The sequence below is a fragment of the Streptomyces sp. 549 genome, from assembly GCF_030124175.1.
In the GTDB taxonomy this organism is placed as follows: Bacteria; Actinomycetota; Actinomycetes; order Streptomycetales; family Streptomycetaceae; genus Streptomyces.
Genome location: NZ_JASKMT010000002.1, coordinates 1 through 56450 on the forward strand (window position 1 = coordinate 1; position 56450 = coordinate 56450).

The 56450-nt window shown below is 72.7% G+C and carries 54 protein-coding genes (1 of these 54 running past the window's edge); 34 read left to right on the forward strand and 20 right to left on the reverse strand.

The window, feature by feature from the left end; genetic code table 11:
- Positions 1-1131 (forward strand): ABC transporter ATP-binding protein (locus QNO07_RS02060; protein ID WP_283989614.1); only part of this gene is annotated, 1131 nt, incomplete at its 5' end.
- Between the two features lie 194 nt (positions 1132-1325).
- Positions 1326-1724, forward strand: coding sequence for an STAS domain-containing protein (locus QNO07_RS02065; RefSeq protein WP_283989615.1), 399 nt, complete (start codon positions 1326-1328; stop codon positions 1722-1724).
- Between the two features lie 253 nt (positions 1725-1977).
- On the opposite strand, the gene QNO07_RS02070 is transcribed toward QNO07_RS02065, so the two are convergent.
- Entirely contained in the window at positions 1978-2880 is a 903-nt protein-coding gene (locus tag QNO07_RS02070) for an RNA polymerase sigma factor SigF (protein ID WP_502961753.1), read from the reverse strand.
- 475 nt (positions 2881-3355) lie between these two features.
- Between QNO07_RS02070 and QNO07_RS02075 the strand changes: the two genes are divergently transcribed.
- From QNO07_RS02075 to QNO07_RS02130, 12 genes are all read left to right on the forward strand, one after another.
- Positions 3356-4144, forward strand: coding sequence for a VOC family protein (locus tag QNO07_RS02075; RefSeq protein WP_283989616.1), 789 nt, complete (start codon positions 3356-3358; stop codon positions 4142-4144).
- A gap of 223 nt (positions 4145-4367) precedes the next feature.
- Entirely contained in the window at positions 4368-5594 is a 1227-nt protein-coding gene (egtA, locus tag QNO07_RS02080) for an ergothioneine biosynthesis glutamate--cysteine ligase EgtA (RefSeq protein WP_283989617.1), read from the forward strand.
- Positions 5594-6994, forward strand: coding sequence for an ergothioneine biosynthesis protein EgtB (gene egtB / locus QNO07_RS02085; RefSeq protein WP_283989618.1), 1401 nt, complete (start codon positions 5594-5596; stop codon positions 6992-6994). Before egtA ends, egtB begins: the two co-directional genes overlap by 1 nt.
- Positions 6994-8001 carry a class II glutamine amidotransferase gene (locus QNO07_RS02090; protein WP_283989619.1) on the forward strand — a complete coding sequence of 336 codons (1008 nt, stop codon included), beginning with the start codon at positions 6994-6996 and terminating at the stop codon, positions 7999-8001. The genes egtB and QNO07_RS02090 overlap by 1 nt, the downstream gene beginning before the upstream one ends.
- On the forward strand, positions 7998-8972 hold the full coding sequence (egtD, locus tag QNO07_RS02095) for an L-histidine N(alpha)-methyltransferase (protein ID WP_283989620.1): 975 nt from the start codon (positions 7998-8000) through the stop codon (positions 8970-8972). Before QNO07_RS02090 ends, egtD begins: the two co-directional genes overlap by 4 nt.
- Positions 8973-9247: 275 nt before the next feature.
- Complete coding sequence (locus QNO07_RS02100) at positions 9248-9817, forward strand: SRPBCC family protein (RefSeq protein WP_283989621.1); 570 nt, start codon at positions 9248-9250, stop codon at positions 9815-9817.
- 148 nt (positions 9818-9965) lie between these two features.
- Positions 9966-12614, forward strand: a complete 2649-nt coding sequence (locus QNO07_RS02105; protein WP_283989622.1) for a pyruvate, phosphate dikinase — start codon at positions 9966-9968, stop codon at positions 12612-12614.
- Entirely contained in the window at positions 12611-13390 is a 780-nt protein-coding gene (locus QNO07_RS02110; protein WP_283989623.1) for an Rv1733c family protein, read from the forward strand. The genes QNO07_RS02105 and QNO07_RS02110 overlap by 4 nt, the downstream gene beginning before the upstream one ends.
- A gap of 294 nt (positions 13391-13684) precedes the next feature.
- On the forward strand, positions 13685-14263 hold the full coding sequence (locus QNO07_RS02115; protein ID WP_283989624.1) for a DoxX family membrane protein: 579 nt from the start codon (positions 13685-13687) through the stop codon (positions 14261-14263).
- A 196-nt stretch (positions 14264-14459) separates the two neighbouring features.
- Positions 14460-14729 (forward strand): hypothetical protein, encoded by a 270-nt coding sequence (locus tag QNO07_RS02120; RefSeq protein ID WP_283989626.1) that lies wholly within the window; start codon positions 14460-14462, stop codon positions 14727-14729.
- Between the two features lie 92 nt (positions 14730-14821).
- The gene (locus QNO07_RS02125) at positions 14822-15838 is read left to right on the forward strand and encodes an HAD family hydrolase (RefSeq protein ID WP_502961754.1); all 1017 of its coding nucleotides are present in this window, start codon (positions 14822-14824) and stop codon (positions 15836-15838) included.
- Positions 15835-18294 carry a glycoside hydrolase family 65 protein gene (locus tag QNO07_RS02130; protein WP_283989627.1) on the forward strand — a complete coding sequence of 820 codons (2460 nt, stop codon included), beginning with the start codon at positions 15835-15837 and terminating at the stop codon, positions 18292-18294. The genes QNO07_RS02125 and QNO07_RS02130 overlap by 4 nt, the downstream gene beginning before the upstream one ends.
- A 44-nt stretch (positions 18295-18338) precedes the next feature.
- Here QNO07_RS02130 and QNO07_RS02135 read toward each other — a convergent pair whose 3' ends face one another.
- Positions 18339-20075: a sensor histidine kinase gene (locus QNO07_RS02135; RefSeq protein ID WP_283989628.1), complete on the reverse strand. Its 1737-nt coding sequence runs from the start codon at positions 20073-20075 to the stop codon at positions 18339-18341.
- Positions 20076-20103: 28 nt separating this feature from the next.
- Positions 20104-20952 (reverse strand): universal stress protein, encoded by an 849-nt coding sequence (locus QNO07_RS02140; RefSeq protein WP_283989629.1) that lies wholly within the window; start codon positions 20950-20952, stop codon positions 20104-20106.
- Between the two features lie 715 nt (positions 20953-21667).
- Here QNO07_RS02140 and QNO07_RS02145 point away from each other — a divergent pair.
- From QNO07_RS02145 to QNO07_RS02170, 6 genes are all read left to right on the forward strand, one after another.
- Positions 21668-24451, forward strand: a complete 2784-nt coding sequence (locus QNO07_RS02145; RefSeq protein WP_283989630.1) for a bifunctional acetate--CoA ligase family protein/GNAT family N-acetyltransferase — start codon at positions 21668-21670, stop codon at positions 24449-24451.
- The gene (locus QNO07_RS02150; protein ID WP_283989631.1) at positions 24448-25302 is read left to right on the forward strand and encodes a universal stress protein; all 855 of its coding nucleotides are present in this window, start codon (positions 24448-24450) and stop codon (positions 25300-25302) included. Before QNO07_RS02145 ends, QNO07_RS02150 begins: the two co-directional genes overlap by 4 nt.
- 85 nt (positions 25303-25387) lie before the next feature.
- The gene (locus QNO07_RS02155) at positions 25388-26119 is read left to right on the forward strand and encodes a CBS domain-containing protein (protein ID WP_283989632.1); all 732 of its coding nucleotides are present in this window, start codon (positions 25388-25390) and stop codon (positions 26117-26119) included.
- A 13-nt stretch (positions 26120-26132) separates the two neighbouring features.
- Positions 26133-26594 carry a Crp/Fnr family transcriptional regulator gene (locus QNO07_RS02160; RefSeq protein WP_283989634.1) on the forward strand — a complete coding sequence of 154 codons (462 nt, stop codon included), beginning with the start codon at positions 26133-26135 and terminating at the stop codon, positions 26592-26594.
- 128 nt (positions 26595-26722) lie between these two features.
- On the forward strand, positions 26723-27349 hold the full coding sequence (locus tag QNO07_RS02165; protein WP_283990039.1) for a CBS domain-containing protein: 627 nt from the start codon (positions 26723-26725) through the stop codon (positions 27347-27349).
- A 95-nt stretch (positions 27350-27444) separates the two neighbouring features.
- Positions 27445-28134, forward strand: coding sequence for a response regulator (locus tag QNO07_RS02170; RefSeq protein WP_283989635.1), 690 nt, complete (start codon positions 27445-27447; stop codon positions 28132-28134).
- Between the two features lie 154 nt (positions 28135-28288).
- On the opposite strand, the gene QNO07_RS02175 is transcribed toward QNO07_RS02170, so the two are convergent.
- The gene (locus QNO07_RS02175) at positions 28289-29587 is read right to left on the reverse strand and encodes a ricin-type beta-trefoil lectin domain protein (RefSeq protein WP_283989636.1); all 1299 of its coding nucleotides are present in this window, start codon (positions 29585-29587) and stop codon (positions 28289-28291) included.
- Positions 29588-30035: 448 nt separating this feature from the next.
- Between QNO07_RS02175 and QNO07_RS02180 the strand changes: the two genes are divergently transcribed.
- From QNO07_RS02180 to QNO07_RS02205, 6 genes are all read left to right on the forward strand, one after another.
- Positions 30036-30464 (forward strand): ArsR/SmtB family transcription factor, encoded by a 429-nt coding sequence (locus tag QNO07_RS02180; RefSeq protein ID WP_283989637.1) that lies wholly within the window; start codon positions 30036-30038, stop codon positions 30462-30464.
- 353 nt (positions 30465-30817) lie between these two features.
- Positions 30818-31792, forward strand: a complete 975-nt coding sequence (locus tag QNO07_RS02185) for a PstS family phosphate ABC transporter substrate-binding protein (protein ID WP_283989638.1) — start codon at positions 30818-30820, stop codon at positions 31790-31792.
- Entirely contained in the window at positions 31789-32736 is a 948-nt protein-coding gene (gene pstC / locus QNO07_RS02190; RefSeq protein ID WP_283989639.1) for a phosphate ABC transporter permease subunit PstC, read from the forward strand. The genes QNO07_RS02185 and pstC overlap by 4 nt, the downstream gene beginning before the upstream one ends.
- Complete coding sequence (pstA, locus tag QNO07_RS02195; RefSeq protein ID WP_283989641.1) at positions 32733-33644, forward strand: phosphate ABC transporter permease PstA; 912 nt, start codon at positions 32733-32735, stop codon at positions 33642-33644. The genes pstC and pstA overlap by 4 nt, the downstream gene beginning before the upstream one ends.
- A 65-nt stretch (positions 33645-33709) precedes the next feature.
- Complete coding sequence (pstB, locus tag QNO07_RS02200; protein WP_283989643.1) at positions 33710-34663, forward strand: phosphate ABC transporter ATP-binding protein PstB; 954 nt, start codon at positions 33710-33712, stop codon at positions 34661-34663.
- 61 nt (positions 34664-34724) lie between these two features.
- Complete coding sequence (locus tag QNO07_RS02205) at positions 34725-35483, forward strand: response regulator transcription factor (protein WP_283989645.1); 759 nt, start codon at positions 34725-34727, stop codon at positions 35481-35483.
- 65 nt (positions 35484-35548) lie between these two features.
- On the opposite strand, the gene QNO07_RS02210 is transcribed toward QNO07_RS02205, so the two are convergent.
- The 9 genes from QNO07_RS02210 to QNO07_RS02250 form a co-directional block, all read right to left on the reverse strand.
- Positions 35549-36580: a rod shape-determining protein gene (locus QNO07_RS02210; RefSeq protein WP_283989647.1), complete on the reverse strand. Its 1032-nt coding sequence runs from the start codon at positions 36578-36580 to the stop codon at positions 35549-35551.
- A 105-nt stretch (positions 36581-36685) separates the two neighbouring features.
- Positions 36686-36889 carry a hypothetical protein gene (locus QNO07_RS02215; RefSeq protein WP_283989649.1) on the reverse strand — a complete coding sequence of 68 codons (204 nt, stop codon included), beginning with the start codon at positions 36887-36889 and terminating at the stop codon, positions 36686-36688.
- Positions 36886-37287 (reverse strand): hypothetical protein, encoded by a 402-nt coding sequence (locus tag QNO07_RS02220; protein WP_283989650.1) that lies wholly within the window; start codon positions 37285-37287, stop codon positions 36886-36888. The genes QNO07_RS02215 and QNO07_RS02220 overlap by 4 nt, the downstream gene beginning before the upstream one ends.
- 206 nt (positions 37288-37493) lie before the next feature.
- Positions 37494-37811, reverse strand: coding sequence for a MazG-like family protein (locus QNO07_RS02225; protein ID WP_283989651.1), 318 nt, complete (start codon positions 37809-37811; stop codon positions 37494-37496).
- Positions 37812-37975: 164 nt separating this feature from the next.
- Positions 37976-39115, reverse strand: coding sequence for a methyltransferase domain-containing protein (locus QNO07_RS02230; protein WP_283989652.1), 1140 nt, complete (start codon positions 39113-39115; stop codon positions 37976-37978).
- Entirely contained in the window at positions 39112-39996 is an 885-nt protein-coding gene (locus tag QNO07_RS02235; RefSeq protein WP_283989653.1) for a radical SAM/SPASM domain-containing protein, read from the reverse strand. Before QNO07_RS02235 ends, QNO07_RS02230 begins: the two co-directional genes overlap by 4 nt.
- Before the next feature lie 19 nt (positions 39997-40015).
- Complete coding sequence (locus QNO07_RS02240) at positions 40016-40510, reverse strand: hypothetical protein (RefSeq protein ID WP_283989654.1); 495 nt, start codon at positions 40508-40510, stop codon at positions 40016-40018.
- Positions 40507-40776: a DUF7848 domain-containing protein gene (locus QNO07_RS02245; protein WP_283989655.1), complete on the reverse strand. Its 270-nt coding sequence runs from the start codon at positions 40774-40776 to the stop codon at positions 40507-40509. Before QNO07_RS02245 ends, QNO07_RS02240 begins: the two co-directional genes overlap by 4 nt.
- Positions 40773-41033, reverse strand: coding sequence for a hypothetical protein (locus QNO07_RS02250; protein ID WP_283989656.1), 261 nt, complete (start codon positions 41031-41033; stop codon positions 40773-40775). Before QNO07_RS02250 ends, QNO07_RS02245 begins: the two co-directional genes overlap by 4 nt.
- 93 nt (positions 41034-41126) lie before the next feature.
- Between QNO07_RS02250 and QNO07_RS02255 the strand changes: the two genes are divergently transcribed.
- The 3 genes from QNO07_RS02255 to QNO07_RS02265 all read left to right on the forward strand — a co-directional run bounded on the left by QNO07_RS02255 (position 41127) and on the right by QNO07_RS02265 (position 42486).
- Positions 41127-41966 carry a helix-turn-helix domain-containing protein gene (locus QNO07_RS02255; protein ID WP_283989657.1) on the forward strand — a complete coding sequence of 280 codons (840 nt, stop codon included), beginning with the start codon at positions 41127-41129 and terminating at the stop codon, positions 41964-41966.
- Entirely contained in the window at positions 41963-42172 is a 210-nt protein-coding gene (locus tag QNO07_RS02260) for a DUF397 domain-containing protein (protein WP_283989658.1), read from the forward strand. The genes QNO07_RS02255 and QNO07_RS02260 overlap by 4 nt, the downstream gene beginning before the upstream one ends.
- A gap of 104 nt (positions 42173-42276) precedes the next feature.
- Positions 42277-42486, forward strand: coding sequence for a DUF397 domain-containing protein (locus QNO07_RS02265; RefSeq protein WP_283989659.1), 210 nt, complete (start codon positions 42277-42279; stop codon positions 42484-42486).
- 301 nt (positions 42487-42787) lie between these two features.
- Here QNO07_RS02265 and hisS read toward each other — a convergent pair whose 3' ends face one another.
- The 3 genes from hisS to QNO07_RS02280 form a co-directional block, all read right to left on the reverse strand.
- Positions 42788-44116 carry a histidine--tRNA ligase gene (hisS, locus tag QNO07_RS02270; RefSeq protein ID WP_283989660.1) on the reverse strand — a complete coding sequence of 443 codons (1329 nt, stop codon included), beginning with the start codon at positions 44114-44116 and terminating at the stop codon, positions 42788-42790.
- A gap of 310 nt (positions 44117-44426) precedes the next feature.
- The gene (locus QNO07_RS02275) at positions 44427-44654 is read right to left on the reverse strand and encodes a helix-turn-helix domain-containing protein (RefSeq protein ID WP_283989661.1); all 228 of its coding nucleotides are present in this window, start codon (positions 44652-44654) and stop codon (positions 44427-44429) included.
- Positions 44654-45298: a DUF2975 domain-containing protein gene (locus QNO07_RS02280; protein ID WP_283989663.1), complete on the reverse strand. Its 645-nt coding sequence runs from the start codon at positions 45296-45298 to the stop codon at positions 44654-44656. Before QNO07_RS02280 ends, QNO07_RS02275 begins: the two co-directional genes overlap by 1 nt.
- Before the next feature lie 564 nt (positions 45299-45862).
- On the opposite strand from QNO07_RS02280, the gene QNO07_RS02285 reads away from it, so the two are divergent.
- The gene (locus tag QNO07_RS02285; protein WP_283989665.1) at positions 45863-46138 is read left to right on the forward strand and encodes a hypothetical protein; all 276 of its coding nucleotides are present in this window, start codon (positions 45863-45865) and stop codon (positions 46136-46138) included.
- 164 nt (positions 46139-46302) lie between these two features.
- On the opposite strand, the gene QNO07_RS02290 is transcribed toward QNO07_RS02285, so the two are convergent.
- Together QNO07_RS02290 and QNO07_RS02295 are read right to left on the reverse strand one after the other, a co-directional pair.
- Positions 46303-48231: an ABC transporter ATP-binding protein gene (locus QNO07_RS02290; RefSeq protein WP_283989667.1), complete on the reverse strand. Its 1929-nt coding sequence runs from the start codon at positions 48229-48231 to the stop codon at positions 46303-46305.
- 104 nt (positions 48232-48335) lie between these two features.
- On the reverse strand, positions 48336-49379 hold the full coding sequence (locus QNO07_RS02295; RefSeq protein ID WP_283989668.1) for a DUF3048 domain-containing protein: 1044 nt from the start codon (positions 49377-49379) through the stop codon (positions 48336-48338).
- A gap of 281 nt (positions 49380-49660) precedes the next feature.
- On the opposite strand from QNO07_RS02295, the gene QNO07_RS02300 reads away from it, so the two are divergent.
- The 3 genes from QNO07_RS02300 (at position 49661) to QNO07_RS02310 (ending at position 52009) form a co-directional block, all read left to right on the forward strand.
- Complete coding sequence (locus QNO07_RS02300) at positions 49661-50962, forward strand: APC family permease (RefSeq protein WP_283989669.1); 1302 nt, start codon at positions 49661-49663, stop codon at positions 50960-50962.
- A 139-nt stretch (positions 50963-51101) separates the two neighbouring features.
- The gene (locus QNO07_RS02305) at positions 51102-51506 is read left to right on the forward strand and encodes a hypothetical protein (RefSeq protein WP_283989670.1); all 405 of its coding nucleotides are present in this window, start codon (positions 51102-51104) and stop codon (positions 51504-51506) included.
- Positions 51507-51607: 101 nt separating this feature from the next.
- Complete coding sequence (locus QNO07_RS02310; protein ID WP_283989671.1) at positions 51608-52009, forward strand: pyridoxamine 5'-phosphate oxidase family protein; 402 nt, start codon at positions 51608-51610, stop codon at positions 52007-52009.
- 223 nt (positions 52010-52232) lie between these two features.
- On the opposite strand, the gene QNO07_RS02315 is transcribed toward QNO07_RS02310, so the two are convergent.
- Positions 52233-52592: an ArsR/SmtB family transcription factor gene (locus tag QNO07_RS02315; RefSeq protein WP_283989672.1), complete on the reverse strand. Its 360-nt coding sequence runs from the start codon at positions 52590-52592 to the stop codon at positions 52233-52235.
- 104 nt (positions 52593-52696) lie between these two features.
- Here QNO07_RS02315 and QNO07_RS02320 point away from each other — a divergent pair, with 104 nt between their 5' ends.
- Complete coding sequence (locus QNO07_RS02320) at positions 52697-54079, forward strand: MFS transporter (RefSeq protein WP_283990040.1); 1383 nt, start codon at positions 52697-52699, stop codon at positions 54077-54079.
- Positions 54080-56023: 1944 nt separating this feature from the next.
- On the opposite strand, the gene QNO07_RS02330 is transcribed toward QNO07_RS02320, so the two are convergent.
- Positions 56024-56450, reverse strand: partial view of a response regulator transcription factor gene (locus tag QNO07_RS02330; RefSeq protein ID WP_283989674.1) — the 3' portion only. Its footprint extends 221 nt past the window's final position; the window shows 427 of its 648 coding nt (coding positions 222-648); the start codon falls outside the window, past its right edge; it ends in the stop codon at positions 56024-56026.

Below are 56450 nucleotides of genomic sequence, written 5' to 3' on the forward strand. Positions count from 1 at the left end.
CCTGAACCGTCCGCCCCCGAACCGCCCGAGCCCGACCCGTCCGCCCCCGACCCCTCCGCCCCGCGTGCCGGGAGCGGGTCCGCCCCGGCTGTGGCCCGGTGGCCGCTGCACGCGGACGTCACCGGATTCACCACGCTGACGCTGGACGCCGTACCGGGCACCACGCTGGCGGTGGTCGGACCGAACGGCGCCGGCAAGACGACGCTGCTGCGGGCGCTGCTCGGGCTGACGCCCCGGGCGCGGGCCGACCTGCGGCTCGGTGACCTGGAAGCGGGCGCGCTGCCGCCGCACCGGCGGCAGGTCGCCTGGGTGCCGCAGGACGGGGCGTTGTTCCCGCACCTGTCGGCGCTGGCCAACACCGCCTACGGGCTGCGGGCGCGCGGCGTCCGCCGGGCCGAGGCGGTGCGGTCCGCGCAGGACTGGCTGGACCGGCTGGGTGTGGGGCACCTGGCGCGGCGGCGGCCCGCCCAGCTCTCCGGCGGCCAGGCGCAGCGCGTGGCCCTGGCGCGGGCGCTGGCGGCCCGGCCGCGGCTGCTGCTGCTGGACGAGCCGCTGGCCGCGCTCGACCAGACGACCCGTGCCCGGGTGCGGCACACGCTGCGCACCCACCTCGCCGACTTCGGCGGCGTCTGCGTGCTGGTGACGCATGACCCGGTCGAGGCGGTGTCGCTCGCCGACCGGGTTCTGGTGCTGGAGGAGGGCCGCCTGGTACAGGACGCACCGCCGCAGGACGTCGCCCGGCATCCGCGGTCGCCGTGGGTGGCGCGCATGTTGGGCCGCAACGCCTGGCCGGGCACCACCACCGAAGGCGGACTGGACCCGGCGGACGGCGGCCGGCTGGTCGCCGCCGACCCGCTGCCCCCGCACGGGGAGGCGCTGGCGGTGTTCCCGCCGGAGGCGGTGTCCCTGCACCGGGAGCGCCCCGCGGGCAGCCCGCGCAACGTGTGGCCGGGCACGGTGCGGGAGATCGTCGCGGTGGGCAGCCGGATGCGGGTGCTGGTGGCCTCCGGCTCGGCCCCGGACCTGGTGGCCGAGATCACCCCGCAGTCCGCCGCCGAACTGGGCCTGGCCGAGGGCGTCGCGGTGTGGAGCAGCGTGAAGGCAACCGAGGTGACCCTCGTCCCGCAGTGACCCCCGGCCCACCACCCCCACCGGGCTCACCACCCCCACCGGGCTCACCACTCCCTCCGGAAGGCACCCGAAGCCCCGCTCGTCCCCGCCGTGGCGCTCCCGCGCGGTGCGGTCAGCGGAACCGGGCGGTGCCGCTGCGGGATTGGCCGTCCGAACCGCTGGGCCGGGCGCTGTTCGGCGGCCATAATCAGCGCATGTCTTCAGTGCAGGAGAGTTCTCAGACCGGCCCCGGCCGGCCCCGCGCGGCCGTGGCGGCCCGCTACGTCCAGGACGGCGCCTACGTCGTGGTGGTGGAAGGGGAGCTCGACCTCGACACGGTCGAGGTGCTGCGCGCGGCGTTCGACGACCCCGAACGGCAGGGCAGCGTGTGCACGGTGGCCGACGTGTCCGGCGTCACCTTCGCCGACTCGACGGCTCTGAACGTCCTGCTCCAGGTGCACGCCGACCGCGACCTGCGCCTGGCCTCGCCGTCCGAGGGCGTGCGACGGCTGCTGCGGGTCAGCGGGGCGGACGCGGTGCTGCGCACCTACGCGTCCGTGCCCGAGGCGGTGGCCGACACCCCGCCCGCGCCGCCCATCGACCCCCCCGTCTGACCCACGACCCGACCCGACCCGACCCGACTCGGTCCGACACGACACGACACGACCGGTCCGACACGACCGGTCCGACACGACCGGCCCCTCGGCCCGGCCCCGCGGGCTTTCCGCGGGCATGACGCAGCCGCCCCGGGTGGTGGACCGCCTCAGATGAGGAGGTCCACCACCCGGGGCGGCGGTGTCTGTCGGCGGGGCCGGGCGTCCGGCAGGTCCCGGGGGTCCCCGGTTGGCCCGGGACGGTCCTGGCCGGTCAGCGATCTGTGAGCAGGCCCTTGCGCAGCTTGGTCAGGGTGCGGGTCAGCAGCCGTGAGATGTGCATCTGCGACAGGCCCAGTTCCTCGCCGATCTGCGACTGCGTCATCTCGGAGCCGAAGCGCATCTCCAGGATCTGCTGCTCCCGCGCGTCGAGCTGGGCGATCAGCGGCTGCAGGGCGTGCAGGTTCTCCACGCACTCCAGGGCCGGGTCGATCTCACCCAGCCGGTCGGCCACCGACGGGCCGGCGCTGCCGTCGCCGCTCTCGTCGGGAGTGGTGTCCAGCGAGCCGGCCGTGTAGCCGTTGCTGGCGACCAGCCCCTCGATGATCTCCTCTTCTTCGAGGTTCAGCCGCTCGGCCAGCTCCGCGGTCGTGGGCGCGCGGCCCAGCCGCTGGGACATGTCGTCCTGGGCCTTCGCCAGGTCTATGCGCAGCTCCTGCAGGCGGCGCGGCACGCGCACCGACCAGCTGGTGTCGCGGAAGAAGCGCTTGATCTCGCCCATGATGTACGGCACGGCGAAGGTGGTGAACTCCACCTCGCGGGACGGGTCGAAGCGGTCGATGGCCTTGATCAGGCCGATCGTGCCGACCTGCACGATGTCCTCGGTGTCGCCGGTGCGGTTGCGGAACTTGCGTGCCGCGTAGCGGACCAGGGTGAGGTTGATCTCGATCAGGGTGTTGCGCGCGTACTGGTACTCCGGAGTGCCCTCTTCCAGCGTCTGCAGCCGCGCGAGGAACAGCCGGGACATCTCCCTGGCGTCCTTCGGCGCGACCCGCTGGGTCTCCACCACCAGCGGAAGGTCCGTGCTGACCTCTTCGGTCGGGAGGTCCGCAGCGGGGACCTCAGCCGTTTCCGTTGCGTGCGGCGAGCGCAGGCCGGTGGATTCGGTGACGTTCACGAAGCCCTCCCAGGACGTTTGTCGGACGACAATCGCGTACCCGGGGACCCACCGCCTATGCAGTCCGCTGAAGAAAGATGCCGGTGTGGTGTGCGTCACGTCGGGCACGCGTACGTCACTGGACCTCCTTCCCCGTGTCGGCCCGCGCACTCGGAAGAATGACGCCGAATGCTCCGTGCCAGGTCAGAGGGGTGCTGGCTGATCATGGTGCGTCGGCTGTGCGCGGTCCGGGGCGTTCTGCGGCTCACCGGTGTGACCGGCGCCGTGGCCCGCGCTCTTCAGGTCACCGGCCTCAGCACCTACTGCACCGACCCGCCCGAAGCCGCCGAAGGACCCGCGGAGGGACCTGGCGGGCCCGGCCCGCGGGCCCGGTCTGACCCGCCCGCCGCGCGAGGGGCGGGATCGCCCCGGCGGGTCTAGCGTGGCACCAGACGGCCTGCCCGCCGGGGCGGCCACCGGGCGAAAGGGCGCGGTCATGTCCGGACGAGCCGAGGGTGTGCCCTGCTGGGCCGACGCGGTGCTGCCCGACCTGGAAGCGGGCAGGAAGTTCTACGGTGAGCTGTTCGGCTGGACGTTCCAGCAGGCCGCGCCTGAGTACGGCGGCTACACGCAGGCCGAGTCCGACGGCCGGCTGGTCGCGGCCCTGTCGCCGCCGATGCCCGGCGCTGACATGCCGGCCGCGTGGACGGTGTACCTCGCCTCCTCCGACGCCGACGCCGCCGCGGCCCGCATCACCGACCAGGGCGGGCAGGTGCTCCAGGAGCCGATGACGGTCGGCGACTTCGGGCGCATGCTGATCGCACAGCCGCCCGGCGGGGGCGTGTTCGGGGTATGGCAGCCCGGCACCCACCAGGGTTTCCAGCGGGAGGGCGAGCCGAACTCCTACATCTGGACCGAGGTCCTCACCCGCGAGCCAGAAGCGGTCGACACGTTCTTCGAGACCGTCTTCCCCTTCCGCGGCGCCCAACTGGACGACGACACGGTCGACTACCGCATCTGGGAGACCGACGGCGAGCAGGTCGCCGGCCGGATGCGCATGACGGACGAGTTCCCCGACGAACTCCCGGCCCACCTGGCCGTGTACTTCGCCGTGTCCGACTGCGACGCCGCGATCGAGACCGTCCGGCGGCTCGGCGGGACGGTCGAGTTCGGACCGGCGGACACACCGTACGGCCGGCTCGCCTCGGTGGCCGACCCGCAGGGCGCCCGCTTCCACGTCGTCGACCCCGCCACCACCGTCGGCGAGGCCCCGGCGACACGCTGACGGCCCCCGCACCGCCACCCGGCGGCGTCCGGAGGCGCCCGGCGGTGTCGCTGACCTGCCGGGCACCGCGGCCGCACCGGGCGGGACGGACCCGGGCCCGGCGGGAACGGCCGGTGAGAGCATGCGCCGCGATGTTTCGCAAGAGACCCCCGCGGGGCAGACACATGCCTTGTGCGCCCCTGCGGGGGTCAGTGCCATGGGCCGCAACCGACGAGGAGACGCCATGGACACCGCCCTGTCCGAATCCGACGCCGAGGACCACATCGGCGGGATCTGCTTCAAGACCGGCCCGCCGCGACGTGTCGGTGTCGAGCTGGAATGGCTCGTGCACGACCGTGACGACCCGACCGCCCAGGTGCCCGCCGCGCGACTCGACCCCGGCCTGGCACCCCTCTTCCACCCCGGAGCGCTGCCCGGCCGCGGCAGACTCACCCGGGAGCCCGGCGGACAGCTGGAACTCAGCTCGGCGCCCGGCGACTCCCTCACCGACTGCGTGTCCACCACCGCAGCCGACCTGGCCGTTCTCCGCGACACCCTCGCCCGCTCGGGCGTGGTGCTCGACGGCCAGGGACTCGACCCGTTCCGCACCCCGCCGCGGGTGCTCGACGACCCGCGCTACCGTGCGATGGAGGCCCACTTCGACCGGGAGGGGCCCTGGGGGCGCACGATGATGCGCGCCACCGCCGCCGTCCAGGTCAGCCTCGACGCCGGGGACGACTCCGACGGCCCCACCGGCTACCGGCACCGCTGGCGGCTGGCCCACCGGCTGGGGCCGGTCCTGGTCGCCGCGTTCGCCAACTCGCCGCTGTGGCGTGGCCGCCCCACCGGTTGGGTCTCCACCCGGCAGCGCGTCTGGGCAGACACCGACCCGGCGCGCACCCGCCCGCCCGCACCGAACGGCGAACCCCGCACGGCGTGGACCCGCTACGCGCTGGACGCCCCGCTGCTGTGCCTGCGGCGGCACGCCGACGGGCCCGGCCCGGCCGACTGGACCGCGCCACCGCGCCTGACGTTCCGGTCCTGGCTGCGCGGCGGCTGCGCCGAGCGGCCGCCGACGGTCGCCGACCTCGACTACCACCTGGGCACGCTCTTCCCGCCCGTCCGGCCCCGCGGCTGGCTGGAGCTGCGGATGATCGACGCCCAGCCCGATGACGGCTGGATCGCCGCCACGGCCGTCACCAGCACCCTGCTCGACGACCCGCGGGCCGCCGACGCCGCGATGGCCGCCACCGAACCGCTCACCGGCGGCGACATCTGGCTGAGGGCCGCCCGCCACGGCCCCGCCGACCCGCTGCTCGGACCGGCGGTGCGCGAATGCGTCGCCGCGGCCGAGGCGGCCCTGGGCCGTACCGCCCCCGGCGGCGTGCCGCACCGTGCGGTCGCCGCCTTCGCCGAGCGCTACGCCGAGCGGGGCCGCTGCCCCGCCGACGACCGACTAGGAGCCCTGTGATGCCCCGGCAGGACCACCTCGGGACCCCCCGCCCCCACCACCCGGCACCCCCCGCCCCGGCCCCGACTCCCGCCCGCCCCCGCACCCCGGAGGCCGTCCGGGCCCGTGCGCACACCGCGCTGACCCGGGCCAGGGCCCGGACGCTGGGCCTGACCGACTGCCTCGACGAGGCGGAGCTGATGGCCCAGCACTCGCCGCTGATGTCCCCGCTCGCCTGGGACCTCGCGCACGTCGGCAACCAGGAGGAGATCTGGCTGCTGCGCGGAGCCGGCGGGCGGCCCCCGCTGCGGCCCGACCTGGACGCCGTCTACGACGCGTTCCGGACTCCGCGCGCCGACCGGCCCGCCCTGCCGATGCTGCCGCCCGACCAGGCCCGCGCCTACGTCGGCGAGGTGCGGGAGCGGGCCCTCGACGTGCTGGCCGGCGTGCCGCTTGAGGGTCCGCGGCTGTTCGACGGCGGGTTCGTCTTCGGCATGGTCGCCCAGCACGAGCAGCAGCACGACGAGACGATGCTCGCCACCCACCAGCTCCGCCGCGGCCCCGCGGTACTGGCCGACCCGCCGCCCCCGGCCGCGGACCCGGCCGGGCTGCCCGCCGAAGTGCTGGTCCCCGAGGGCCCGTCCACCATGGGCACGGACGACGACCCCTGGGCGCTGGACAACGAGCGGCCCGCGCACCGGCTGCGGCTGCCCGCCTTCTGGCTGGACTCCGCCCCCGTCACCTGCGGCGCCTACCGGCAGTTCGTCGAGGACGGCGGCTACCGGGACGCACGCTGGTGGCATCCCGACGGCTGGGCGCAGGTCCAGCGGACCGGCATGCAGGCGCCGCTCTTCTGGCGGCAGGAGGGCGGAGGCTGGCTGCGGCGCCGCTTCGGGCGGGTCGAGCCGGTGCCCGACGGGCAACCGGTGCTGCACGTCTCCTGGTACGAGGCCGACGCCTACGCCCGCTGGGCCGGGCGGCGGCTGCCCACCGAGGCGGAGTGGGAGAAGGCCGCCCGCCACGACCCGGCCACCGGCCGCGACCTGCGCTACCCGTGGGGCGACGCCGAGCCGGGCGCTGAGCACGCGAACCTCGGCCAGCGCCACCTGCAACCCGCACCGGCCGGCGCCTACCCGGCGGGCCGCGCGCCCTGCGGCGCGGGGCAGCTGCTCGGTGACGTCTGGGAGTGGACGTCCTCCGACTTCGCGCCCTACCCGGGGTTCGAGTCCTTCCCCTACCGGGAGTACTCGCAGGTGTTCTTCGGCGCCGGTTCCGGCCCGGAGGGCTACAAGGTGCTGCGCGGCGGCTCGTTCGGCACCGACCCCGTCGCCTGCCGGGCCACGTTCCGCAACTGGGACCACCCGGTCCGGCGCCAGATCTTCGCCGGGTTCCGCACCTGCCGTTCCGCAGGGGCCGCCTGATGTGCCGCCACCTCGCCTACCTCGGTCCGCCGGTGGCGCTGGCCGACGTGGTCACCGGCCCGGCCGGCGGGCTCTACGAGCAGTCCTGGGCGCCGCGCAGGCAGCGGTACGGCACAGTCAACGCGGACGGCTTCGGCATCGGCTGGTACCCCCGCCCCGATCCCGCCGCACGCCCCGATCCCGCCGCCCGCCCCGACCCCGCCGCACGCCCCGACCCCGCCACCGATCCCGACCCCGCCACCGATCCCGACCCCGCCACCGGTCCCTCCGCACGCCCGTCCGGGCACCCTGCCCACCGTGGGGACCACCGCGCCGCCGGCCGTCCGGCCCGCTACCGGCGGGCGGTCCCGATCTGGGCCGACGCCAACCTGCCCGACCTGGCCCGCGCCCTGCGGAGCACCGCGGTGCTGGCCGCGGTCCGCGACGCCACGCCCGGCACCAGCCAGGACGAGGCCGCAGCCGCACCCTTCGCCGGGGACCGCTGGCTGTTCAGCCACAACGGCGCGATACCCGACTGGGAGCGGCTGCCCGCCGACCTGGGTCTCACCGTGGACCCGGCCGAACTGCTCGGCCTGGAGGCCCGATGCGACTCGGCGCTGCTGTGGGCGCTGGTGCTGAGGGACCTGCGTGCGGGCGAGCCGGCCGGGGACGTGCTCGCAGGTCTCACCCGGCGGATCTCCGCCGTGCGCCCCGGCGCCCGGCTGAACCTGCTGCTCACCGACGGCGCCACCGTCACCGCCACCCGCTGCGGCGACACACTCTGGTACCGCGCCCCCACCACCGCCGGGCACGTGCCCGGCACCCCGACGCGGCTTCCGGCCGGCTCGTTGCCGGACCCCCGCGGGGGCACCGCGTCCGGAGGAGTGCTCGTCGCCTCCGAACCGGACACCGGGCCAGGCTGGCAGGAAGTGCCCGACGGCTCCCTGCTGACCGCCACCCCCACCGCCGTACGCACGCTCGCGCTGGCGCCGGCCCGCGCAGCCGTCGAGAGGACCCGCCCCGCATGACCGCACACTTCACCCTCGACCACCGGCTGCCGCCCGGCCACTTCGCGGACGCGCTGCGCTCAGACGTGCTGAAGGGGCTCACCGCCCGGCCCAGGACACTGCCGCCCAAGTGGTTCTACGACGGGCGCGGCAGTGCGCTCTTCGAGGAGATCACCACGCTGCCCGAGTACTACCCGACCCGTGCCGAGCAGCAGATCCTCCAGGACCGGGCGGCGGAGATCGCCGACACCGCGGGACGGGTGCGGACCCTGGCCGAGCTGGGCTCCGGCTCCTCCCGCAAGACCCGGCTGCTGCTGGACGCGCTGCGCCAGCGGTCCGGCCTGGAGTGCTACGCGCCGCTGGACGTCAGCGAGGACGCACTCGCCGAGGCCGGGGCGTCGCTCGTCGCCGACTACCCGGACCTGCGCGTCGCGGCGGCCGTCACCGACTACGAGACGGACCTGACGCTGCCCGCCGACGGGCCGGTGCTGGTGGCGTTCCTCGGCGGCACCCTGGGCAACCTGGACGCCGGCGCCCGGCGCTCCTTCTACGGCGCGCTTCGGGGGCAGCTCGGCGCGGACGACGCCGTGCTGCTGGGCGTGGACCTGGTGAAGCCGCCCGAGGTGCTGGTGCCGGCCTACGACGACTCGCAGGGCGTGACGGCGGAGTTCAACAAGAACGTGCTGCGGGTGCTCAACCGGGAACTCGGCGCCGACTTCGACCCGGACGCGTTCACCCATGTGGCGCTGTGGAACGAGGCCGAGTCCCGCATCGAGATGCGGCTGCGGTCCCGGGCGCGCCAGTCGGTGCGGCTGCCCGCCCTGGACCTCGACGTGGAGTTCGAGCGCGGTGAGGAGCTGCGGACCGAGATCTCGGTGAAGTTCCGCGAGGCCGAACTCACCGCCGAACTCGCCGGGTCGGGCTTCGCCGTCTCGCACTGGTGGACGGACCGGGCCGACCGGTTCGCGGTGCTGCTGGCCCGTCCCGTCTGACCCGCTGCCAGGACCCGGCCGGACCTCACCCGTTCGGCCGGGTCCCGGCGGGTGCGGGACCGGGGCCGGGACCGGGGGAGGGACCGCGCCCGGACCGGGGCTCGTCCCATCGGCCGTCACCCGAACGGGTGCACGCGGCCGTTCGTCGCCCGAATGGCCCAGTTCAGGGCGACATGGCGCGCGTACCACCCGAATCTGGGATCAACAGGTACACCCGGGTCGGGGAGCGGGGCTTACCACGGCAGAGGTGGGAACCCGCTCGTAGGAGGTGCCGCATGCCGCAGGTACAGGTCTATGTGTCCGTTCCCCTGCCCGTCGACGAGGTGTTCTGGTTCCTCGCCGACGGGGCTAACCTTCCGCGCTGGCACTCCGGGGTGATGGAGATCCGCCCGGAGGATCCGGGCGGTCCGGTGTGGGGCGAGGGATGCACCTACCAGTACCGCTTCCCCGGACGGCACCGCGACTTCCGGCTGGCGTGCTGCGCCTACGAGCCCGGCAACCGGGTGGGTTTTGTCGGGGAGCGCATGTGGACCCCGCTGGGCACGCAGCTGCCGCGCTACGACTTCCGGGTGTGGCCGCAGGGCCGCGGCTGCCGGGTCGGCCTCCAGGTCACCAGCCACCTCGCCGGCGGCATGCTCGCGCTGTGGCCGGTGGTCGCCATGGGCTGGCGCCGCGACCTGCCCGAGGACGCCCAGCGGCTGCACGACGTGCTCACCGGCACGGAGGAGACCGCCGAGATCGGCTTCGAGCCCGGCTTCGCCTGCATCGAGGCCATCACCCCGCGCCCCCGCGCCCAGCACCGCCGCCCCACCCGCCGCTTCCGCCTCCCCGCCACCCACGTCTGACCGGCCACCTGGCCGACCTCCCGCCCGCACCCCGCACCGACGGGGGAGGGCCGGTCGGGCCCTGACGGGGACCACCGGCCCCTGCCGGTCGGACCCTCCGCCTCGCACGCTGGAATTGTCAGCGACCCGACGACGCGGAGGCCCTGCGATGGCCCGCTACATCCTCGACTTCTCCGAGGGAACCAAGGACATGGCGGCCCTGCTCGGCGGGAAGGGCGCCAACCTCGCCGAGATGACGCGCATGGGACTGCCCGTGCCGCCCGGCTTCACCGTCACCACCGAGGCCTGCCGGGCCTACCTGGAGTCCGGCACGGAGCCGGAGGAGCTGGCCGGGGAGCTGGCCGACCGGCTCGCCGCGCTGGAGGACGCGGCCGGGCGCCGCCTCGGCGACGCCGACGACCCGCTGCTGCTCTCGGTACGGTCCGGGGCGCGCTTCTCCATGCCCGGCATGATGGAGACGGTGCTCGACATCGGGCTCAACGACACCACGGTGACCGCGCTGGCCAGGCACTCCGGCGACACCTGGTTCGCGTACGACTGCTACCGGCGGCTGCTCCAGATGTTCGGCGCCACCGTGCTCGGCATCGACGCCCAGGAGTTCGCCCGGGTCCGGGAGACCGAGCACGACCCCGAGGCACAGGTCACCGCGTTCAAGCGGCTGATCCGCGAGCACAGCGGTGCCGACTTCCCGCAGGACCCGGCGGAACAGCTCCGGCGGGCCGTGCACGCCGTCTTCGGCTCGTGGAACGGCGAGCGCGCCCGGGTCTACCGCAGGCGCGAGCACATCCCCGACGATCTGGGCACCGCGGTCAACGTGCAGATGATGGTCTTCGGCAACCTCGGTGCAGACTCCGGCAGCGGGGTGGCCTTCACCCGCGACCCGGCCACCGGCCGGCCCGGCGTGTACGGCGACTACCTGCCGTCCGCGCAGGGCGAGGACGTCGTCTCCGGCAGCCACAACGCGCTACCGGTGCGGGAGCTGGAACGGCTCGACCCGGCCGCCTGGGACCGGCTGCGGTCCTGCCTGGAACTGCTGGAGGACCGCTACCGCGACCTCTGCGACGTGGAGTTCACCGTCGAGCGCGGCACCTTGTGGATGCTCCAGACCCGGGTCGGCAAGCGCACCCCGGAGGCCGCGTTCCGCATCGCCGGGCAACTGGTCGACGAGGGCCGCGTCAGTGAGGACGAGGCCCTGGGCAGGCTGAGCGGCGCCGCGCTGGGCCGGCTGATGTTCCCGCGCTTCACCCACGAGGGCACCGCCCCGGTGCTGGCGCGCGGCGTGCCCGCCTCGCCCGGCGCAGCGGTCGGCGCCGTGGTCTTCGACTCGGCGACCGCGGTGCGCCGCGCGGCCGGCGGCGAGGCCGTCGTCCTGGTCCGGCAGGAGACCAACCCCGACGACCTGCCCGGCATGATCGCCGCACGGGCGGTGCTGACCAGCCGCGGCGGCAAGACCAGCCACGCCGCGGTCGTGGCCCGCGGCATGGGCCGGGTCTGCGTCTGCGGGGCCGAGTCGCTGAGGGTGGACGAGGACGCGCGCCGCTTCACCACCTTCGACGGGACCGTGGTGGAGGAGGGCACGGTGGTCTCCGTGGACGGCACCGCCGGCACCGTGCACCTGGGAGCCCTGCCGCTCACCGACTCCCCGCTCGTCCGCTCCTTCGACGCACCCCGAGCGGCTGCCGAAGCCGGGACCGCCGACGCCCGGACTGCCGCCCCCGACACCGGCACCGGTACGGACTCCGGCAGCGACACGGACGCCGACGCGGAGGCGCTGACCGTTCGGTCCGTGCACCGCTTGCTGGGCCGGGCGGACGCAGTGCGCCGGCTGGAGGTCCGCGCCAACGCCGACACCCCCGAGGACGCGGCGCTGGCCCGCCGGTTCGGCGCCCAGGGCATCGGGCTGTGCCGGACCGAGCACATGTTCCTCGGCGAACGCCGCCAACTCGTCGAGGCACTGCTGACGGCTTCCGACGACAACGCCCGCAAGACGGCGCTGGAGGCCCTGCTGCCTCCGCAGCGGGCCGACTTCACCGGCATTCTCGAAGCGATGGACGGCCTTCCCGTCACCATCCGGCTGCTCGACCCGCCGCTGCACGAGTTCCTGCCCGGCCGTTCGGTCGAGCAGAACCCGATGCTGGGCCTGCGCGGGGTCCGCCTGGGCCTGACCGTGCCGGGCCTGATGGCCCTCCAGGCCAGGGCCATCGCGGAGGCCGTGGCGGAGCGCCGCCGGGCGGGCGGTGACCCGCGTGCGGAGATCATGATCCCGCTGGTCGCGACCGTGCGGGAGTTCACCCTGGCCCGCGCGGAGGTGGAGCGGGTGCTCGCGGAGGTGACCGCGAGCACCGGCATCGACGTGAGCTGCCCCGTCGGGACCATGATCGAACTGCCGCGCGCCGCTCTCACCGCCGGGCGGATCGCCGCGGAGGCCGACTTCTTCTCCTTCGGCACGAACGACCTGACGCAGACCACCTGGGGCTTCTCCCGGGACGACGCGGAGAGCTCCTTCCTGCCGGAGTACCTGGCGCAGAACGTGCTTGCCGTGTCCCCGTTCGAGACCGTCGACGAGGAGGGCGTGGGCCGCCTGATCGGCCTGGCCGTCACGGAGGGACGCGAAGCCAGGCCCGGCCTGGAGACCGGCGTCTGCGGTGAGCACGGCGGCGACCCCGAGTCGGTGCACGTCTTCCACCGCCTCGGCCTGGACTACGTGTCCTGCTCGCCGTACCGGGTGCCGGTCGCCCGACTGGAGGCCGGCCGGGCCGCCCTGGCTGGGCCGGCGCGGGCGGAGGTGGGGACATGAACGGGCACGGCATGAACGGGCAGGGCGTGAGCGGGCCCGGCACGAGCGGGCAGGGCGTGAACACCCGCAGACTGGTCGGCTGGCGGTGGCGGCGCAACCCGCTGCGGCGCCCCTCCGACGTCCTGGAGGCGTGGGTGGCGCTGCTGACGGCCGTGCTGCTGGTCGTGGGCACGGCCACGGCGGCGGTGATGATGTTCCTGTCGGTCACCCAGCAGCTCGCCGCGCAGCGCTACGAGCACCGCCCGGTCGCCGCGGTGCTGCTGGAGCCCTCCGACCCGGCGGTCGCGCCGCCCTCCGAGGGCGGCGGTCCCGGCGCCCGGGTGCACGCCGAGGTGCGGTGGACGGACGGCAGCGGGGTGCCGCGCACCGCGCGCACCCTGGTGGAGCCCGGACGGCCCGCAGGCAGCCACGTCACGCTGTGGGTCGACGGCGGCGACCGGTTCGTACCGGAGCCGCCGAGCCCGGGGGAGGCTGTCGGGCAGGGCGCGATGACGGCGGTGCTGGCCGCCTCCCTGGTGGGTGCCGCGGTGGTGGCGCTGCGGCACGGCGCGGTCGCGCTCATCGACCGGCGGCGGGCGCGGCAGTGGGAGTTCGAGTGGGCCGAGCTGGGCCCGTGGTGGCAGGAGGGCGCCACGGGCAGGGGTCCGGCGCCCGGCCCGCCGGGACCGGCGGACACACCGCCGCCCGGACCTGCCGCGTCCCCCGGCTCGGCGTCCCCCGGCGCGGTCGCCCCCGGCGGCCCGGACGGACCGCCGCCGGGCCCGTCCGGCCGGTAGAGCCGTGCCTCCGGGGCCGTCCCTGCCCGTACCGACAGCCCGCCCGGGGTGACGCGCGGCCGGGCGTTCCATCGCTGGGTGTTCCGGCGCTGGGTGTTCCGGTGTCCGGCACTCCCGCAACGGGCTGCGCGATCACGCCGGTTGGCCTCCGGCAGGGCCAACCGGCTACAGAGAGAGGGACGTTCGGCGGACGGGCAGGGCCTGTTGTGCCCCTGCTCGGTGTTCCCCGTGCGCGGGATCGTGTACATGCCGAACCGGACGACCGGGCGGCGGGCATCCACGGAGGGAACGCTCATGACGCTGCACCGGCAACAGAACCCGACCGCACCCACCACCACCGGCCTCGCGGAGACGCCGACCGCTGCCGGGAGGGCCCTGGCGGCGCTCCGCCTCCTGATGGGCTTCCTGTTCCTCTGGGCGTTCTTCGACAAGGTCTTCGGCTGGGGCTACGCCACCACGTCCGAGCGGGCCTGGATCAACGGGGGGTCACCCACGCAGGGTTACCTGGGCCAGGTCAAGGTCGGCCCCCTGGAGTCCACGTTCCACTCCTGGGCCGGCACCGCCTGGGCGGACTGGCTGTTCATGCTGGGCCTGCTCGCGATCGGCACCGCGCTGGTCGCCGGGGTCGCCCTGCGGCTCGCCGCCGCCTCGGGCACGCTGATGATGGCGCTGATGTGGGTGGCGGAGTGGCCGCCGGCCCGCGAGCTGTCCGACGGCACCCCGAGCATGTCGGTCAACCCGCTCGTGGAGTACCACGTGATCTACGCGGCGGTCCTGGTCGTGCTGGCGCTGACCGCCGCGGGCGGGGTCTGGGGACTGGGCCGCGCCTGGGCCCGGCTGCCGCTCGTCGCCCGCACCCCCTGGCTGCGGTGACCCGCTCCGCGGCGACCCGCACCCGCACCGGCCGACCGGCCCCTGGAAGGGCCGGTCGGCCCCTGCTGCCGGCGGCTCCGGCGGACGAACCTGGACGGACAGCCGGGCGGACCGCGTGCCGCTCCGGTGGGGCCGGCGAGGTGCCGGGCCACGGAAGGCGGCGCGACAGCCGCCGCCCCGTCCGTCGGAGGACAGCATGGCGCACGTCGGTCCGGACCCCGCCGCGCAGTTGCCGCGGGCGGACCGCGGCGCCACGGCACCGGTGCCCGCCCGGCTACGCGCCCGGACACCCGGGCTGCGGGTGGCGGGCGGCTCGGTGACCGTGCTCGACCCGGTCACCGGTGGGCGGCCCGGCCGCTCCGTCGCCACCGCCGTCTTCACCGCCGCCGTCTCCGACCCGACCCGGCCCGGTGCGGCCGTCTGGGCCGACCCGGTCGCCCGCCACCTGTCCCGGGTGCGCGGCTGACCCCGCGCCCGCACGGGGACGACCCGGCCCGCGCGGGTACCCGGCGGGCCACCGCCGCGCGCCGCGACCGCGGCCCGCCGAGAGGAGTAAACGTGGTGGGAGCGACACCGGCCGACCCGCGATCGACCGGCGAGGACACCGCCGTCCCGGGCGCGCGACTGCGCACGGTACGGGCGGTGGTGTTCGACACCGACGGCGTCATCACCGACTCCGCCCGGCTGCACGCCGCCGCCTGGAAGCAGGCGTTCGACCACTTCCTGCGGGAGCAGGCCGACCGGGCCGACCACCCCGCCGCCCACCCCGGCAGGGGAGGCGCCGACCACCCCGCCCGGAGGGAGCCCGCCCAGGACGGACGGGACGCCTTCCGTCCGTTCGACGTCCGGGCCGACTACCTGCGGTACGTCGACGGCAAGTCCCGCCTGGACGGCGCCGCGGACTTCCTGGCCTCCCGAGGGCTTCACCTGCCGCCGGAGACCGTGGCTGCCGTGGCCGGGGCCAAGGACCGCCTGTTCACCGCGGCGCTGGCCGAGGGCGGCAGCCGTGCCGTACCGGCCTACCCGGGCACGGTCCGGCTGCTGCGCGCCCTGCACCGCGCCGGAGTGCCGTGCGCGGCGGTGTCCGCGTCCCGGCACGCCCGGGACCTGCTGTGCCGGGCCGATGTGCTCGACCTGCTGGTCACCGTCGTGGACGGCAACGAGGCCGCCCGCCTGGGCCTGCCCGGCAAACCCGATCCGGCGCTGTTCGAGGAGGCCGCCCGACGGCTCGGTTCGCCGGCCCGGGAGACCGCGGTCGTCGAGGACGCGCTGGCCGGGGTCGAGGCAGGCCGGCGCGGCGGCTTCGGTTTGGTGGTCGGCGTGTACCGCGCTGACCGCGACCCCGCCCACCCGGCCGACCCCGCCGACCCGCCCGCCGGTCCCGCCGGGGACCCCGACACCGGCGGGGGCGCCGCCGCCCTGCACGAGCACGGCGCCGACCTGGTGGTCACCGACCTCGCCGAGCTGCTGGACGAGACCGCCGGAGCCGCGCACGCCAAGAACGCGCACGCCGAAGAAGCTGACCGGCACAGGAACAGGAACGCGCACACCGAGGACGAAGGGGGACCGGCATGACCGACTGGCTGTGGGAGTACGAGGGGTACCGGCCCGAGGAGGAACGCCTGCGGGAGGCGCTGTGCACGGTCGGCAACGGCGTCTTCGCCACCAGGGGTGCCGCGCCCGAGGCCACCGCGTCCGACGCCCACTACCCGGGGACGTACGCCGCCGGGTGCTACAACCGGCTGGTCTCGGAGGTGGCGGGCCGGCAGGTGGAGAACGAGGACGCGGTCAACCTGCCCAACTGGCTTCCGCTGCGCTTCCGCACGCACTCCGACGAGCCGTGGTGGACACCCGACGCGGACGCGCCGCTGGAGTACCGCCAGACGCTCGACCTGCGGGCCGGCACGCTGTCCCGCACGATGCTGGTCCAGGACCGCGAGGGGCGTCGGCTCCGCGTCCGGCAGTGCCGGCTCGTCCACCTCGGCGACCCCCATCTGGCGGCGCTGCGCACCACGTTCACCGCCGAGGGCTGGTCCGGTTCGGTCGAGGTCGAGTCGGCACTCGACGGGGACGTGCGCAACGAGGGCGTGGCCCGGTACCGGGCGCTGGCCGGGCAGCACCTCACCGGCCTGAGCACCGGGGTGACGGCGGACGGTGACGTGTGGCTGCGCTGCCGCACCACGCAGTCGGCGATCACGGTGGCGCTGGCCGCCCGCACCCGCGTGTCGGTCGACACCGCCACCACCGGCACCGACCTCGGTGAGAGCCGCGCGTCGACCCTGCTGACCGTGCCGCTCGCCGACGGCGTGCCCGCGAGCGTCGACAAGACCGTGGCGCTGCACACCTCCAGGGACCGGGCGATCAGCGACCCGCTGCACGCCGCGAGGGACCGCGTCGCCCGCGCCGCGGAGTTCCCCGTGCTGCTCTCCTCCCACCGCCACGCGTGGGACCGGGTGTGGCGGCGGACCGAGCTGTCGGTGCCGGGGGAGGCGGGCCGCATCCTGCGGCTGCACCTGTTCCACGTGCTGCAGACGCTGTCGCCGCACACGGCCGGACTGGACGCGGGTGTGCCCGCCCGCGGTCTGCACGGCGAGGCGTACCGGGGGCACGTCTTCTGGGACGAGCTGTTCGTGCTGCCGTTCCTCAACCTGCACCTGCCGGAGGTCTCCCGGGCGCTGCTGAGCTACCGGCACCGACGGCTGCCCGCCGCCTGCCGCGCGGCGGACGACGCGGGGCGCAGGGGGGCGATGTTCCCGTGGCAGAGCGGCAGCGACGGGCGCGAGGAGACGCAGACCCTGCACCTGAACCCGCGCTCCGGCCGCTGGCTCCCCGACCACTCCCACCTCCAGCACCACGTGGGTTCCGCGGTGGCGTACAACGTGTGGCAGTACTGCCAGGCCACCGGGGACACCGACTTCCTGCACGACGAGGGCGCCGAGACGCTGCTCCAGGTCGCACGGTTCTGGGCGGACGCCGCCACCTGGGACGCGGGGGAGGGCCGCTACCGCATCAGGGGGGTGGTCGGCCCGGACGAGTACCACGAGGCGTACCCGCTCGCCGACACCCCCGGCATCGACGACAACGCCTACACCAACGTCACCGCGGCCTGGGTGCTGGCCCGCGCGCTGGAACTGATGCGCAACCTGCCCGCGCCGCGGTTGGCGGAACTGACCGAGCAGCTCGCGCTGGACACGGCGGAACGGGACCGCTGGGAGGACGTCTCGCGCAAGCTGCGGGTGCCGTTCCACGCCGGGGTGATCAGCCAGTTCGAGGGCTACGGCGAGCTGGCCGAACTCGACTGGGACGCCTACCGGGATCGCTACGGCGACATCCGCCGCATGGACCGCATCCTGGAGTCCGAGGGCGACAGCGTCAACCACTACCAGGTCTCCAAGCAGGCCGACGCCCTGATGCTCGGCTACCTCTTCTCCCCGGCCGAACTGACCGCGCTGTTCCGGCGGTTGGGCTACCCGATGGACGACGCGCTGTGGCAGCGCACGGTGGACCACTACCTGCGGCGCACCAGCCACGGCTCGACGCTCAGCGGGCTGGTGCACGCCTGGGTGCTGGCCAGGGCGCGGCGGCCGGGGGCGTGGGAGTTCGCCCAGGAGGCGCTGCGCGGCGACGTCGCGGACATCCAGGGCGGCACCACCGAGGAGGGCATCCACCTGGGCGCGATGGCCGGGACGCTGGACCTGGTGCAGCGCGGCCTGACCGGCCTGGAGGCCCGCGAGGACGCCCTGTGGCTCGACCCGGCGCCGCTGCCGGAACTTTCCGGGTTCGGCTTCTCGGTGCGCTACCGCGGCTACTGGGGTGTGCGCATCCAACTGCGGGACGGAACTCTGCACGTGGGCCTGCCGCGCTCGGCCCAGGCACCGGTCCACTTCGTCGTCCCGGGCCGCACGTTCACCGTGCCGCCGGGCGAGTCCCGCCGCGTCGAACTGTCCGAGCCCGCGCCCGCGCCGACCGAGTCCCCGGCCGAGTCCCCGGTCCGCGAAGGACGGCTGACGGACGGGCTGGCGGACTGCTGACGGCGGGTGACGGACGGGACGGGCGACCGGCGGACGGGGTGCGGTCAGTCCGAGGAGAGGGGGACGCACCACACGAGGTGGGTGCCGGTGCCGTCGTCCAGGGCGGGCTCGGCGGTGAAGGAGCCGCCGAGCAGTTCCGCGCGGCTGCGCATGTTGGTCAGCCCGCCGGTGTGCTGGTTGGCGCCGATGCCCACGCCGTCGTCGGTGAGCGTCAGCACCAGCTCGTCGGCGACGGTGACGGTCACCTCCATGCGGCGCGCCCTGGCGTGCCGCGCGGTGTTGCTCAGCGCCTCGGCCAGCACCGCCAGCAGGTGGTCCCCGGTCTCCGGCGGCACGTCGGTGTCCAGCGTGCCCTCCATGATCAGGGAGGGGGTGAAGCCGAGCGTGCGGTTCGCGCTGTTCACGGCCGCCGAGATCCGGCCGCGCAGGCCCTGGTCACCGGGGGCCGAGCCCTCGGAGCGAAGCGCGAAGATGGTGGAGCGGATGATCTTGATGGTCTCGTCGAGGTCGTCCACCGCCCGGGTGACCCGCTCGGCGGCTTCGGGGCGGTCGATGAGCCGACCCACGCTCTGGAGCGTCATGCCGGTCGCGAACAGCCGCTGGATCGCCAGGTCGTGCAGGTCGCGGGCGATCCGGTCGCGGTCCTGGAGCAGCACCAGCTGGTCCGACTCGGCCCGGTGCCGGGCCAACTCCAGCGCCAGCGCGGCCTGTGCGGCGAACACCGAGAGCAGTTCCACCTCGTTGTCGTTGAACGAGGCTCGGCCCGCGAACCGGGCCAGGCGCAGCGCGCCGGGGGCCTGCTCCTGCGGGGAGAACAGGGTCACCGCGACCGTCGGTCCGTGCGGTCGCTCCAGCCCGGGGAAGTTGTAGCCGTGGCCGGAGGACCGGATGTCCGTGGTGGTGCTGGGCTTGCCGGTGCGCGCGGCCTCGCTCGCCAGCGAGTCGTCGAACGGCACGACCAGGCCGGTGAGCCGGTCGGCCTCGGCGCCCTCCGCGACGGAGACCCGCAGCGAGCCCTGCTCGCCCGACGGCAGCAGCACACACGCCGAGTCGGCATGAGCCAGTTTGAGGGCGTGCTGGGCGATCATGCGCAGCACGGTCTGCGCGTTGGCGCCGGACAGCAGTGTGCGGGAGATCTCCCCGCTGGCCTCCAACCACTTCTCCCGCAGCCGGCTCTCGTTGTAGAGGCGGGCGTTGTCGATGGCGACACCGGCGGCCACGGACAGCGTGGTGAGCACGGCCTCGTCGTCGGCGTCGAACTGGGCGCCGCCGTGCTTCTCGGTCAGGTACAGGTTGCCGAAGACCTCGTCGCGCACCCGGATGGGCACTCCGAGGAAGGAGCGCATCGGCGGGTGGTTGTCGGGGAAGCCGTGGCTGGCCGGGTGGTCCGCGAGATCCTCAAGGCGCAGCGGCTGCGGATTGCGGATCAGCTCGCCGAGAATGCCGTGGCCGGACGGCAGCGGCCCGATCTGCCGGGCCAGGTCCTCGGAGATGCCCACCGGGAGGAACTGCGAAAGCCGCTGGTGGTCGCCGATGACACCCAGCGCGCCGTACTCGGCGTCGGTGAGCGCGACCGCCGCCTCCACGATCCGCCGCAGCACCTGGGCGAGGTCCAGCTCGCGGCCGACGCTGAGCACCGCCTCCAGCAGGCTGTGCATGCGGTCCTGCGTCGTCCGCGCTGCGTCCAGCCGGGACTGGAGCTCGTCCAGCAACTGGTCGAGCCTCAACTGCGGAAGACCCGGCCGCGAGGTCAGCCCATGGCCACCGGTCTCATCGGGCATCGGACCTCCGGAGTGTCGCCCTGTGACCTCAGCCTAGAGGAACCACCGCCACCGGACAGTGCGCGCGGTGCAGTATGGCGTGATGCACCGAGGACAGGCCGATACCTTTGCGTCCCTTCCGCCCCTCGGCCCCCACCACCAGCAACTCCGCGCCGTAGGAGGCGTCCAGTAGCGCCGTCTTGGCGGGCCCTTCGACGTGCCGGTGCTCCACCTGCACCCCGGGGTGTGAGCGCGGCGCCTCCGCCAGCACCTGCGTCGCGGTCCGCCGCGCCGGGGTCGGCTGCTCGCCGCACGGGGCGCCGGTGCCTTCCGCGGGCGGCGCGTCCGGCCGCCCGGCCCGGACCGCCAGCACCTCCCCGCCCAGCCGCTCGGCCTCGTCCAGCGCGAAGACCGCCGCCCCTGCGTCCGTGCGGTCGGCCACGCCGAGCACCACGCGGGGCCGGCTGCCGTAGCTGACGCCCACCCGGCCGCGCATCACCACCACCGGGCAGCGCGCCTGGGCGGCGACGCCGGAGCCGACCGACCCCAGCAGCAGGGAGGCGAGCGTGCCGCGCCTGCGTGAGCCGAGTACCAGCAGCGAGGCGTTCCGGGCGGCGTGCAGCAGACCGGACACGGTGGGTTCGGCGAGCAGTTCGGTGGCCACGGACACGGCCGGGGCCCGCTGCCCGGCCCGTCCGGTCGCGTCCACCAGCATGGACCGCTTGCGCAGCCGTTCCGCCGGGGAGCGGTCGTCGCCCTGGTGGCGGTCCCACAGGAAGGCGTGCGCTATGACCAGCGGCACCGTGTCGTGCTGCGCCCGGTCGGCCGCCCAGTCCACCGCGGTGAGAGCCGTCGGCGAACCGTCCACCCCCACCACCACTGGTCCGCGTCGCTGCATGTCGGTCCGCCTCCCGCCCGCCCCGGTCCGGTCCGTCCGGCACCAGGCCCCCCAGCCTGGTCCGTCGGGCCGTCGCCCGTGCAGGGTCAGCCGGTACCCGCAGAAGGGCCGAACGGCCCCATGCGCAGAAGCCGTCCGTCCCTCACTCTGGGTGTCGAGGAAAGCACGGACTGCGGCACTCGTGGGGGGTGACCCGGTCTCCGTGCGGCGGCCCGCCCGGCCACCTCACCGGCAGGTGCGGCACGTCCGACCGAGCGGCTCACGGACGTCACCGACCGTCCCGACCACCGGTGCAGAGGTGGGTACCCGGCCGGGCCGCCCCACCCTCGGGCACCCGGGCCGCCGACGCGGCCCGGGTGCCGTTCCCGTGCCGCGCGTCTTCCCGTGCCACGCGTCCCGCCCGCCCGCGCGCGTTCCCTGTGCCCGATACGTCCCGTCAGCCCCGTCCCCGCCCCCGTCCGCCGGGGAATGGCCGACGCGCGGTGAGGTACCCGGTCCCGGAACGCGGGGTCCCGGAACGCGGGGTCCGGGGTCCCGGTGGCGGAGGGCCGGTCTGCCCACCGGTAGGGCCCATCCGGCCCCTGCGGCTCCGCGGCGCCGTGGCGGACCGTGGAGGTGTCAGCAGCGGACCGCAGGGCTCGCGGCGGACGCCGAGCACGACCGGAACGGTCCACCACCGCACCGGCGACACCGCCCAGGCAACCGGGAGATCGCGATGACACCCCCCGTGTCCACCTCAGCCCGCTCGCAGGCAGCGCCTCAGGCCGCCTACGCGCTGCTGGCCGACGGCACCACCGTGCAGCTCAGGGAGGCGCGTCCGGCCGACCGGGCCGCGGTGCTGCGGATGTACGAGGGCATGACCGCACAGCACCTGCGCTACCGCTTCTTCGGCAGCGGGCGCCGGGTCACCGAGCGGTCCGCGGAACGCATCTGTGCGGCCGGCCGGCGCGGTGAGCGCGCGCTGCTGGCGCTGGTCGGCGACGAGGTGCTGGGCTCCGCCGAGTTCCACCGCGACCCGGACCACCCCGACACCGCCGACATGGCCATCGCCGTGGCCGACGCCTGGCACCACCGCGGGGTGGGCACCCTGCTGCTGGAGCACCTGGCGCACCTGGCCCGCAACGACGGCCTGCGGGCCTTCACCGCCGACGCGCTCGCCGAGAACACCGCCCTGCTGGAACTGGTCGCCGACATCGGCCTGCACACCACCCGCACCCTGGACGGCACCGAGGTGCGCTGCCTCATCTCGCTCGACCCGGACGAGAACTACCTGACGGCGGTCGACAGCCGCGCCAGGCACGCCGACACGGCCAGCCTGGAACCGCTGCTGCGGCCCCGCTCGGTGGCCGTGGTCGGGGTGGGACGCAGTCCGGACTCCGTGGGCCGCGCCCTGCTGCACAACCTGGTCGAGCACGGGTTCACCGGTTCGCTCCAGGCCGTCAGCCGCCACCTGGCGACCGTCGGCGACGTGCCGGTGCGCGCCTCCGTCGAGGAGCTGCCCGAGGCGCCCGACCTGGCGGTGCTGGCCGTGCCGGCCCACTCGCTGGCCGAAGTGGCCGAGCAGTGCGGACGGTTGGGCGTGCGGGCGCTGCTGGCGGTGTCGGCCGGCCTGGACGACACCGAGGGCGCCGCGCTGCTGAACGCCTGCCGCACACACGGCATGCGGCTCGTCGGCCCCAACTGCCTGGGGCTGGCCAACACCGAGGACGGCCTCTCGCTCGACGCGACCTTCGCCGCGTCCGCGCCGGCCGCCGGGACCGCCGGGGTCGCCGTGCAGTCCGGCGGGGTGGGCATCGCGCTGCTGGACGCGCTGTCCCGGCTGGGCATCGGCGTCTCCACCTTCGTCTCGCTCGGTGACAAGTACGACGTCAGCGGCAACGACCTGCTCCAGTGGTGGGAGGGCGACGGGCGCACCGACATGGCGCTGCTGCACCTGGAGTCGTTCGGCAACCCGCGGGCGTTCTCCCGCACCGCCCGCCGCCTCGCCCGGCACATGCCGGTGCTGACCGTCGACGCGGGCCGGTCCGAGGCCGGCCGCCGGGCCGCCGCCACCCACACCGCGGCGATGGCCACCCCGACCGTCACCAGGCAGGCGCTGTTCACCCAGGCGGGTGTGATCGCGGCCCGCTCGCTCGCCGAACTCACCGCGACGGCAGCCCTGCTGCACTCGCAGCCGCTGCCCGCCGGCTTCCGCGTCGCGGTCGTCTCCAACGCGGGCGGCGCCGCCGTACTCGCCGCCGACGCGCTCGTGGAAGCCGGACTGACCGTGCCCGAACTTCCCGCGCCGCTCATCGGCGAGCTGGCCCGGGTGCTGCCCGGTGGCGCGAGCGCCACCAACCCCGTGGACGCCACCGCGGCCGTCACGGCCGGACAACTCGACCGCTGCCTGCGCCTGCTGGACCGGCACGGCGCGGTCGACGCGGTCCTGGTCGCGCTGGTGCCCACCGCTGTCCCCGCGGCGGCCGGAAACCATCCGACGAAGGTCCTGGTTCCCCCGGCCGGGCACCGGAGCCGTCCGGTCGTCGCGGTACTGCCCGGCCAGGAGGCCACCGTGCGCATGCTGCGCACCCCCGGCACTCCGGGAGACGCCGCCTCCGGGAGCGACGCCCCCGGAGCCACCGGCGACCGGGCGGTGCCCGCCTACGCCGACCCGACCACTGCCGCCGCCGCCCTGGCCCACGCCGCCGGCTACGGCCGCTGGCGGGCCCGGCCCGCAGGCACCGTGCCGGAGTTGGAGGGCACCGACCCTGCCACCGCCACGGCCCTCGTCGAGGAGTACCTCGACCGGCACCCGCAGGGCGGCTGGGCCGACCCGAAGCTGTGCGGCGCCCTGCTCGACGCCTACGGCATCGCGCAGCCGCCGTGGGCGTGGGCCACCGACGAGGAGGAGGCCGCCGCCGCGGCCCGCGCGCTGGGCGGCCGGATCGCGCTCAAGGCGTCCTGGCCGGGCCTGGTCCACAAGTCCGACGTCGGGGCCGTCCGGCTCGACCTGGACGGCCCCGAGCAGGTCAGTGAGGCGTTCCGCGACCTGCGCGGCACCTTCGGCGACGTGCTCGCCGGGGCGGTCGTGCAGCCGATGGCGCCGCGCGGCACCGAACTGGTGGCCGGAGTCGTGCAGGACGAGGTGTTCGGCCCGCTGGTCCTCTTCGGACTCGGCGGCACCGTCACCGAACTGCTCGCCGACCACGCCGCCCGCCTCGCCCCGCTCACCGACCGGGACGTGCACGATCTGATCACGTCCCCGCGCTGCGCACCGCTGCTCTTCGGCTACCGCAGCGGACGCACCGCCCAACTGCCAGCTCTGGAGGGCCTGCTGCACCGGCTCTCCGCGATGGCCTGCGACCTGCCGCAACTCGCCGAGGCCGAGTTCAACCCTGTGCTCGCCGGGCCCACGACCACCATGCCGCTCGACGTGAGAATCCGGCTGCTCCCGCGTGCCGCGCACGATCCGTATCTGCGCCGGCTCCGCGAGCGCCCCCACCCTGGAGGAGAACGATGACCGACTTCGCTCACACCACGCCCCTGTCCCCTCGTGTCCTGGTCGGCTTCGACGTCTCCGAGCACTCCGCCGCTGCCCTGGAGCGGGCCGCCGAGGAAGCCGTCCTGCGGGACGCGCCGCTGGAGATCCTCTGCGGCTGGCCCTGGGAGCTGCTGCCCCCGGAGGAGGGCGACCACTCCGGCACCACCCTCCACGACCGGTCCCGCCACCTGGTGGAACACGCCGGTGACAAGCTGCGCGAGCGGCACCCGCAGCTGCGGGTCATCCCGTCCATGACGTCCAAGGCCGCGGCCGAGGCGCTGGTGCACGGCAGCGAGGGCGCGGTGCTCACCGTCGTCGGCAGCCGCGGCCACGGGGGCTTCGTCGGGCTGCTGCTCGGCTCGGTGAGCCTGCGCGTCGCCGCACACACCGCCGGCCCGCTGATGGTGGTCCGCGGCGACGGCCGCCGCGACCACAACCGGGTGCTGCTCGGGGTGGACGGGGACACCGACCCCGCCGCGATCGAGTTCGCCTTCGAGGAGGCCAAGCGGCACGGCGTGGAACTGCACGTGGTACACGCCTTCGACTTCTCGCCCAACCCGGAGGACGTCCAGCACGAGGCGGCGGCCCAGACGATCGCGCAGTTCGCCGTCGCGCAGACGGCCGAGAAGTACCCGGACGTGCGGTACCGCACCGAGACGGTGCAGGGCCCTCCCGGCCGGGAGCTGGTGAAGGCGTCGAAGGAGGCCGACGTGATCGTGGTCGGCGGCCACCACCGCAAGCACCGGCTCGGCATGCAGCTCGGCCCGGTCCTGCACGCCGTGCTGCACCACTCGCACTGCCCGGTCGTCCTGGTTCCCGTCCGGCACTGACCCGTCCGGCACTGCCCCGTCCGGCACTGACCCGACCGTCCGCGGCCCGGAAAGCGGCGGAGCAGGAAAGACGAAGGAGGAGAAGATGAAGCACCGCCTGATCGCCAGTGTCATGACCCGCGACGTGGTCGCGGTCGAGCGGGGGACCCCACTGAAGGAGGCAGCCGATCTGCTTGCCAGGCACCGGGTCAGCGGTCTGCCGGTGGTGGACGAGGACGAGCAGGTGCTCGGCGTCGTGTCGCTGACCGACCTGACCCTGCGCCAGGCCGGTCAGGGCATCGACCCGCCGGCCGGCTGGGTGGCCCGCCTCAGCCGCGGCGCCCGGCGCGACCACGCGCTCCGCGCGAAGGCCGGCGCCCGCACCGCGGGTGAGCTGATGTCGAGCCCGGCGGTCACCGTCGGGCCCCGGCAGACGGTGGTGGACGCCGCCCGACTGATGGCCGCGCACAACGTCGAGCGCCTTCCGGTGATCGACGAGGAGGGGCGGCTGACGGGCATCGTGACCCGCCGCGACCTGCTCGGGGTCTTCCTGCGGTCCGACGAGGAGATCCGCCGCGAGGTCATCGACGAGGTCCTGGTGCGGGCGCTGTGGCTGCCGCCGCAGTACCTGCGGGTGGACGTCAGGGAGGGCGTCGTCACGCTCACCGGCAAGCTGCCCCGGCGCAGCGAGATCCGGATCGCCGAGCGCCTCACCGAGCGCGTCGACGGAGTGGCCGGGGTGATCGCCGAACTCGGTTACGAGGAGGACGACTCGCACCTCCAGCCCACCGAGCGCGCCCTGCACGGCATCGCCGAGGAATGGATGAGGAAGCTGTGAGGAGGGAACTGCGATGCGCACCATGAAGGGCTTCTTCGGGTCGCTGCCGCCGGGTCACCGCGACCGGCTGCGGGCCCTGGGCCGGGACGTGACGTTCGAGGCCGGCACGCGGATCTTCGACGAGGGCCGCCGGGCGGACCGCTTCTGGGTGGTCCACTCCGGCTCGGTCGCGCTGGACATGCACGTGCCCGGCCGGCAGCCGGTCGTCGTGGAGACCATCGGCCACGGCGAACTGCTCGGCTGGTCCTGGCTGTTCGACCCCTTCTCCTGGCACCTGGGCGCCGAGGCGGTGAGCCCTGTGCGGGCCCACGAGTACGACGCCGAGGCCGTCCGGCTGCTGTGCCGGGAGGATTCCGAACTCGGCCAGGCCCTGACGCTGGCGGTGGCCGGCGTCATCTCCCACCGCCTGCAGCGGGCCCGCAGCCGGCTGCTCGACGTGTACGGCCCCTACGCCTCCCCGAGGAGTCAGCTGTGAAGGACCGACCGCACGACCCGGCCGCCGAGCGGCTGCTGACGGACGACGGCCCCGGCCCCGCCGGCCCCGGCCCTGACGGTCCCGTTGAGGGCCGGGAGGGCGGCGTGGCGCACACCGTGTGCGACGTGATGACCAGCACGGTCATCGGCATCGGCCGCGACGCGCCGTTCAAGGAGATCGTGCGCACCCTGGAGGAGTGGCGGATCAGCGCCCTGCCGGTGCTGGAGGGCGAGAGCGTCGTCGTCGGCGTGGTGTCCGAGGCGGACCTGCTGGCCAAGGAGCAGTTCCACGACCACACGCCGTCCCGCATGGAGGAGATGCGGGTGATGCGGCAGCTGGTCAAGGCGAGCGGCGTCACGGCGGGCGAGTTGATGACCTCGCCGGCCGTCACCGTGCACGCCGACGCGCCGCTGTCGCTGGCCGCCCGCATGATGGCCGTGCACGGCGTCAAGCGGCTGCCGGTGACGGACGACCTGGGGCGGCTGGAGGGCATCGTCAGCCGCAGCGACCTGTTGAAGGTCTTCCTGCGGGAGGACGAGGACATCGCCCGGGAGGTCCGCAGCGAGGTCGTCGAGCTTCTCTTCCCCACCCGGGACATAGGCGTCACGGTGAGTGAGGGTGTGGTGACCCTGGACGGCGAGATCGGGGACACCTCGACGATCCCGGTGGCGGCCCGACTCGCCCGGGCGGTGGAGGGGGTGGTCAGCGTTGAGATGAGGCTGCACGGTGAGCACCGGCGACCCGTGCAGTTCTGACCGGCGGCGCGCGGCGCCGGATGCGCTTCGCTCGTGCGGCGGCAGGGCCGTTCGGCCCCTTTGCTGTACGAGTGACGCTGAGTGATCATTGCCCTATGAACGATGCCGCGCCGGTGACTCCCATCCGGGTCTTCCTCCTCGACGACCACGAGGTCGTGCGACGGGGGCTCTCCGACCTGCTCGACAGCGAACCCGACCTCTCCGTGGTCGGGGATGCCGGCACCGCACGCGAGGCGCTGGCCCGTGCCCCCGCCGTGCGCCCGCACGTCGCCGTGCTGGACGTGCGGCTCGGCGGCGCGGGCGAGACCGGCGACCAGGAGGGCATCGAGGTCTGCCGCGAACTGCGCGCCCGCATGCCGGAGTTGGCCTGCCTGATGCTGACCTCCTTCGACGACGACGAGGCGCTGTTCGACGCGATCATGGCGGGTGCCTCCGGGTACGTGCTGAAGCAGATCAAGGGCTCCGACCTGGTCTCGGCGATCCGGACGGTGGCGAGCGGCCAGTCGATGCTCGACCCGGGCGCCACTGCCCGCGTCATGGCCCGGCTGCGCGGACCGGAGAAGCCCGACACCCCGCCGGAGCTGGCCCGGCTCTCGCCGCGGGAGCGCGAGATCCTGGAACTCATCGGCGACGGTATGACGAACCGCCAGATCGCCGAGCGGCTCTTCCTCGCGGAGAAGACGGTGAAGAACCGCATCTCGGCGATCCTCTCCAAGCTCGGCGTGGCCCGCCGGGTGCAGGCCGCCGTCATCGCCGAGCGCATCCGCGAGCGCGACCGCTCCTGAGCCACTACCGCACCCATGCCACGACCGCACCTGACTCACTACCGCACCTGAGCACCGCCACCGGCCACGACAGGTGCGGACGGCTGCCGGGCACGCCCCCTGGGGGACGTGCCCGGCAGCCGTTCTCGCGTTGAGGGGCGTTCGGCCCGGGTGCTCAGGCGGGAGTGTTCCACTTCTGGTTGGCGGCGCCCGTGCACGTCCACAGCTGGAGGCGGGTGCCGTTGGCCGCGTTGCTGCCGGTGACGTCCGCACACTTGTCGGCCGCCGGGTTGACGATGTCCCGGGCGCCGCTCACCGCCCACTGCTGGTTGGGTCTGCCGTTGCAGTCCCACAGTTGCAGCGTGGTGCCGTTCGCCGTGCCGTTGGCGGTGGCGTCGAGGCACTTGCCCAGGGCCCGCAGGGTGCCGTCGCCGGCGCGTGTCCAGCGCTGGGCCGCGGTGCCGTTGCAGTCGTAGAGCTGCACGGGTGTGCCGTTGCCGGTGTTGGCGCCGGCGACGTCCATGCACTTGCCGGCCAGTCCGCTGATCTGCCCGGCGGCGCCCGGACCGTCGCTGGTGGTGACCCGGACGTGGTCCACGACGAGCTGCTGCGGGAACCGGGTGCTGCCGTCCGGGTCGCCCGGCCAGAACCCGCCGACGGCCAGGTTCATGATGAGGAAGAAGTCCTTGTTGAACACCCACTGGCGTCCGCCGAGGTCGGCCGGGGTGCGGGTCTGGTAGACGGTGCCGTCCACCGACCAGCTGATGCGGTCCGGCGACCAGTCGATGGCGAAGGTGTGGAAGTCGTCCGCGAACGCCCGGCCGCCCGGCAGGGTGTAGCCGGCGCCGATGCCGCCCTCACCGAAGTAGCCGGGCCCGTGCAGGGTGCCGTGCACGGTGCCGGGCTCGAAGCCGACGTTCTCCATGATGTCGATCTCGCCGGTGGCCGGCCAGCCGACGTCGCCGAAGTCGTCGCCCAGCATCCAGAACGCGGGCCACATGCCCTGGCCGCGGGGCAGCTTCATCCGGGTCTCGACGTGCCCGTACCTCGCGGTGAACCGACCGGCGGTGTTCAGCCGGGCCGAGGTGTACTCGCACCGCCCGTACCAGCACTGGTAGTTGTTCGGGTTCTCGCGCCGGGCGGTGATGACCAGCTGGCCCTGCCCGTTGAGCGCGGCGTTGCTGCTGCCCGCGGTGTAGTACTGCCGTTCGTGGTTGTTGACGTTGTCGCCGGTCTCCAGCTGCCACTTGCGGCCGTCGACGGCGGAACCGGCCGGGCCGTCGAAGGTGTCCTCGAAGGTCACCGCGGCGGGGGCGACGGGCGCGGCGTCAGCAGCGGGGGCGGGTGCGCCGTCGCTGCCGGTGCCGCCGGCGGCCGGTGAGGTGGCGGTCAGCGTCAGGGAGAGGGCGGCGGCGAGTACCGCGGAGAGCAGTGCGGAGGAGCGCAGGCGGCTTCGGCTGTGTCTGAGGGACATGCGGTACCTCACATGCGGTGGGGGCGCGGTGGGGTGACGGGCGCGGCAGACCGCGTGCCGGGCCCGGAGACAGTGGGACCCGGGCCCGGCACGGAACTGGTCCGTACCTGTGAAGCACTGCGAGTGAACCGTCTTGAAGAGAACCCGTCAAGACATGCGTTCAGACCCGGTTCGTGCCCAACTCCTGAACGGGAGACCGAGTCTGAGAGCGCGACCACCCGGCGCGTGCCGGTCGTCGCCGTGAACACGTGAACTCGGCGCGCTACCCGCGAGGGGGTGTAGCCCTCCGGGGTCACGGTCCCGAACGGCCGGGTCATGCACGTCCGGCTGTACGGGATACCGCCAGCTCAGAGCGGTGATGAGAGGGAAAGGTGAACGCAGAGTGAACAGATATCCGCATTGTCCGAGAGGTGCGTCTTGCGGTTTTTCCTCCCCGTACCCTGGATAGATGAGCATCGCTGCCGCCCCCCACCAGGCGCTCTCACAGACCGGCACCCCGTCCGCGAGTCCCGTTGACGCCCCGTCCGCAGTCCCGGCCCGGAGGCCGGGTTCCGAGGCGGGGGGTGCGGAGGACTGCGTGACCGCGCTGGCCGGCTCCCTGATGGACCGCGAGGAGGCCGAGGCGATGGCGCAGTCGCTCAAGGCCGTGGCCGATCCCACCCGCCTCCAGTTGCTGCACCTGATCAAGTCGGCGCCGGGCGGCGAGGCGTGCGTCTGCGACCTCACCGAGTGCCTGGGGCTGCGGCAACCCACCATCAGCCACCATCTCAAGATCCTGGTCGCCGCCGGCCTGCTGACGCGTGAGCGCCGCGGCACCTGGTCCTGGTTCGCCGTCGACCCCAAGGGACTTGAGGCGCTGCGCCGCATGGTCGGCTGACGGACGGTCGCTGCGCCCCGGTGCCCGTCCGTTCACCTGTTCGCTCTCACGTCACCTGTTCGCTCTTCGTCGACTCGTTCGTTCATCCGCCGGCCTGCCCCGAAGTTCCGCAGCCCGGCTCCGGTCTCCCGGAGCCGGGCCGTGACGCGTGGGTCAAACGGGGTCAAGGGGTGGCAAGTTCGACCCGTCGAGTCGGTCATATAGATACACGGCTATGGTTCCGTCGAGTGACACGACGCGTACACCGCGCGTTCACATAGGCGGGCTTCGATCCATGTGTCTGCCGGGGGTGCCTCACGGGACTCCCACCGATGCCGGCCATTCGACACCGGCCCGAGCACAAGGATCCAGTTGTGAGAGCGTTCCATGGCCGAAGCAAGACCCTCGGCGCCGCAGCCCTCACCTGCGCCGCCGTCCTCACCCTGAGCGCCTGCGGCGGCGGCGACGCCGGCACCAGCGCGGAGGGCGACGAGCTGTCCGGCAAGGTCAAGATCGACGGTTCCAGCACCGTCGCGCCGCTGACCAGCGCCGCCACCGAGTTCTACGCCGAGGACAAGGCGAACAAGGTCCAGGCCACCGTGGCCACCTCCGGCACCGGCGGCGGCTTCAAGAAGTTCTGCGTGGGCGAGACCGACATCTCCAACGCCTCCCGTGAGATCAAGGACGAGGAGATCGCCACCTGCGAAGAGAACAACATCAAGTACGAGAAGTTCGCCATCGCCAACGACGCGCTGAGCGTCGTGGTGCACAAGGACAACGACTGGGCCGAGTGCCTCAACCTTGAGCAGCTCAAGAAGATCTGGGAGCCCGACTCCAAGGTCAACAGCTGGAAGGACATCGACGACAAGTTCCCGGACGAGCCGCTGAAGCTCTTCGGTCCCGGCACCGACTCCGGCACCTTCGACTACTTCACCGAGGCGATCAACGGTGAGGAGGGCGCCTCGCGGACCGACTACAGCGGCAGCGAGGACGACAACGTCATCATCCAGGGTGTCGCCGGCTCCAAGGGCGGCATGGGCTACTTCGGCTTCTCCTACTACGAGGAGAACAAGGACAAGCTGAAGCTCGTCGACATCGACGGCGGCGACGGCTGCATCACCCCCAGCGCCGAGACGACCCAGGACGGCTCCTACGCCCCCCTCGGACGGCAGCTCTTCATCTACCCGTCCGACGCCGGCCTGAAGAAGCCGCAGGTCCTCGACTTCGTCGAGTACTACGTGGAGAACCACGCCAAGATCGCCGAGGACGCCCAGTTCATCCCGCTCAACGACGAGCAGGAGAAGGAGCTCCAGGCGTCCCTCGACAAGCTCAAGAAGGCCGCCGAGTGACCAGCTCCACCACGCGACCGCCCGCGGGGACCGGCACCCGGTCCCTGCGGCGGTCCCGCCCCCGCCACGGCGAAGCCGTCATCAAGGTCCTGCTGCTGGCCGCCGCACTGGTGTCGGTGGCCACCACGGTGGGGATCGTCATCTCGCTGATCCCCCCGGCCGTCGAGTTCTTCGGCGAGGTCGACCCGGTCGCCTTCCTCACCGGAACCGAGTGGACGCCGCTGTTCGCCGACAAGAGCTTCGGTGTGCTGCCCCTGGTGGCGGCCACCCTGATGATCACCGTCATCGCGATCGCCGTCGCGGTCCCGGTCGGTCTCGGTGCCGCCGTCTACCTCAGCGAGTACGCCAGCCGGCGCACCCGGCAGCTGCTCAAGCCGATGCTGGAGGTGCTGGCCGGCATCCCCACGGTCGTCTACGGCTTCTTCGCACTGGCCTTCATCACCCCACTGCTCCAGGACGTCATGCCAGCCGGGTGGGCGCCCGAGGTCCGCAACGGCCTCGCCGCCGGCCTCGTCATGGGCGTGATGATCGTGCCGACCATCGCCTCCCTCACCGAGGACGCCCTCTCGGCCGTCCCGCACTCCCTGCGCGACGGCGCGTTCGCGCTGGGCTCCGGCAAGCGCATCGTGTCGGTGCGCGTCGTGGTGCCCGCCGCGTTCTCCGGCATCGTGGCCGCCTGCGTCCTGGGCATCTCCCGGGCCGTCGGCGAGACGATGATCGTGCTCATCGCCGCCGGCTCGCAGCCGCAGTTCACCCTGAACCCGCTGGTCGAGATGGAGACCATGACGGCCTTCATCGCCCGGGCCGCCTCCGGTGACGTGCCGGTCGGCTCGATCGCCTACAACACCATCTTCGCGGTGGGCTCGCTGCTGTTCCTGGCGACCTTCGTGATGAACATCATCAGCATCCGGCTGGTCCGCAAGTACCGGGAGGTGTACGAATGAGCGCCCCGACCCTCACCAAGCAGTCACCTCCGGCGCCCGCCGGCCGCAGGAACCTGGCAGGGCCGCGTTTCCGGCCCGCCGAGAGCCTGTTCCGCTGGATGCTGCTGGCCTGCCTCGCCATCGGCATGGTCTTCCTGGCGGCGCTGCTCACCTACGTCATCGTCGAGGCCTGGCCGCGGCTGGACTCCCGCCTGTGGACCAACTTCCCCTCGGTGCGCAGGCCGGAGAACGCCGGCGCGCAGTCGGCCATCATGGGCACGGTCTGGGTCATCTCCTTCACCGCCCTGTTCTGCCTGCCGACCGGCATCATGGCGGCGATCTACCTGGAGGAGTACGCCGACGGGGAACGCTGGTACAACCGGCTGATCGAGCTGAACATCCAGAATCTCGCCGCGGTGCCGTCCATCATCTACGGCATCCTCGGACTGGGCCTGCTGGCGCGGCAGTTCGGCCTGGGAACAACGGTGCTGACGGCGGCGCTCACGCTGTCGCTGCTCGTGCTTCCGGTGGTCGTCATCGCCTCCCGCGAGGCCATCCGGGCCGTGCCGCAGTCCATCCGGCAGGCCTCCCTCGCGCTCGGCGCCACCAAGTGGCAGACCGTCAGCCGCCAGGTGCTGCCCGCCGCCGTACCCGGCATGGCCACCGGTTCGATCCTGGCCCTCTCCCGGGCCATCGGCGAGGCCGCCCCGGTGATCATGCTGGGCGCCGTCACCTTCGTCATGTTCAACCCCGAGGGCCTGCAGAGCTCCTACACGGTGCTCCCGGTGCAGATCTTCAACTGGATCAGTGAGTCCCGGCAGGAGTTCCACCACCTCGCCGCAGCCGCCATCCTCATGCTGCTCGCCATCCTGCTGCTGATGAACACCGCCGCCATCTGGCTCCGCAACCGCTACAGCCAGCGCTGGTGACCGCCGTGAACCAGCCCCCGAACACCACGACCACCGGCCCTGCCGCAGCTCACCAGGGAGCCTCGATGACCGACTCCGCACGCTCCGCCCCGGCCCACGAAGCGCCGCCGCGCGACGCCGCCCCCGCCGCGGAGGCCGCACCCACCCCAGAGGCCGCGCCCGCGCCGCTCGCCGAGGAGGCGCAGGGGCTGGCCGTCTCCGTCGGCGGACGCCGCCGCAGCCGCCGCGGCACCTCCCTCGACGAGCCCGTGTTCCAGGTCTCCGACCTGGACATCTGGTACGGCCAGCACCGTGCCGTGCGCGACGTGTCGCTGACCATCGGGCACCGCAACATCACCGCCATGATCGGCCCGTCCGGCTGCGGCAAGTCCACCGTGCTGCGCTGCCTCAACCGGATGAACGACCTCATCCCCGGCGCCCGCGTGGACGGCAAGGTCTCCTACCACGGCCAGGACCTCTACGGCCCCGAGGTCGACCCGATCGAGGTCCGCCGCCAGATCGGCATGGTGTTCCAGAAGCCCAACCCGTTCCCCAAGTCGATCTACGACAACGTGGCCTACGGCCCGCGCGTCAACGGCGTGAAGAGCGGCCTGGACGACATCGTCGAGGAGGCGCTGACCGGCGCCGCGCTCTGGGACGAGGTCAAGGACAAGCTGAAGAACAGCGCGCTGGCGCTGTCCGGCGGCCAGCAGCAGCGGCTGTGCATCGCCCGCACCATCGCGGTCAAGCCCGAGGTCATCCTCATGGACGAGCCGTGCTCGGCGCTCGACCCGATCGCCACGGCCAAGATCGAGGACCTGATGGACGAACTCTCCCGGGAGTACACCATCGTCATCGTCACCCACAACATGCAGCAGGCCGCCCGCGTCTCCGACTACACCGCCTTCTTCACGGCCGGCACCGACCCGTCGGACGGTCAGCGCTACGGCAACCTCGTCGAGTACGACACCACCGAGAAGATCTTCGAGAACCCGTCCGACCAGCGCACCGAGGACTACATCACCGGTCGCTTCGGCTGAGGCGCCCACCGGGGGGCAGGACGCCGCACCGCACGACGCGACCGCAGGGAAGAGGGGAAGGATGACCACCGTGACACCGGAGGCGGAGCCGCACGTCAGACCCGCCGGGCACCGCTTCGACCAGGCGGTCCGCCCGGCCCGCTCGTCCGTGCTGCTCGCCGACTCCGACGAGGCCGTCGCCGCCGAGGTGGCCGGCGGCCTCACCGGGGCCGGCATCCCCGTCACCGTCTGCCGGGACGGCGCCGAGGTGCTGCTGCGCGCCGGAATGCAGCAGCCGGCGCTGGTCCTGCTCGGCGCCCCGCTGGCCGTGGTCGACGCGGCCACGGTCACCGGCCTGCTGAACCGTATCTGCCCGTCGCCCGTGGTGGTCGGCGTCGGCGCGGAGCACGCCGCCGAGGCGGTGGCGGCGCTGTCGGCCGGCGCCACCGCGCTCGTCGCCCGCCCCTACCGGCTCGCGGAACTGCTGCCGCTGCTCCAGCCCACCGCCGCCGGCGACGGCTCCGCCGAGCGGCTGCGCGTCGGCGACATCGAACTCGACCCGGCCGGACTGCACGTGTACGTGCGCGGGCAGGCCGTCCGCCTGCCGCTGCGCGAGTTCGAACTGCTCCGCTACCTGATGCGCCACGGCAACCAGGTGGTGCCGCGCAAGCAGATACTCCAGGACCTGTGGGGCACCGAGGTCACCGACACCAACACGCTGACCGTGCACGTCAAGCGGCTCCGCGCGAAGCTCGCCGCCGTCGAGGGCAGCTGCTGCACCATCGACACCGTCCGCGGCCTCGGCTACCGCCTGGAGTGCCCCGAAGCCGCCGACCGCTGACCCTCCTGGGGGCTGACCTCATGGCGGCTGGGGCCTGGTGCCCCCAGGTTCAGGGGCGGGGCGTCTCAGGTGGCGAGCGGGTCGAGGTGGAGGGGCTGGACCCGGCCCTCCAGCAGCGCCGCCAGGCCGTTGACGGCGGCGACGGCCGGGTCGGTGGCGACCTGCACCGGCATCGTCGTCGCCTGCCGCAGACGCTCGTCGAGGCCGGGCAGCAGCGCGCTGCCGCCGGTCAGCATGATGCCCCGGTCGGCGAGGTCGGCGACCAGGTCCGGCGGGCACCGGTGCAGCACACTGCGGATCGCGTCGACCAGCATGTTGACCGGGGGCTGGAGCACCGCCCGCACGTCCTCCGGGTCGACCTGGACCGTGCGGGCCAGCCCGGTGGCGACGTCCCGCCCGAGCACCACGGTGTTGACGGGGCCGGCCAGCCCGACCGCCGCCACGTCCCGGTGCAGGGCCCGGACGGCCAGCGAGGGCAGCGTCAGCTCGTAGCGGCTGCGCAGGTGCTGGACCACCGCGTGGTCGATGGTGTCGCCGCCCACCGGGACCTTCGCGGCGGCCACGATCGCTCCCAGGGACAGCACCGCCACCTCGGTCGCCGCCGCCCCGCACGACACCACCATCGTCGCCTCGGGCCGCTCCACCGGCAGCCCGCAGCCGACGGCCGCCGCGACCAGCGTGTCCACCAACTCCACCCGGCGGGCGCCCAGTCCGGCCATCGTCTCCGCCACCGCCCGGCGGGCCAGCGGGTCGGCGTCGTGCGGTACGCAGGCGGCGGCCCGCAGCAGTGGGTTGCGCCGCCAGGACCTGCGCACCTTCTCACCCACCATGGTGCGCAGCATGCGCTGCGCCATGTGGATGTCGACCACCGTGCCGTTGGCGATCGGCCGGACCACCCGGATGTGCGCGGGCGTGCGCCCGGCCATGCGCTCGGCCGGGGACCCGACGGCGATGAGCGCCCCGGACCGCATGTTCACCGCGACGATCGACGGCTCGTCGACCACCAGCCCGGCCTGCTTGAGATACACCCGGCTCCGCGACGCCCCCAGATCGACGGCGACCGTGCATCGACGCACCTGCTCATGGCTGAAGGTCACAGTGGTACTCCCCGGAAGAGCGCGACGGACGTTCCCCTCATCGTGGGGCGGCGGCTCCCGGGCCGCCCGCCGGACTGGTCCGGACGGGCGCCCCGGGGGGCGGGGCTACACGGGCCGGTCCAGCTCCCCCGGCGTGGGGCCGGGCGTCAGCCCCGGCGCGTGGGCGGGGCAGGCGTAGAGGGTGGCTCCGGGACCGCTGGTGCTCTGCACCCACCGGACGGGGACCGGGGCGGAGGTGGGCTCGCGGCACGTGACGCAGAGCGCGACGAGCACGTCGGGAGGCGGCCCGGTCAGCCCGCCGACGTTCACGCGGGCACCCCCGCAGCGGCGAAGGCGGACCGCGTGAACGGGGCTCCGGGGTAGGTGTACGGGTAGTCGACACCGAGGGTCGCGAGCGCGGCAGCCCGCTGCCGCTCATGGACGACGCCGGGCACCACCTGCATGTCCGCGACGGCATGCGGTGTCGCCGCGAGGACGTACGGGCGGACGAGTACCACGTCCTCACCCCGCAGCGGTGCGCGCAGCGCCCGCACGTGCTCGGGGGTCGGCGTCAGCCACTGAGCGGACGTGGACGTGAGCCCACTGCGGGTGGGGGCGGGATCGGGGCTCGGCGCGGGCTCGGTGACGGGGCGTGCGCCGTGGCGCCCACGGACGGGCAGCACCATTCGCAGCACCCACACCAGGGCACGGGCGATAACATCGCGCATAAGTCGTTCAGCTCCTTGAAAGCTGTTCGGTGGAGCCCCGGCGGACCGGTCCTAAGCGGTCCGCCGGGGCGTTTTGTTGTGGTACTTCGGAGGGGCAGCGAGGCTCGGCCCGTCCGCCTCGGGAGCGGACAGCGGAAGCTGGTGTCCGGGCCGGTTTGGCCGATCTGCAAACGGTCATGGCATCCGCGCCGGATGCGGTTCTGGACCTAAGCGGTGAGGGACCGCTGGGCGACGTGCTCGACGCGCTCGGCGAAGATCCGCGCGGCGTCGGGATTGACCGTGACCAGGGCGACCATGGCGGTCAGAATGACGTCGACCAGCTCGTTCTGCACGTCCTCCCATGTGTGGCTCTCGCCTTTACGCGGGTTCGAGCGCATCACTCCGTGGACGGCCTCGGCCACCTCCCCGGCTTCTTCGGTGATCTTCAGGACGCGCAGCAGCCGCGCCTCCATGGGTGAGCCCTGGGTCTCCTCGTCCAGCCAGTCGACGAGGCGCTTGATGGTCATCCAGTCGGTGTCCTGCATGGCCGATTCCTCCGTGGCGGTCGCTGGGCGTGGAGGGGAGGGGACGCTACCGGAGCGGGTAGGCAGGAACCGGGCAAGGCGAGCGGATACCTCAGAAGGAGTGACGGCGGGAGGGGAGGGGCGAGCCGGGGGGCGAGAGCCGGGCGCCTTTGCTCGTGCCGGGCTCAGCCCTCGCCCAGGGACGCGTGCCACTTTCCGCGTGACAGGTGCACAACGCCGTCGGGGGTGATGCGGACGTGCGCGCCGTAGAGGGGCAGTGCGCCTTCGGTGTTCAGCCGGTTGCGGATGCGTTCGAGGGCGTCCCAGAGCCGTTGCGGGCCGCCTTGGTGCACCTCGGGCGGGTCGGTCCACACGGCGGACGCACGCGCCCAGGACCCGTCCGGGTGGAACAGCCATGCCGTGCGACGGTCGCCGAGTTCTTCGTAGTGGGTCTCCACTCCCGGGGCGGTCAGGGTGAGGTGCGTACTCACCTCCCAGGCGTCGGAGACGTTGAGTACGGGGTAGCGGCCGGTGCTGACCTCTTCCCCTTCCTGGTCCCTGGCGTGCGGGAAGCTCTCGATGAGGTGGGGCGGGTGGCCGGAGCCGTGGCGCGCGTGCATGAACCCGGCCCAGTCGCGTTCGACTCGGCCGACAGCGCCCCCGTCCGGTGTCTTCTCCGCTCCGATGATCATTGTCGTGCCGGTGAGAGTGGTGACCAGTCGTCCACCAGGCCGCAGAGCACGCAACCACCCTGGGGGAACGCGGGGCATCGCCACCATGGCCACGATCCGGTCGTACCCGCCGGGGAGTTCCTTCGTGGCGTCCACGGTCACCAGCTCCGGCCGGTACCCGACTGCCGCGAGTCGTTCCCGGGCGGTGTCGGTCAGGTACGGGTCCACGTCCACGCTGCTCACGTACCGGTCGCCGAAACGGTGACACAACAGCGCCGTGGAGTACCCGGACGCGGTTCCCACGTCGAGAATCCTCATCCCCTCGGCCGGTCGGGCGTGCCGCAGCATCTGCACCACCAGCGACGGAAGGGTGGACGAAGAAGTGGGCCACCACGCGGGCCGGTTCTCGGGCTCGGCATGGTCGGCGTGGAGTGAGCCCGTGCGAGTGACCAGGGTGGTGTCGCTGTAGGCCGCGCGCAGCCACAGCTCGGGGTTGGCCGGGCCGTCCGCCAACAGTGCGCCGTCGTGCTCGGCCCACCACCAGCGGGGCACGAACAGGTGGCGAGGGGTGAGGCGAACGGCGTCCCGCCATCGGGACTGCGGATGCGTCACCTCGTCTGCCAGGGCGGCTGCGTGCTGTGCCCATTCCGTCATCGCGCACCGTCCGGGGAGTTGGGGAACTGCGGCAGACACGCCGGTTGTCCAGGCTGGCAGCTCTGGTCGTCCGGGGAACAGCCCTGAGCGCGTGGTGGGGGAACGCTCGCTGAGAGCCGTGCCCATGCCTTCCCACCGAGCAGTTCGCCGAGTCGGGTTTCGCGTACGTTCCCTGCCGGGAAGTCGCGGGAGAGCACGCAGCCGGCGAGGTCGCCGTTCGGGAGGACGGCGGCACGTCCACGGGTGCACCGGCCGCACATCTCGTCCAGCGTCGGGGACTGCCCCGGCAGGGCAGAGCGCCCGACGGCCCGCGCCCGGTCGGTCGTGATGTGCCTGACGCCCATGGATTCCAGCTCGGCGCGGGCTTCGGCCACGTGCTGTCCCGGCAGGACCTCCACGAGCCCGGCCCGCACGGTCGCGCCCCTGGTGACGGCTTCCCGGATGTGGCACCGGGTCCGGGTGTAGCTGCCCGCACGTCCGGTGATCCTGTCGTGTTCCTCGGGCTCGTCGCTGTAGTAGCTCGTCGCCAGCGTCAGGCCCTCACGGGTGAGCAGATCCCACCAGCCGGGGGCGACGTGGAAGAGATTGCTGTAGACCTCCACCCCCATCCCGAGCGAGAGCGCGAGTTCAGCGAACTCCCGCCAGTGCGGATGGACGGTTGGCTCTCCCCCGATGAGCTGGACGGAACAGACGCCGAGCGCCGCCGCGTCGATGATCACCCCTCGCCAGTCCGCAGGCGTCATGGCGCCGTGCGTCGCCTGCGGGCTGGACTCGGACAGGCAGTGTGTACAGGTGAGTTGGCACCGTCCGGTGATCTCCAGCTCCAGCGACGCGATGCCGATGGGAAAGGCGGCGGAGGGTGGTTCAAGCAGAGTGGTCACGGCGATTGTTCCCTTCGTCCTACGAGCGGTGGTGGTTCCGGGGCCGGTGCGCTTCCTGCGGGGGACGCGGCAGTCCGCCGATGCGGTGGGGTATCGGCTCGGGTGATGCCCGGTCGGGTTCGTCGGCGGGCAGCAGGGATGGGGAGACGGACAGGGCGTAGGTGCAGTCCGTGTCCGCGAACGTGCGGAACAGTGGATGCCCGGCCTTGAGATGCTGTCGCGCCTCGCGTTGCCCGTCCCGGTCGGCAGCCCATGTGCGGAGTCGAGTGGGGCAGTCGGGGAAGGGAACGGTCGGCAAGCGCATGAACAGCCTCACCCACGTCGAGTGCTGCGGGTCGGGGTCGAGTCGATCCGCGATCCGCAGCGCCGCAGTGCGAAGCCACCGAAGCGCGAGGATTGTTGAGATCGATTGGAAGGTGCCCAGGACGTACGGCACGGTCTCGCCCGTGCCGTACACAAGACCGTCGGCGCGCACTTCGCACCGGTAGCCCGCAGGCTGCGAACCGTTGCTCATGACGGGCACCCCAGCCACATGACCCACGGGCGTTCGATCACCTCGGCGTAACTGGTGTGCTCGGGGTTGGCTCGCAAGTGCTCGAACGTCCAGGCCTGAGCGTCGAGCGGGTCGGTGTGCTTGTCGGACTCGGCGCCGCACTCCGTGTCGTCGTCCGTGAGGGACAGGCAGCGGAACCGGTGTGTGAGCGGGGGAGCGTCGTCGTCCTGGTCGGGCCGGAGAGTCCAGTCGACGAACCGGAACACGCGACGGGCCGCCGTGGTCACAGCAGTTCACCCCGGCTTCGAGCGTTGCACCGCGCGTTCTCGGCCTGCAACCTCTCCATCGGGTCCGCAGGACGCACGTGCTCGGGCTCGGCTTCCCACTCCGTCCCACCGCAGACCGGGCGCAACGCCCAGTAGGGGCCGGCGACCCCTCGGAACTCCCCGATACGGCCGCCACTGCTGATGTCCAGCACGAGCGTGCCGAGTTGCGGGGGGCCCGGAGGTTCCTGCGCGTTCGGGCAAACGTTCTCGCCGTCCACCTGTCGCTCCTCTCCGTAGTCATTCCACTACCAAGGAGGCTCAGAGTGGCTTAGAGTCGAGCGGTCTTCAACGTGGCGTAATAGGGGGGCACATTGGTAAACCGCAAAGAGCTGAACCCGGAGGCAAGTCCGCAAGCAGCCTTCGGTGCGCGTCTGCGCAGGCTGCGCGAGGCGCGCGGGTGGACCCAGGACCACCTTGCAGTTCTGGTCGGCTATACGGGTCGGCACGTGTCGGCGGTGGAAACTGGTCGCAAACCGCCAACCCTTCCTTTTGTGCGCAAGATTGACGAAGCGTTAGGGACGGGTGGCGGCACCGAATCGTTCGAGCGCGAGTGGCGGGAGGTCAAGCACGGCAGCCTGTTGGAAGGCTTCCCGGAGTACGTGGGCTATGAGGGCCGGGCAGTCGAGATCAGGCTGTTCGAGATCGGGCTTGTCCCTGGCTTGTTGCAGACACCGGAGTACGCGCGGGCCTTGGCCGACGGCGATGTACAGCGGGGGGCCATCACACCCGAGCAGGCCGCAGAGCGAGTCTCGTTCTTGGCCGCGCGACAAGAGGCGTTGGTACGGCCCCGACCGCCCATGGTGCTCGTCGTCATGGATGAGAGCTGCCTCCATCACGCTGTTGGCGGCCCGGAAGTGATGAGCGCCCAGCTTCAGAGACTGGTAGAGGTGGCCTCCCTCCCCAACTGGATCATCCAGGTGGCACCGTTCGGCATAGGCGCACGAAGGGCGTTCAACCTCCCAGTCAATCTGCTCACCCTTGCCGACCGATCCGTCGTTGCGTACGCCGAATCACAGGCACAGGGGCACGTCGAGCGGGAAACTTCCTTCGTGGTGCCCATGCTCACGGCCTACCATCAACTACAGGGCGAGTCGCTGTCGCAGGCAGCGGCCGTGGCCAAGATCAGCCAGTTGCGAAAGGGCACCCCGTGACGACCGAATCCCCTCGTTGGTTCAAGTCCTCGTACAGCTCGAACGGCGGCAACTGCATCGAGGTCGCCGCCAACTTCGCCGCCTCGCGCGGCACTGTCCCTGTCCGTGACTCCAAGAACCTGGCCGGTCCGGTTCTGGTCTTCCCTGCTGGCTCGTTCGCTTCCTTCGTGGCGAGCGTCAAGGTTGGAGAATCCGGCACCGTCTGACCAGTCGGCAAGGGCACTGCGTCAGGGCAGTTCCGCCGTGCTCTGCATGGCACTTTGCTGTGCATGCACCCGGTCGTGATCGAACGATTATGAAAGGGCACCCCGTGACGACCGAACCCCCCTGTTGGGTCAAGTCCTCCTACAGCGAGAACGGCGGCCAGTGCGTCGAGGTCGCCACGAACCTTGCCGTCTCGCGTGGCACTGTCTCCGTCCGTGACTCCAAGGGCCCGGCCGGTCCGGCACTGGCCTTCCGTGCCGATGCGTTCTCCTCGTTCGTCGCGGGCGTCCAGGTCGGAGACCTCGGCACCGTCTGACCGGCGATCCAGCGCTGCCCCCACCGTGACGCACGGTGGGGCATGGCGGGACACCCCCGCCATGCCCCCGTAACGGGAGCGGGTCGCGCGAGGATGTCCGGCCGCTGACCTCGGAAGGGCTCGCCCCGGCGAGGCTCGGGCAGCCCGTCACCCATGCGGAAGTCGGCTTCTCGGCCTCCGAGAGCGGGACGGAGGCGGCGCCACCCACCACGGTTGGCGGGATTGCGGAGCGGGGGCATCGTCTATGTCCACTGCGACACCGCGGCCCACTCGTCGAGGTAGAGCAGCGCCGTGATCGTCTTCAACTGGATGGTGCGCACCGCCGGAAGAGGTCTTCGGCGGCCTGATCGAACGGGACCTGTACCTGCTCGCCGCTGTCCATGTCCCGCAGCGTGACCGTACCGGCCTCGCGCTCGGTTGCGCCGTAGATGACGCAGAATCGGGCCCCCTGCTCGCTGGCCCACTTCATCTGTTTGGCGAACTTGCCGCTTGACCCGAGATAGACGCCGGTACGCACACCGGCCCGGCGGATTTGGGCTGCCAGCCGGAAGCTGTCGGCGGCCTGCTCCTCTCCCATGACCGTGACGGCTACCTCGATCTGCGCATACGGGGCTTCCTCGGTCTGGGAAAGCAGGGGCAGGATGCGTTCGATGCCCAGAGAGCCCCCGCAGGCAGGTGCGTCCTTGCCTCCGAGGCGTCCGATAAGGCTGTCGTATCGTCCTCCGGATGCGATCGATCCGGGCACGTCGGGAGCGACCACCTCGAAGATGATGCCGGTGTAGTAGTCGAGTCCGCGCACGAGGTTCGGCGTGAACCCGATCCGCTCGGACGGGATCGTGTCCTTGGCCAGTTCCAGCAGGTGGTCCACCTCGGCCAGGCCGGCCTGACCGGTTTCGCTGGACTTCAGCCGTGTCCGGACGCGCTCGACCGCATCGGCTGCCGTGAGATCGTCCACCAGGCCCTGGGCCATCTCCTGTGACAGTCCACGACTGGCTACCAGCTCACTAACAACGGCTTCCGGAGAGAGCTTGTCGAGCTTGTCGAGCGTGATCAGCGCACCCGAACCCAGCTCGTCGGGAACCTCGTACGCCTCCAGCAGCCCGAACAGGGCGTGCCGGGAGTTCACCAGGAATCGGAACTCCGGCACACCGAGTGAGTCAAGCGCGTCGTGCAGCGCCAGGACCACCTCGGCGTCTGACAGGGGTGAGGACGAGCCCACGATGTCCAGGTCGCACTGCACGAATTCGCGGAACCGCCCCTTCCCCGGCCGGTCCGCTCGCCAGACCGGGGCGATGGCGTACCGCTTGTACGGAGAGGGGAGCTGGCTGCCGTATGCCGCTGCCGCTCGTGCCAGGGGGACGGTGAGGTCGTAGCGCAATGCGAGATCGGCCTCTCCGCTCGCTTCGTGCTCGCCGCGCCGGAGGATCTTGAAGATCAGCTTGTCCCCTTCGTCGCCGTACTTGCCGGTGAGGACGTCCAGCCGCTCAAAAGCAGGGGTCTGGAGAGGCTGGAAGCCGTAGCGGGCGAACACGGTCCGAATCGTCGCGAAAGCGTGCTCGCGCCTCTCGTACTCGGCTGCGAGGAAGTCGCGGGTCCCGGATGCGGGGTCGAACTGCTTCAAGGAGGCCATGAGGGCCATAGTCCCGAACGCTGGTGGTCGAGAGCAAAACGCTTCGCCGTGGTGTTTCTTCCCGATATCATCCGCCCCCACCTCCGGAACCACCACGCGCCAACCCTGTATGAGCGCGCACGCGAGACCGTCCGGTCCGAGCTGGTCCCAGCCTGACGGAGGTTCCGTCATACCCCCGGCTCGGGAGGTATGGCGGGTCCACGAAATCAAGCGGTGTGTGCCCCAGACCTGGCGTCCTGACGTGGCATCACAATGTGCCATCGCCACAGCAGGGCGGACCCCGAGGGTCGAACCCTCGTGGGCCCTGTGCTCAGTTCTTGCGGTGACTGAGGAGGTCGCCCGGCTGGCACTCCAGCACCTCGCAGAGGCGGGTCAGGGTGGTGAAGCGCACGGCTCTCGCCCGGCCGTTCTTGAGGATCGACAGGTTCACATGCGTGACTCCGACCTTGTCGGCCAGCTCGGCCAAGGTCATCCCGCGTTCCTCCAGCAGTCGGTCGAGGTGGACCTCGATCGCGTGCTCCTGCTTGTCCTCGGACATCAGACCGTTCCGTCGAGGTCTTCTCGCATGGTGATGCCGACTCGCATGATCCGGGCGAAGGAGAGGACACCGAGGCCGGTGAGGATCGCCATGAAGGGAGCGTCCCACGTCCACAGTCCGGAGACAACGCTGATGTCGCCGCCCTGGCTCAGGGAGTCGATGAGAGCCTTCTCGGCCGTGGCCACGGCAATCGCGGTGAGCACGCTGCCGGCCAGCAGCCACCAGCCCAGCCTGCGCAGCCGCTCTGCGGTCCGGGCGGTGTAGAGGCCGTCGCGCTCCGCACTTCGGATCAGTTGGAGGACAAGCAGGAGCGCTCCGACGATGAAAACGAAGGGGATGAGCTGGGTTGTGGTGTTGAGCAGGCTCTGGACCGTACTCGGGTCTTCCGTGCAGTAGTTCGGGTGGGCGCTGAGGTCGACCGTTGCTCCCGGTACGGGCTTGAGACCCCCAGTCGGTGCCTCGCCGACGCTGACCGTCGTGGCTGTATCCATGACGCAGACCGGCTTGTCGCCGACGCCGAGGACGTGCACGCCGTCCACGAACAGCGCGGCGAGCAAGCCCACGCCCACCAGCCCCGCGACCAGCGTCACGATGGCCGTGACCGCCGTTGACATCGGCTCCAGCGGATTGCGTACCCTCGCCATGATACCCCCGTATCGATTATCGATGTTATCGAAAAACGATACGGGGACTAGTGGGGGTTTGGCAACTGACAGCCAGGCGCGATCGTTGAGCTTTGCGTAGACCCCCCCCGTCCGGATTGCCTGCGAAGACCGGCACGACGGAGGCTCGCCGCACCTTCCGGCGTGGGAGGTTCGGCGGGGTGGGAAGTCGTGCCGCTGAGCAGTCCGTCGCACAGGCCTCCGTCATGGCGGGGCGCCAAGAGGCGTTGTCGCCACTCACGGCGCTCGTCTTTTTTGGAGGAGAGCTGACTCCCTCACGCTGTTGGCGGCCCGGAGACGGGACTCCAGGGACATCGCGTCCTCTGCCGGGGCCGTGCCCTAGCATCGGGTGGGCCGGTGTCTGTGCTGTCGTTTGTGCTGGCTGGCAACCAGCGGTCTCCGTCGGCGCCGTAGTCGCAACTCGCTCCTACAAGTCCGGACATTGCCTGAAGGCCGAGGTTTGCTCCACTCGGCCTTCGCCCCCGAGAAGCACAAGTGCGGCGAGCGAGACTGTCAGAAGAAGTAGCCGCTCAGTAGGGAAAAACGTTGACCACGCTCGCGCTCCTTGCCCTGTGGGGCCTCTTCCTCTCCTTGGCTGTGCTGTCTCTGACCGGACGTCGCCGCAACGGCCTCACGCCTGTGCAACGCTGGATCACCAGTCATCGGTTGTCGTACAGCGTGGCCGTCGGCTGCCTCGTGGGAGCGGCTGTGGCTGTCGCTGCGGCCAACCCGTGGTTTGCGCTCACCGGCCTCGTCGTGGGGGCTGGAAGCTGGGTTGCGATGCCGCACGCCGAGGCACGGCTGCGAGGCCGCCACGCCTGAGGTCCGGGTTTCGACTACGGGGTAGGCGCTGATGCCGGGGGAGGAGGCGGGCACGAAGTGCCACCTCTTCCCCCGGCATTCTCGCAAACTGGTCCCGGCATGGCAGGGGCCCCACCGCGCCCCCCCCACTCGGGAGGCACGGCGGGGCCGTTGGCCGCCGTGGCTCAGATCGCCGCCGCTGACGCCGCCGTCGCCCGGCCCGACGGGTCGGGCGGCTCTGGCGCGTGCTCGTCGGACTCGCTGAACTGGGTGCGGTAGAGCTGCTCGTAGCGTCCGCCTCGGGCCAGCAGCTCCTCGTGCGTGCCGCGTTCGACGATGCGGCCGTGCTCCAGGACGAGGATCTGGTCGGCCTGCCGGATCGTCGACAGCCGGTGTGCGATGACGACGGACGTGCGCCCGGACAGCGCCTCGGCGAGCGCCTCCTGCACGGCTGCCTCCGAGGTCGAGTCCAGGTGGGCGGTGGCCTCGTCGAGGATCACCACCCGGGGCTGGGCCAGCAGCAGGCGGGCGATGGTCAGGCGCTGCCGCTCCCCGCCGGACAGCCGGTAGCCGCGCTCCCCGACGACGGTGTCCAGTTGGTCGGGCAGTGAGGCGATCAGCTCCTCCAGCCGGGCCCTGCGCAGCGCGTCCCACATCTCCTCCTCCGTCGCCTCCGGCCGGGCCAGCAGCAGGTTGGCGCGGATGGAGTCGTGGAAGAGGTGCCCGTCCTGGGTGACCATGCCCAGCGTGCGGCGCAGCGTCTCGGCGCTGAGGTCGCGCACGTCCACGCCGCCCAGCCGTACCGTGCCCCGGTCGGTGTCGTAGAGGCGCGGCGCCAGTTGCGCGATGGTGGACTTGCCCGCTCCTGACGAGCCGACGAGGGCGACGAGTTGGCCGGGCTCGGCCCGGAAGCTGACGTCGTGCAGCACCTGTTCGCCGCCGCGGGTGTCCAGCGTCGCGACCTCCTCCAGGGAGGCGAGCGACACCTTGTCCGCCGACGGGTAGGCGAAGTCCACCGCCTCGAACTCCACGCCCACCGGTCCGTCCGGCACCTCGCGGGCGTCCGGCTTCTCCTGGATCAGCGGCTTGAGGTCCAGCACCTCGAAGACGCGCTGGAAGCTGACGAGCGCGCTCATCACCTCGACCCGGGCGCTGGCCAGTGAGGTCAGCGGTGCGTACAGCCGGGTCAGCAGCAGGGCGAGGGAGACGACCGTGCCGGCGTCGAGGCTGCCCCGCAGTGCGAAGAACCCGCCGAGTCCGTAGACCAGCGCCAGGGCGAGCGCGGAGACCAGGGTCAGGGCCGTCACGAACGTCATTTGCAGCATCGCGGTGCGCACCCCGATGTCACGGACCCGTCCCGCCCGCTGGGCGAACTCCGCCGACTCCTGCTCGGGCCGCCCGAACAGCTTGACCAGCGTGGCGCCCGGGGCGGAGAACCGCTCGGTCATCTGCGTGCTCATGGTGGAGTTGTGGTTCGCCGCCTCCCGCGAGAGCTGCGCGAGCCGGGCGCCCATCCGGCGGGCCGGGAGCACGAAGACCGGCAGCAGGACCAGCGCCAGCAGGGTGATCTGCCAGGACAGCTGGAGCATCACCGCGAGCGTCAGCAGCAGCGTCACCACGTTGCTGACCAGCCCCGACAGGGTGTCGCTGAAGGCCCGCTGGGCGCCGATCACGTCGTTGTTCAGGCGGCTGACCAGCGCACCCGTGCGGGTCCTGGTGAAGAACGCCACCGGCATGCGCTGCACGTGGTCGTAGACCGCGGTGCGCAGGTCGAGGATGAGCCCTTCGCCGATGCGGGCCGACAGCCAGCGCGTCAGCAGCCCGATCGCGGCCTCCGCGACCGCGATGAGCGCGATCAGGACGGCCAGCATCACCACGGTGCGCTGCGCCGCCCCGTCCACGATGGCGTTGACGACCCGCCCCGCGAGCAGCGGAGTGGCCACCGCGAGCACCGCGGAGACCGTGCTGAACAGCAGGAACAGCAGCAGCATCCGCCGGTGCGGCTGGGCGAACGCGAAGATGCGCCGCAGCGTGGCCCGGGAGAACGGGCGCTGGTCGTCGGTCGCGTGCCGGGCGTTGTACATCGCGTTCCACGCGGTGATTTCCATGGACATCCCGCACCTCCGTCGCTGAGTCGATGGCACGACCGTAGAACTTCAACTCGACTTGAAGTCAACTGTCGCTCGGCCGCCGCTACCGCCGGGGTGGGGTGGTGGGGTCACCGGTCCGCGTAGACGATCCACACCTGGCCCCGGTCGAACGGCATCGGTGCGCCGTCCGCTCGGGTGAACGTCGTGCCGGCCGTCTCCGATGACCGCTGCCACGTCGTCTCGAACGCCCGTCCGTCCCGCAGTACCGTCGCCTCGCCGCGGCCCACCGTCTCGATGTACGGCGTCACCGCGCCCGTGACGTCCCGGAAGTCCGACGGGCGCATCGTCACGTGCTGGACCACCACCGTCGGCGCCCCCAGCCGCCCGCCGCCGCTGTCCATCGCCGGGGTGCCGTCGAACGACGCCAGCCAGCGCCCCTCCTCCGCCGACCACGTGAACGACGTGCTCGCCGAGGAGTACCGCACCGTCCACTCCGACGCGGGCTTGCCGCCGCCGGGCGCCCGCCCGAAGCGGAACCCGATGTCGGACGGACGGCTCGCCTGCGGTGCCGCCCGCAGCGCCTCGGCCGGACGCAGGAACAGGTTGTGCGGCGCGGTCCGCCCGGCCTGGCGGAAGTACGCGCCGGGCACCTTGCCGGGCGGGAGCGCGAAGTTCGGCGACGCCTCCACCTGCCGCTCCAGCGCACTGCGCACACCCGAGTAGGCCAGCGCGGGCCGGTCGAACTGCCGCAGCAGCTCCAGGTCCGACTCCCGGACGCTGCGTACCGGACCGAGGGTCTCGGGATAGGAGCTGGAGTAGACGCCCATCAGCCGGCTCTGCCCGCCCTCTACCTTCTCCACGTAGACCAGGTCGGCCTGCTCAAGGCCGGTGTGCGGCCGGGCCCGCGCGTTGTTGTCGAACTTCACCGCCAGCACCTGCCCGCCCTCGGCTGTCCGCCCGGTGTACGGCGACGGCCCCCGGCCCTTGCCGTCCCCCTCGGCAGGCTGGCAGGCCGCGGCGGTCGCCAGCAGCGCCGCGACGGCGAACGCCGCCGCCACCCGTGCCCGCACCCCGCGCGGTCGCCGCCGGGAGCCGCTGTCCGGCCGGTGGGCGGCGGCGTTCGGCGGGGCGTCGGTGCCGGTCGGCGGGGCGCTGGGAGAACTCGGTGGCATGACGGGCCTCCGCGAAAGAGTGTCGGTCCGGGAAGGACTACCTCGAACCACTCCTCCCTGCACTCTGCCACGGCCATCCGGCCCCTGCACAGCCTCCGGCGGGTGACGGGACGGCCACAGCGGCACCTGGCGCCCGGCACCCGGCGTCGGGCGCCGCAGGACACGACCCGGGCGGGGCCCGTCCGCCACGTCCGCTGCCCTAGGGTCGGCGGTGCTGAGGACTTCGGCGGCAGCGCGGGACCCCCGGCGCGGGTCGCGTCGCCACGACGTGTGGAGTGGACATGAGCAGCTCGTCACCCGGCACGGAACCCGCGCAGCCGCAGCCGCAGCCGCAGCAGCCGCAGCTGGGCCGCCGGCTCGGGCTGCTCGACGCGGTCGTGATCGGGCTGGGCGCGATGCTGGGCGCCGGCGTCTTCGCCGCCCTGGCCCCGGCCGCCGGCGCCGCCGGATCGGGGCTGCTGCTGGGGCTCGCCCTGGCCGCGGCGGTGGCCTACTGCAACGCCACCTCGTCGGCCCGGCTGGCGGCCCGCTACCCGGCGTCGGGCGGCACGTACGTCTACGGCAGGGAGCGGCTGGGCGCGTTCTGGGGCCACCAGGCCGGGTGGGCCTTCGTGGTCGGCAAGACGGCGTCCTGCGCGGCGATGGCGCTGACCGTCGGCCTCTACGCCTGGCCGGACCAGGCGCACGCGGTGGCGGTGGCCGCCGTGGTGGCGCTGACGGCGGTCAACTACGCCGGAGTGCAGAAGTCCGCCTGGCTGACCAGGACGATCATCGCCGTGGTCCTCGCCGTGCTGGCGGCGGTCGTCACCGCCGCGCTCACCTCGGGCGAGGCGGACGCCGCCCGCCTGGACATCGGCGCGGACGCCACCCTCACCGGCGTGCTCCAGGCGGCCGGCCTGCTGTTCTTCGCCTTCGCCGGATACGCCCGCATCGCCACGCTCGGCGAGGAGGTCCGCGACCCGGCACGGACGATCCCGCGCGCCGTGCCGATCGCGCTGGGCATCACCCTGGCCGTGTACGCGGCGGTCGCGGTGGCGGTGCTGTCGGTGCTGGGCAGCGACGGCCTGGCGGGTGCGACCGCGCCCCTGGCCGACGCGGTCCGCGCGGCCGGCGTGCCCGAGCTGGCACCCGTGGTGCGGGTGGGCGCCGCGGTCGCGGCGCTGGGCTCGCTGCTGGCCCTGATCCTCGGCGTCTCCCGGACGACGCTGGCGATGGCCCGCGACCGCCACCTGCCGTCCGCGCTGGCCGCCGTGCACCCGCGCTTCCAGGTCCCGCACCGCGCCGAACTCGCCGTCGGCGCGGTCGTCGCAGTGGCGGCGGCGACGGCGGACCTGCGGGCCGCGATCGGCTTCTCCTCCTTCTGTGTGCTGGCCTACTACGCGATCGCCAACGTCTCCGCCTGGACGCTCACCCGCGAGGAGGGCCGCCCGCCGCGCGTGGTGCCCGTCCTGGGACTGATCGGCTGCGCGGCCCTGGCCTTCGCGCTGCCGCTCGGCTCGGTACTGGCCGGCGCCGCCGTGCTCCTGGCCGGCGCCGCCACCTATGTCGCCCGCCGGGCCCTGGTGGGGCGGCGGCAGGAGTGAGGCGGGCGGGAGTGAGGCGGGAGGGAATGAGCGGGCGGGGGTGGCGTGCGCGGCGGCTCTTGGCCGGTTTCGCGTCAATCAACCAGCCAGACGAGGCCGTTGACGACACCACTCGGTGAGCCTGCCCCAGCGTGAGCGGATGCCTGCCGCCCTGATCGTTTGGCTGCTCAGCGGCCTGGGGTTCGCGCTGCTGGGCGTCGCGGTGTTCTTCGCCGACGTGTTCGGCACGCCGTACTCCCTCGTCCTGCTGCTCTCCGCCTGCCTCGTGCTCAGCGGAACCCTCTCCGTCGCGCGAGGGCGCCCGGAAGGCGTGGTCCGGGTCCGTCGGGGCGCGTGGCTGGCGCTGGTCGTCGGCTCGCTGCCACTCAGTCTGTGGGCGGTGTCCACCGCAGTCGCCCATAGCGCCGAGCATTTCCTCCTCGGCCTGCGCGAGGGCGTCTGGCGGTACCTCCTGGTCCTGACCGTGCCGACCGCGATCGTGCTGCTCACCAGGCGGACCGCACTGGCGCGAGAAGCGGTCGACGCGTCTCGGCGTGGTCCGTAGCAGGCTTTTGAGGCGGCGCTTCCCCTGGTTCACGAGACCTAGGCTGATGGTCCGACGCGCCGCCCGATGCGCTTCCTCGCGCCTGCTGGTCGGATGGCGGAGTGAGTGATCTTGTCAACGAGCCAGGCCCTGCTGTCCGCCTGCGCTTGAGCGAGGAAGAGAACGCCTGGCTGTGCACCGTGCGTCCGGACGGCTCTGCCCACGTCACGCCTGTCTGGTTCGTCTACCGGCGCTCCCGGTGGTGGATCGGCGTGGACGACAGCTCCGTCAAGGTCAGGAACATCCGAAAGGAGCCCCGGGTGACCCTGGCACTGGAGGACGGCCGGTTCCCGGTTGTCGCCGAAGGAGACGCATCACTGGTCAGTGACGGGTTCACCCGCGAGGTCGTGGTCGCGTTCGAGCAGAAGTACGGGTGGGACGTGTCCGCTCCGGGCCCCGACAGCAAGCGAGTGCTGGTGGAGGTACAGGTACGTCGGTGGTTGATGGCCGGCACGGCCCGATGACGGCGGCGGCAGGAGCAGCCGTGAGTGCTGAGTCCTGAGCCGTCGGTGGCAGATGTCCGAGTGGAGTAGGGCGACTTCGCGGCACCTACGGGCTGCGTTCCCGCAAGTGGGCGTTGAGCTGCTGACTTTGGTTCTGCCGTGAGGGCCTGTCAGTTCTCCTGGCGGGCCGTTTCGGTGTGCCGGGGCATGCCGGTGTTCCCCGAAGCGCCTGCCTGCGTGCGGCTCAGGCGTGCCAGGGCTCTCCGGTGACCTGGTGGTCGGCGTGGCTCAGGGCCTCGACGACCAGGCGGCGCAGGTGTCCGTCGGTGAGGGCGTACACCGCGTGCCGGCCTTCCCTCCGGGCGTGGACCAGGCCGGCCAGCCGGAGTTTGGCCAGGTGCTGGCTGACCGCGGTGCGGGCGGCGCCGCTCGCGGCGGTGAGGGCGGTGACGTCCGCCTCACCCTCGGCCAGCAGCCACAGCAGGTGCAGCCGGGTCGGATCGGCGAGCAGTGCGAACACCGACGAGGCGGTGTGGAGCTGTTCCGCCCCCGGGGCGCGTCGATGCCCCTCTGTTGCAACTGGGGCCTGTTCGCGTCCGGGCATGCGCCCATCGTAGTCCGCCGGACCTCCCCGATTTCATACGTGCGCACGTGCGCACATATAGCTAGGGTGGGAGGCGTCCGAGCCGCCGATCGAAGGACGTGCCGGTGCTCTCCGTGCTGCGCAACCGCACCTACCGCCATCTCTTCGCCGCCCAGGTGATCGCGCTGGTCGGCACGGGTCTGGCCACGGTGGCGCTGAGCCTGCTGGCCTTCGACCTCGCAGGCGAGGACGCCTCCGCGGTGCTCGGCACCGCGCTGGCCGTCAAGATGCTCGCCTACGTGGTCGTCGCGCCGATGGTGGGCGCGGTCGCCGACCGGATACCCCGGCGCGCCCTGCTCGTCGCGATGGACCTCACCCGCGCCGGCATCGCGTTGAGCCTGCCGTTCGTCACCCAGACCTGGCAGATCTACGTCCTGATCCTCGCCCTCCAGGCGGCGTCCGCGGCCTTCACCCCCGCGTTCCAGGCCACCCTTCCGGCGGTGCTGCCCGACGAGCGCGACTACACCCGGGCGCTGTCGATGTCGCGCCTGGCCTATGACCTGGAGAACCTCCTCAGCCCGGTACTGGCCGCGGTCCTGCTCTCGGTGGTCACCTACGGCTGGCTGTTCGCCGGCACCACGCTCGGCTTCCTGGCGTCCGCCGCCCTGGTCGTCTCCTGCGTGCTGCCGGGACCGACCCCCACCGCAGACCCGGCGCGAACCCGCCGCAGCGCCACGTTCGGCATCCGGCTGTACTGGGCCACCCCGCGCCTTCGCGCACTGCTGGCGATGGACCTCGCGGCCGCCGCGGCCGGGTCCATGGTCATCGTGAACACCGTCGTCCTCGTCCGGGACCACCTCGAACGGTCGGCCGGAGACGTCTCGCTCGCCCTGAGTGCCTTCGGGGCCGGGTCGGTGCTCGTCGCGCTCCTGCTGCCCCGGTACCTGGAACGGGTCGGTGACCGCGAGGTCATGCTGCCAGCCGCGTTCGGCCTCCCGGTCGTCTTCGCCGCCTACGGCACCGCCACCTCCGCAGTACCGTCCTGGCCTTTCCTTCTCGGGGCCTGGTTCGCCTTCGGCGCGGCCACTTCCGCGGTCCTCACCCCGGCCGGACGGCTGGTCCGCCGCTCGGCCGCGCCCGCCGACCTCCCCGCCGCGTTCGCCGCCCGGTTCTCCCTCACGCACGCCTGCTGGCTGCTGACCTACCCGCTGGCCGGCTGGCTCGCCGCCACGGCCGGCATGCGAACCGCCTCCTGGGCGCTCGGTGGCATCGCCCTCGCGGGCGCGCTCGCCGCCGCACTGACCTGGCCCTCTGACGAGGGGCCACGACGCGGCGGACTCACCGAGCGCCGGGGAGGGCGACGCCGCGGCGCCCGACATCACCGCCGGTCGTTCACGGAGGTGTGCGGCGGCAGCGCGAAGGGGCGGGACAGCTTGGCGCCCCAGTTCCGCCACGCCGGGCACTCCAGCGGCGGTTGCCCGGTGAGGAAGCGGTTCACCTCGTGGTAGTACACCGGTCTGATCGGTAGATACGGATGTGCGACCCGCTGCGGGCAGACGTTGCGGTCCACCGGCAGCCGCCAGCCGTCCGGCATCAGCGGCAGGTCCGTCGCCGAGGTCACGCTCAACGCCCGCACCTGCGGCGGCAGCGGCTTCGCCAGCGCCGTGGAGGCGCCGTCCGGGGTGGCGAGCAGCTCCCGCGCGACCGGCGCGTCCGGTTCGAAGGCGAAGTCGACGCGCTCGGCCAGCGGCACCACCAGCCGCAGCAGGGCACCGGCCACCCGGGCCTCGCCCCGTTCCCCCGCCGGGGGGTATCCGAGCGGGCTCTGCGGGAACGGCCCGACCAGCAGCAGCACGTCCACCTCCGGTGCCTTCCCCTCCGCCACCGCCTGCCACGCCACCCACACCGCGAGCGAGTGGCCGGCCACCACCAGCGGCCTCGGCAGATCCCTGACCTGCTCCGCGAAGATCTCCACCTGCTCCGCGAGTGGACGCTGGGTGTCCGGGGGGTGGTAGGGCGCGCCGGTACGGATCGGGCAGGAGGCAACCCCGCGCGGCTGACCGTCCCCCTCACCCGCGTACGAGAAGTAGTACGTCTGCTCGCAGGTGTAGCCGAGTCGCTCGACCTCCGTCTCGAAGATCGCGCCGCTGCCGGAAGACGAGTTGATGCCGGACATCAGCAGCAGCGAACCCGGCCGCGCCGGCGCCTGCGGGCCGTACCCCTCCCCGCCGCGGGTCGTCACGAAGACCGTCGCCGCCACCGCGCAGGCCACGGCCGCAGCGCCCAGGCGCAGCACCGGCCGGCCGCGCGGCGGGCGGCGCAACGCCAGCACAGCCGCCCCGGTCAGTAGAGCCGACACCGGGACCAGTGCGAGCGACCAGCCCGGACGCAGATCCGCGACCGCGCCGAGCAGCAGCAGCGCCACCGCGTACGGCAGCAGCACGGAGATCCGCAGGCCGTTCCGCCACGCCTCCCGGAACGCGCTGCGCAACCGCGTCTGCCCTTGCCAGGGCAGCGACGCCGTCCCGAACCACACCAGTACGAGCAGCGACATCGCCGCCCAGAACAGCCGCGAGTACAGCAGCGACTGCGCCATGAACGCCATCTGCGCGGCCAGCGTCAGCGGCACCCCGACAACCAGGTAGAACAGCACCGCGAACCGCACCCGGCCCCACGTCAGCCCACCAGTGAGCAGACACAGCACCACCACTCGTACGGTCAGCACCACCAGGAGCGCCGCCAGGAACTCCGGCTCGGAGTGCGAGCGCGCCAGCAGCACCCGCAGATCCGTGTACAGGTCGGCCGGGGGCAGCGCGACCGCGTGCACGAGCCCCGGCCAGCGCGGCAGCACCCCGGCAAACGCCAGCAGCAGCACCGCGCCGGTCAGTGCGGCCAGCGGCCACAGCCCCACCGCCGCCGACCGCAGGTCTGGACGAGTCAGCAGGGGCATCCTCATCCTTCCAGGTATAGCAGCCACCCACCCCGCCCCCACCCTGGCTCGCCGCCGCGTCCTCTCGCCTGCAACAGCCCTTCGCCCTGGAAGAGACGTGCTGGCCGCTGCGCGGCCTTCGCTTGGTCACGCCACGGCTTGAACTGCGGCTGCCTGACTTCGCGTTGCTGGTGGAGCTTGCGGCGCTGGCGTCGGCCGGTGCGCACGATCCGGCGGAGATGCCGGCGCCCAGGCGCTCATCGGGAAGGTCCGTATGGGACGCATGGAGGCCTCGTCGCTGCGGCCGCCGCTGCCGGGCGCCACGTGCATCCGCCGCAGGTGGCCCACGCTGCGGGCCAGCGCTGACGCCATGCGGGCCACTGCCCGGGCCGCCGGTGCGCGCCCCTCCCCCTGCGGCGGAGCGGTCAACCCACAGGAAGCTGCCAAGAGACCCCTCTTCCTTTCCCGTCCGCCCGAGCGGCGGCACGGCGCGTATGCACGAACGGCAGACTGCGGGGTTGCCTCAGTCCAGACCGGCGCGTTGTGCGGCCGTGGCGAGTGCGACCCGACTGGTGACGAGGAGCTTCCGCCTGAGAGCGGTGACATGTGTCTTGACGGTGGTCAGCCCGATGCCGAGCCGGGCCGCGATGGCCGCGTTCGAGTCCCCGGCGGCCACCAGCGCCAGAACCTCGTGTTCCTTCTTCGTCAGCAACGGAAGCCGCGCATCGCCGACGGCCTTGCTGCTTTGAACATCGGGTCCGTGCATCAGCCGTCCGATTGTGGTCCGGCTTTGGGAGGGGGTGCAGATGAACCCTCCTCCGGCGAGAACACGGACGGCGTGACCTAGGAACACGGGATCGCTGTCTTTCAGCAGGAATCCCGAAGCCCCAGCCCGCAGGGCCATTTCGAGATGTTCGGAGGTCTCAAAGGTGGTCAGCATTCCCACCGGT

Bases quoted from the DNA above. Each gene is read 5' to 3' on its own strand.
- QNO07_RS02220 (WP_283989650.1), bottom strand. From the start codon at position 37,287: ATGCGCGATGTTATCGCCCGTGCCCTGGTGTGGGTGCTGCGAATGGTG.
- QNO07_RS02155 (WP_283989632.1), top strand. From the start codon at position 25,388: ATGAAGCACCGCCTGATCGCCAGTGTCATGACCCGCGACGTGGTCGCG.
- QNO07_RS02230 (WP_283989652.1), bottom strand. From the start codon at position 39,115: ATGACGGAATGGGCACAGCACGCAGCCGCCCTGGCAGACGAGGTGACG.
- QNO07_RS02075 (WP_283989616.1), top strand. From the start codon at position 3,356: ATGTCCGGACGAGCCGAGGGTGTGCCCTGCTGGGCCGACGCGGTGCTG.
- egtB (WP_283989618.1), top strand. From the start codon at position 5,594: ATGCCCCGGCAGGACCACCTCGGGACCCCCCGCCCCCACCACCCGGCA.
- QNO07_RS02110 (WP_283989623.1), top strand. From the start codon at position 12,611: ATGAACGGGCACGGCATGAACGGGCAGGGCGTGAGCGGGCCCGGCACG.
- QNO07_RS02240 (WP_283989654.1), bottom strand. From the start codon at position 40,510: ATGAGCAACGGTTCGCAGCCTGCGGGCTACCGGTGCGAAGTGCGCGCC.
- QNO07_RS02160 (WP_283989634.1), top strand. From the start codon at position 26,133: ATGCGCACCATGAAGGGCTTCTTCGGGTCGCTGCCGCCGGGTCACCGC.
- QNO07_RS02225 (WP_283989651.1), bottom strand. From the start codon at position 37,811: ATGCAGGACACCGACTGGATGACCATCAAGCGCCTCGTCGACTGGCTG.
- QNO07_RS02165 (WP_283990039.1), top strand. From the start codon at position 26,723: ATGACCAGCACGGTCATCGGCATCGGCCGCGACGCGCCGTTCAAGGAG.
- QNO07_RS02145 (WP_283989630.1), top strand. From the start codon at position 21,668: ATGACACCCCCCGTGTCCACCTCAGCCCGCTCGCAGGCAGCGCCTCAG.
- QNO07_RS02290 (WP_283989667.1), bottom strand. From the start codon at position 48,231: ATGTCCATGGAAATCACCGCGTGGAACGCGATGTACAACGCCCGGCAC.
- QNO07_RS02205 (WP_283989645.1), top strand. From the start codon at position 34,725: ATGACCACCGTGACACCGGAGGCGGAGCCGCACGTCAGACCCGCCGGG.
- QNO07_RS02090 (WP_283989619.1), top strand. From the start codon at position 6,994: ATGTGCCGCCACCTCGCCTACCTCGGTCCGCCGGTGGCGCTGGCCGAC.
- QNO07_RS02135 (WP_283989628.1), bottom strand. From the start codon at position 20,075: ATGCCCGATGAGACCGGTGGCCATGGGCTGACCTCGCGGCCGGGTCTT.
- QNO07_RS02295 (WP_283989668.1), bottom strand. From the start codon at position 49,379: ATGCCACCGAGTTCTCCCAGCGCCCCGCCGACCGGCACCGACGCCCCG.
- egtD (WP_283989620.1), top strand. From the start codon at position 7,998: ATGACCGCACACTTCACCCTCGACCACCGGCTGCCGCCCGGCCACTTC.
- QNO07_RS02120 (WP_283989626.1), top strand. From the start codon at position 14,460: ATGGCGCACGTCGGTCCGGACCCCGCCGCGCAGTTGCCGCGGGCGGAC.
- QNO07_RS02065 (WP_283989615.1), top strand. From the start codon at position 1,326: ATGTCTTCAGTGCAGGAGAGTTCTCAGACCGGCCCCGGCCGGCCCCGC.
- pstB (WP_283989643.1), top strand. From the start codon at position 33,710: ATGACCGACTCCGCACGCTCCGCCCCGGCCCACGAAGCGCCGCCGCGC.
- QNO07_RS02275 (WP_283989661.1), bottom strand. From the start codon at position 44,654: ATGTCCGAGGACAAGCAGGAGCACGCGATCGAGGTCCACCTCGACCGA.
- QNO07_RS02300 (WP_283989669.1), top strand. From the start codon at position 49,661: ATGAGCAGCTCGTCACCCGGCACGGAACCCGCGCAGCCGCAGCCGCAG.
- QNO07_RS02105 (WP_283989622.1), top strand. From the start codon at position 9,966: ATGGCCCGCTACATCCTCGACTTCTCCGAGGGAACCAAGGACATGGCG.
- QNO07_RS02305 (WP_283989670.1), top strand. From the start codon at position 51,102: ATGCCTGCCGCCCTGATCGTTTGGCTGCTCAGCGGCCTGGGGTTCGCG.
- pstA (WP_283989641.1), top strand. From the start codon at position 32,733: ATGAGCGCCCCGACCCTCACCAAGCAGTCACCTCCGGCGCCCGCCGGC.
- hisS (WP_283989660.1), bottom strand. From the start codon at position 44,116: ATGGCCTCCTTGAAGCAGTTCGACCCCGCATCCGGGACCCGCGACTTC.
- QNO07_RS02100 (WP_283989621.1), top strand. From the start codon at position 9,248: ATGCCGCAGGTACAGGTCTATGTGTCCGTTCCCCTGCCCGTCGACGAG.
- QNO07_RS02150 (WP_283989631.1), top strand. From the start codon at position 24,448: ATGACCGACTTCGCTCACACCACGCCCCTGTCCCCTCGTGTCCTGGTC.
- egtA (WP_283989617.1), top strand. From the start codon at position 4,368: ATGGACACCGCCCTGTCCGAATCCGACGCCGAGGACCACATCGGCGGG.
- QNO07_RS02170 (WP_283989635.1), top strand. From the start codon at position 27,445: ATGAACGATGCCGCGCCGGTGACTCCCATCCGGGTCTTCCTCCTCGAC.
- QNO07_RS02175 (WP_283989636.1), bottom strand. From the start codon at position 29,587: ATGTCCCTCAGACACAGCCGAAGCCGCCTGCGCTCCTCCGCACTGCTC.
- QNO07_RS02180 (WP_283989637.1), top strand. From the start codon at position 30,036: ATGAGCATCGCTGCCGCCCCCCACCAGGCGCTCTCACAGACCGGCACC.
- QNO07_RS02280 (WP_283989663.1), bottom strand. From the start codon at position 45,298: ATGGCGAGGGTACGCAATCCGCTGGAGCCGATGTCAACGGCGGTCACG.
- QNO07_RS02315 (WP_283989672.1), bottom strand. From the start codon at position 52,592: ATGCCCGGACGCGAACAGGCCCCAGTTGCAACAGAGGGGCATCGACGC.
- QNO07_RS02140 (WP_283989629.1), bottom strand. From the start codon at position 20,952: ATGCAGCGACGCGGACCAGTGGTGGTGGGGGTGGACGGTTCGCCGACG.
- QNO07_RS02130 (WP_283989627.1), top strand. From the start codon at position 15,835: ATGACCGACTGGCTGTGGGAGTACGAGGGGTACCGGCCCGAGGAGGAA.
- QNO07_RS02115 (WP_283989624.1), top strand. From the start codon at position 13,685: ATGACGCTGCACCGGCAACAGAACCCGACCGCACCCACCACCACCGGC.